The 48,376-nt window shown below is 64.2% G+C and carries 46 protein-coding genes, 2 tRNA genes and 3 pseudogenes; 35 read left to right on the plus strand and 16 right to left on the minus strand.

The window, feature by feature from the left end; all coding sequences use genetic code 11:
• The 6 genes from AYB31_RS16490 to AYB31_RS16515 form a co-directional block, all read left to right on the plus strand.
• Window positions 1-317 (plus strand): exodeoxyribonuclease VII large subunit (locus tag AYB31_RS16490; protein ID WP_330220005.1); only part of this gene is annotated, 317 nt, incomplete at its 5' end.
• 48 nt (window positions 318-365) lie between these two features.
• Window positions 366-1,184 carry a peptidoglycan DD-metalloendopeptidase family protein gene (locus AYB31_RS16495; RefSeq protein ID WP_068829804.1) on the plus strand — a complete coding sequence of 273 codons (819 nt, stop codon included), beginning with the start codon at window positions 366-368 and terminating at the stop codon, window positions 1,182-1,184.
• Window positions 1,185-1,277: 93 nt separating this feature from the next.
• Window positions 1,278-2,537: a mechanosensitive ion channel family protein gene (locus AYB31_RS16500; protein WP_068829805.1), complete on the plus strand. Its 1,260-nt coding sequence runs from the start codon at window positions 1,278-1,280 to the stop codon at window positions 2,535-2,537.
• A gap of 67 nt (window positions 2,538-2,604) precedes the next feature.
• Window positions 2,605-4,290, plus strand: coding sequence for a flagellinolysin (locus AYB31_RS16505; protein ID WP_068829844.1), 1,686 nt, complete (start codon window positions 2,605-2,607; stop codon window positions 4,288-4,290).
• A 276-nt stretch (window positions 4,291-4,566) separates the two neighbouring features.
• Window positions 4,567-6,243, plus strand: coding sequence for a 2-isopropylmalate synthase (gene leuA / locus AYB31_RS16510; protein ID WP_068829806.1), 1,677 nt, complete (start codon window positions 4,567-4,569; stop codon window positions 6,241-6,243).
• Window positions 6,244-6,569: 326 nt separating this feature from the next.
• Complete coding sequence (locus AYB31_RS16515; RefSeq protein ID WP_068829807.1) at window positions 6,570-7,619, plus strand: NAD(P)-dependent alcohol dehydrogenase; 1,050 nt, start codon at window positions 6,570-6,572, stop codon at window positions 7,617-7,619.
• 66 nt (window positions 7,620-7,685) lie between these two features.
• Here the strand turns inward: AYB31_RS16515 and AYB31_RS16520 are convergent, their stop codons facing one another.
• Window positions 7,686-8,471 carry an amidohydrolase gene (locus AYB31_RS16520; protein WP_068829808.1) on the minus strand — a complete coding sequence of 262 codons (786 nt, stop codon included), beginning with the start codon at window positions 8,469-8,471 and terminating at the stop codon, window positions 7,686-7,688.
• Window positions 8,472-8,554: 83 nt separating this feature from the next.
• Here AYB31_RS16520 and AYB31_RS16525 point away from each other — a divergent pair, with 83 nt between their 5' ends.
• The 16 genes and pseudogenes from AYB31_RS16525 to AYB31_RS16595 all read left to right on the plus strand — a co-directional run bounded on the left by AYB31_RS16525 (window position 8,555) and on the right by AYB31_RS16595 (window position 20,590).
• Entirely contained in the window at window positions 8,555-8,851 is a 297-nt protein-coding gene (locus tag AYB31_RS16525; RefSeq protein WP_068829809.1) for a winged helix-turn-helix domain-containing protein, read from the plus strand.
• Between the two features lie 15 nt (window positions 8,852-8,866).
• Window positions 8,867-9,421: a VTT domain-containing protein gene (locus tag AYB31_RS16530; RefSeq protein ID WP_068829810.1), complete on the plus strand. Its 555-nt coding sequence runs from the start codon at window positions 8,867-8,869 to the stop codon at window positions 9,419-9,421.
• 151 nt (window positions 9,422-9,572) lie between these two features.
• On the plus strand, window positions 9,573-10,535 hold the full coding sequence (locus AYB31_RS16535; RefSeq protein ID WP_068829811.1) for a YbgA family protein: 963 nt from the start codon (window positions 9,573-9,575) through the stop codon (window positions 10,533-10,535).
• Window positions 10,532-11,461: a MerR family transcriptional regulator gene (locus tag AYB31_RS16540; RefSeq protein ID WP_068829812.1), complete on the plus strand. Its 930-nt coding sequence runs from the start codon at window positions 10,532-10,534 to the stop codon at window positions 11,459-11,461. Before AYB31_RS16535 ends, AYB31_RS16540 begins: the two co-directional genes overlap by 4 nt.
• Window positions 11,449-12,888, plus strand: a complete 1,440-nt coding sequence (gene phrB / locus AYB31_RS16545; protein ID WP_068829813.1) for a deoxyribodipyrimidine photo-lyase — start codon at window positions 11,449-11,451, stop codon at window positions 12,886-12,888. The genes AYB31_RS16540 and phrB overlap by 13 nt, the downstream gene beginning before the upstream one ends.
• Complete coding sequence (locus tag AYB31_RS16550) at window positions 12,881-13,303, plus strand: nuclear transport factor 2 family protein (protein ID WP_068829814.1); 423 nt, start codon at window positions 12,881-12,883, stop codon at window positions 13,301-13,303. Before phrB ends, AYB31_RS16550 begins: the two co-directional genes overlap by 8 nt.
• A complete protein-coding gene (locus tag AYB31_RS16555; RefSeq protein WP_068829815.1) occupies window positions 13,300-14,058 on the plus strand; it encodes an SDR family NAD(P)-dependent oxidoreductase in 759 nt (252 codons plus the stop codon). Before AYB31_RS16550 ends, AYB31_RS16555 begins: the two co-directional genes overlap by 4 nt.
• A pseudogene (locus AYB31_RS16560) lies at window positions 14,055-15,005 on the plus strand (NAD(P)/FAD-dependent oxidoreductase); the annotation flags it as partial. The gene AYB31_RS16555 and the pseudogene AYB31_RS16560, both read left to right, overlap by 4 nt.
• A 141-nt stretch (window positions 15,006-15,146) precedes the next feature.
• Window positions 15,147-15,443: pseudogene (locus AYB31_RS22180) on the plus strand (FAD-dependent oxidoreductase); the annotation flags it as partial.
• Window positions 15,440-16,231, plus strand: coding sequence for a DUF1365 domain-containing protein (locus AYB31_RS16565; protein ID WP_068829816.1), 792 nt, complete (start codon window positions 15,440-15,442; stop codon window positions 16,229-16,231). The pseudogene AYB31_RS22180 and the gene AYB31_RS16565, both read left to right, overlap by 4 nt.
• Window positions 16,218-17,492 carry an SAM-dependent methyltransferase gene (locus tag AYB31_RS16570; RefSeq protein ID WP_068829817.1) on the plus strand — a complete coding sequence of 425 codons (1,275 nt, stop codon included), beginning with the start codon at window positions 16,218-16,220 and terminating at the stop codon, window positions 17,490-17,492. The genes AYB31_RS16565 and AYB31_RS16570 overlap by 14 nt, the downstream gene beginning before the upstream one ends.
• Window positions 17,493-17,566: 74 nt before the next feature.
• Window positions 17,567-18,103 (plus strand): DUF2878 domain-containing protein, encoded by a 537-nt coding sequence (locus AYB31_RS16575; RefSeq protein ID WP_153020737.1) that lies wholly within the window; start codon window positions 17,567-17,569, stop codon window positions 18,101-18,103.
• A gap of 133 nt (window positions 18,104-18,236) precedes the next feature.
• Entirely contained in the window at window positions 18,237-18,770 is a 534-nt protein-coding gene (locus tag AYB31_RS16580) for a TetR/AcrR family transcriptional regulator (RefSeq protein ID WP_236715572.1), read from the plus strand.
• Between the two features lie 47 nt (window positions 18,771-18,817).
• Window positions 18,818-19,507, plus strand: a complete 690-nt coding sequence (locus AYB31_RS16585) for a glutathione S-transferase family protein (protein WP_177332307.1) — start codon at window positions 18,818-18,820, stop codon at window positions 19,505-19,507.
• A 5-nt stretch (window positions 19,508-19,512) separates the two neighbouring features.
• On the plus strand, window positions 19,513-20,214 hold the full coding sequence (locus tag AYB31_RS16590; RefSeq protein ID WP_068829821.1) for a glutathione S-transferase N-terminal domain-containing protein: 702 nt from the start codon (window positions 19,513-19,515) through the stop codon (window positions 20,212-20,214).
• A gap of 67 nt (window positions 20,215-20,281) precedes the next feature.
• Complete coding sequence (locus AYB31_RS16595; RefSeq protein ID WP_068829822.1) at window positions 20,282-20,590, plus strand: YkgJ family cysteine cluster protein; 309 nt, start codon at window positions 20,282-20,284, stop codon at window positions 20,588-20,590.
• Between the two features lie 115 nt (window positions 20,591-20,705).
• Here AYB31_RS16595 and AYB31_RS16600 read toward each other — a convergent pair whose 3' ends face one another.
• The 6 genes from AYB31_RS16600 to hemA form a co-directional block, all read right to left on the minus strand.
• Entirely contained in the window at window positions 20,706-21,218 is a 513-nt protein-coding gene (locus AYB31_RS16600) for an acyloxyacyl hydrolase (RefSeq protein ID WP_068829823.1), read from the minus strand.
• Between the two features lie 97 nt (window positions 21,219-21,315).
• Complete coding sequence (gene murI, locus AYB31_RS16605; RefSeq protein WP_068829824.1) at window positions 21,316-22,116, minus strand: glutamate racemase; 801 nt, start codon at window positions 22,114-22,116, stop codon at window positions 21,316-21,318.
• On the minus strand, window positions 22,113-22,868 hold the full coding sequence (locus AYB31_RS16610) for a molybdopterin-synthase adenylyltransferase MoeB (RefSeq protein WP_068829845.1): 756 nt from the start codon (window positions 22,866-22,868) through the stop codon (window positions 22,113-22,115). The genes murI and AYB31_RS16610 overlap by 4 nt, the downstream gene beginning before the upstream one ends.
• A 2-nt stretch (window positions 22,869-22,870) precedes the next feature.
• Window positions 22,871-23,701 (minus strand): peptide chain release factor N(5)-glutamine methyltransferase, encoded by an 831-nt coding sequence (gene prmC / locus AYB31_RS16615; RefSeq protein WP_068829825.1) that lies wholly within the window; start codon window positions 23,699-23,701, stop codon window positions 22,871-22,873.
• 129 nt (window positions 23,702-23,830) lie between these two features.
• Window positions 23,831-24,913, minus strand: a complete 1,083-nt coding sequence (prfA, locus tag AYB31_RS16620) for a peptide chain release factor 1 (protein WP_068829826.1) — start codon at window positions 24,911-24,913, stop codon at window positions 23,831-23,833.
• Window positions 24,910-26,178, minus strand: coding sequence for a glutamyl-tRNA reductase (hemA, locus tag AYB31_RS16625; protein WP_068829827.1), 1,269 nt, complete (start codon window positions 26,176-26,178; stop codon window positions 24,910-24,912). Before hemA ends, prfA begins: the two co-directional genes overlap by 4 nt.
• A 178-nt stretch (window positions 26,179-26,356) precedes the next feature.
• On the opposite strand from hemA, the gene AYB31_RS16630 reads away from it, so the two are divergent.
• The 10 genes from AYB31_RS16630 (at window position 26,357) to AYB31_RS21190 (ending at window position 33,902) form a co-directional block, all read left to right on the plus strand.
• Entirely contained in the window at window positions 26,357-28,084 is a 1,728-nt protein-coding gene (locus AYB31_RS16630; RefSeq protein WP_068829828.1) for a tetratricopeptide repeat protein, read from the plus strand.
• A gap of 4 nt (window positions 28,085-28,088) precedes the next feature.
• Window positions 28,089-28,703, plus strand: a complete 615-nt coding sequence (gene lolB, locus AYB31_RS16635; protein ID WP_068829829.1) for a lipoprotein insertase outer membrane protein LolB — start codon at window positions 28,089-28,091, stop codon at window positions 28,701-28,703.
• A 95-nt stretch (window positions 28,704-28,798) separates the two neighbouring features.
• Complete coding sequence (gene ispE / locus AYB31_RS16640) at window positions 28,799-29,674, plus strand: 4-(cytidine 5'-diphospho)-2-C-methyl-D-erythritol kinase (protein ID WP_068829830.1); 876 nt, start codon at window positions 28,799-28,801, stop codon at window positions 29,672-29,674.
• A gap of 19 nt (window positions 29,675-29,693) precedes the next feature.
• Window positions 29,694-29,768: transfer RNA gene (locus AYB31_RS16645), tRNA-Gln, on the plus strand.
• Between the two features lie 81 nt (window positions 29,769-29,849).
• Window positions 29,850-30,791, plus strand: coding sequence for a ribose-phosphate pyrophosphokinase (locus AYB31_RS16650; RefSeq protein WP_068829846.1), 942 nt, complete (start codon window positions 29,850-29,852; stop codon window positions 30,789-30,791).
• A gap of 110 nt (window positions 30,792-30,901) precedes the next feature.
• Window positions 30,902-31,516: a 50S ribosomal protein L25/general stress protein Ctc gene (locus AYB31_RS16655; protein ID WP_068829831.1), complete on the plus strand. Its 615-nt coding sequence runs from the start codon at window positions 30,902-30,904 to the stop codon at window positions 31,514-31,516.
• Window positions 31,517-31,547: 31 nt separating this feature from the next.
• Entirely contained in the window at window positions 31,548-32,132 is a 585-nt protein-coding gene (gene pth, locus AYB31_RS16660) for an aminoacyl-tRNA hydrolase (RefSeq protein ID WP_068829832.1), read from the plus strand.
• A gap of 38 nt (window positions 32,133-32,170) precedes the next feature.
• Window positions 32,171-33,271: a redox-regulated ATPase YchF gene (ychF, locus tag AYB31_RS16665; protein WP_068829833.1), complete on the plus strand. Its 1,101-nt coding sequence runs from the start codon at window positions 32,171-32,173 to the stop codon at window positions 33,269-33,271.
• Window positions 33,272-33,405: 134 nt separating this feature from the next.
• A tRNA-Met gene (locus AYB31_RS16670) sits at window positions 33,406-33,482 on the plus strand.
• 174 nt (window positions 33,483-33,656) lie between these two features.
• On the plus strand, window positions 33,657-33,902 hold the full coding sequence (locus tag AYB31_RS21190; protein ID WP_082805331.1) for a hypothetical protein: 246 nt from the start codon (window positions 33,657-33,659) through the stop codon (window positions 33,900-33,902).
• 840 nt (window positions 33,903-34,742) lie between these two features.
• Here AYB31_RS21190 and AYB31_RS16675 read toward each other — a convergent pair.
• The 7 genes and pseudogenes from AYB31_RS16675 to AYB31_RS16705 all read right to left on the minus strand — a co-directional run bounded on the left by AYB31_RS16675 (window position 34,743) and on the right by AYB31_RS16705 (window position 40,426).
• Window positions 34,743-35,642, minus strand: coding sequence for a DMT family transporter (locus AYB31_RS16675; RefSeq protein WP_068829834.1), 900 nt, complete (start codon window positions 35,640-35,642; stop codon window positions 34,743-34,745).
• Window positions 35,643-36,004: pseudogene (locus tag AYB31_RS16680) on the minus strand (carbonic anhydrase).
• Between the two features lie 71 nt (window positions 36,005-36,075).
• Window positions 36,076-36,555 (minus strand): hypothetical protein, encoded by a 480-nt coding sequence (locus AYB31_RS16685; protein WP_068829835.1) that lies wholly within the window; start codon window positions 36,553-36,555, stop codon window positions 36,076-36,078.
• Window positions 36,556-36,641: 86 nt separating this feature from the next.
• Window positions 36,642-37,094, minus strand: coding sequence for a ribosomal protein S18-alanine N-acetyltransferase (gene rimI / locus AYB31_RS16690; protein ID WP_068829836.1), 453 nt, complete (start codon window positions 37,092-37,094; stop codon window positions 36,642-36,644).
• Window positions 37,091-37,882: an energy transducer TonB gene (locus tag AYB31_RS16695; protein ID WP_068829837.1), complete on the minus strand. Its 792-nt coding sequence runs from the start codon at window positions 37,880-37,882 to the stop codon at window positions 37,091-37,093. Before AYB31_RS16695 ends, rimI begins: the two co-directional genes overlap by 4 nt.
• A 172-nt stretch (window positions 37,883-38,054) precedes the next feature.
• Window positions 38,055-39,299, minus strand: a complete 1,245-nt coding sequence (locus tag AYB31_RS16700) for a saccharopine dehydrogenase family protein (RefSeq protein WP_068829838.1) — start codon at window positions 39,297-39,299, stop codon at window positions 38,055-38,057.
• A gap of 29 nt (window positions 39,300-39,328) precedes the next feature.
• Window positions 39,329-40,426: a carboxynorspermidine decarboxylase gene (locus AYB31_RS16705; protein ID WP_068829839.1), complete on the minus strand. Its 1,098-nt coding sequence runs from the start codon at window positions 40,424-40,426 to the stop codon at window positions 39,329-39,331.
• A 234-nt stretch (window positions 40,427-40,660) separates the two neighbouring features.
• On the opposite strand from AYB31_RS16705, the gene mksB reads away from it, so the two are divergent.
• From mksB to mksF, 3 genes are read left to right on the plus strand one after another with little or no spacing between them, the layout of a single operon-like run.
• Entirely contained in the window at window positions 40,661-41,908 is a 1,248-nt protein-coding gene (mksB, locus tag AYB31_RS16710; protein ID WP_162493011.1) for an Mks condensin complex protein MksB, read from the plus strand.
• The gene (gene mksE, locus AYB31_RS16715; RefSeq protein WP_068829840.1) at window positions 41,905-42,612 is read left to right on the plus strand and encodes an Mks condensin complex protein MksE; all 708 of its coding nucleotides are present in this window, start codon (window positions 41,905-41,907) and stop codon (window positions 42,610-42,612) included. The genes mksB and mksE overlap by 4 nt, the downstream gene beginning before the upstream one ends.
• Window positions 42,609-45,428, plus strand: coding sequence for an Mks condensin complex protein MksF (mksF, locus tag AYB31_RS16720; RefSeq protein ID WP_068829841.1), 2,820 nt, complete (start codon window positions 42,609-42,611; stop codon window positions 45,426-45,428). Before mksE ends, mksF begins: the two co-directional genes overlap by 4 nt.
• 71 nt (window positions 45,429-45,499) lie before the next feature.
• Here the strand turns inward: mksF and AYB31_RS16725 are convergent, their stop codons facing one another.
• Both AYB31_RS16725 and AYB31_RS16730 read right to left on the minus strand, forming a co-directional pair.
• The gene (locus tag AYB31_RS16725) at window positions 45,500-45,808 is read right to left on the minus strand and encodes a PepSY domain-containing protein (protein ID WP_068829842.1); all 309 of its coding nucleotides are present in this window, start codon (window positions 45,806-45,808) and stop codon (window positions 45,500-45,502) included.
• A gap of 76 nt (window positions 45,809-45,884) precedes the next feature.
• A complete protein-coding gene (locus AYB31_RS16730; RefSeq protein ID WP_068829843.1) occupies window positions 45,885-48,191 on the minus strand; it encodes a PqiB family protein in 2,307 nt (768 codons plus the stop codon).
• Window positions 48,192-48,376 lie beyond the last annotated feature (185 nt).

The following is a 48,376-nucleotide window of genomic DNA, read 5'->3' on the forward strand; positions in this document are numbered from 1 at the left end:
ACCCCGGCCGCGCCCTGGCCCTGCTGCGCCAGCGCCTGGACAGCCTGGCCGCGCGCCTGCCCCGCGCCGTGCAGGGCCAGCTGCGCGAACGCCGGCAGAAGCTCGAAGGCCTCGCGCAGAACCTGCATATCGTCAGCCCGCTGGCCACCCTCGGCCGTGGCTACAGCATTCTCCTCGACGAGCGCGGCCAGGCCGTGCGCGCCGCCAGCCAGACCCAACCTGGCCAACGCCTCAAGGCGCGCCTGGGCGAGGGCGAACTGGAGGTGCGGGTCGAGGACAATCACCTCACGCCGGTGACCCTGTCGCTGCTGGATTGAACCGCCGGCTAAGCACCCCGAACCATCCTACGAACGGAACGCCAACTGATGCGCCTGATCGTCGCCCTGCTGCTCTGCCTCGCCCTGCCCGTCCATGCCGAAGGCTTCCTCACCCGCCTGCTGAACAAACCGGTGCCCGGCGGCGTTGCGGTGGTCGACCTGGGTGACGGCCCGAGCGCACCGCAGGTGCGCTACCAGGGCAAGCCGGTGCTGGTGATCAGGGAAGACGGGCAACGCTGGATCGCCATCGCCGGTATCCCGCTGACGGTAAAACCCGGCACACAGCAGTTGCAGGCGGACGGGCGCACACTGAGCTTCACGGTTGGTGCCAAGCGCTATCGCGAGCAACGCATCACCCTGAAGAACAAGGAACAGGTCAACCCGAACCCGGCCAACCTCAAGCGCATCGAGCGCGAACTGGCCGAGCAGAACGCCGCCTACCGCCAGTTCAGCCCTCGCCAGCCGAGCAACCTGCTGCTGGACAAGCCGGTCAACGGCCCACTGTCCTCCCCCTTCGGCCTGCGTCGTTTCTTCAACGGCGAGGAGCGCAACCCGCACTCCGGGCTGGACTTCGCCGCCGCGGCCGGCACCCCGATCAAGACCCCAGCCGCCGGCAAGGTGATCCTGGTCGGCGACTATTTCTTCAACGGCCGCACCGTGTTCGTCGACCATGGCCAGGGTCTGATCAGCATGTTCTGCCACCTGTCGCAGGTCGGCGTGCAGGTCGGCGACGAGCTGGCCCGCGGCGCGGTACTGGGCAAGGTCGGCAGCACCGGACGCGCCACCGGCCCGCACCTGCACTGGAACATCAGCCTCAACGATGCCCGGGTTGACCCAGCCATCTTTATTGGCGCGTTCAAGCCCTGAGTCGCAATCCGGGCTTACAGATGCGGCTTGGGCTCGCGGACAGGCTTTGCTAAGGTCCTGCCGCTTGAGCCATTGCACTACGAGAACTCCGGCATGCCCGCGCAACTGCAAAACGCCCTGGACTGGCTGAGCCGTCACCCCGAACTGCACACCATCTTCGCCCTCGGCGCCCTGCTATTCGTTGCCTGGGCCGCCAACTGGCTGGTCAAGCGCATCCTCGTACGCGGGCTGAATCGCGCGATGGGCGCTACCCACCTGGGCCGCACCACCAATATCCGCGACAGCGGCATGATCAAGCGCCTGTCCAACGTGGTACCGGCACTGATCCTGATCAGCGGCGTGCACCTGCTGCCCAACCTGCCAGAAGCGGTGACCAGCGTGGTGGTCAATGTCGCCTCCGCCTTTATCGTGCTGACCGTGGCCCTGGCCATCAGCGCCCTGCTGGATATCATCAACACCCTTTACCAGCTGCGCCGCGACGCCCACCTCCGACCGATCAAGGGCTACCTGCAGGTGGTGAAGATCGCCGTCTTCGCCATCGCCACCATCCTCATCATTGCCAGCCTGATCGACCGCTCGCCGCTGATTCTGCTGTCCGGCCTCGGCGCCATGGCCGCCGTCCTGCTGCTGATATTTCAGGACACCCTGCTGTCGCTGGTGGCCAGCGTGCAGATCAGTTCCAACGACATCATCCGTGTCGGCGATTGGGTGGAGATGCCGCAACTGAATGCCGACGGCGACGTGATCGACATCGCCCTGCACACGGTCAAGGTGCAGAACTGGGACAAAACCATCAGCACCATCCCGACCAAACGCTTCATCACCGACGCGTTCAAGAACTGGCGCGGCATGGAGGAAAGCGGCGGTCGACGGATCAAGCGCTGCCTGCACCTGGACCAGAACAGCGTGCACTTCCTCAGCGCCGAGCAGCAGGATGAACTGCGCGGCGTTGAACTGCTGACCGACTACCTGAACGACAAGCAGGCCGAACTGCTGGCCAGCAACGCCGAACGCAACGACCCACGCAACACCCGCCGCCTGACCAACCTCGGTACCTTTCGTGCCTATGTCGAGCGCTACCTGCGCCAGCATCCTGGCATCCACCAGCAGATGACGCTGATGACGCGCCAGCTGCAACCGGGTGCCGACGGCCTGCCGCTGGAGATCTACTGCTTCACCAACACCACCACCTGGCTGGCCTACGAGGGCATCCAGGCCGATATCTTCGACCACCTGCTGGCGATCCTGCCGGCCTTCGGCCTGCGCGTATTCCAGAACCCAAGCGGTGTGGACTTCCGTGCTCTTGCGGACGTAGCACCTACCGCTCGTCGACCTGAGCCGGAGCACGTTTAAGTCCCGTAACGCCCTGCCGATCTATCCAGTGAAGCCGGACAGCCGTCCGGTGGATATGGGTGAGCGGTTGATGCTGACGGTCAACACCAACATCGCCTCGTCGTTCACGCGTCGCCAACTGGAAAGCAACGGTACCGGCCTCAATACTTCGCTGCAGCGCCTGTCTACCGGACAGCGCATCAACAGCGCAAAGGACGATGCAGCCGGGCTGCAGATTTCCAATCGCCTGACCTCGCAGGTACGCGGGCTGGGTGTGGCGGTGCGTAACGCCAACGATGGCATTTCGCTGCTGCAGGTGGCTGAGGGCGCGCTACAAAGCGTGACCGACGCCCTGCAGCGCATCCGCTCGCTCGGACTTCAGGCCATGAACGGCTCCAATGGCGTCAGCGAGCGCCAGGCGCTCGACCAGGAAGCCCAGCAGCTGCTGCAGGAAATCAACCGGGTCAACGAAACCACCACCTTCGCCGGGCGCAAGGTATTCGATCAGGGCAGCTTCTCGGTATTGGGCGATCTGGACCAACGCGCGGTCCTCAACTCGCTCAAGGGTTTCTGGATCAGTGAGGGCGAGCAGCGCGTATTCGATGCCTTTGGCCTGCGCGCCGATGGCGCAAAGATGGAAATCACCTTCAGCAACGACAGCAGTAGCCAGGCGCTGGCCTCGGTGTCCTACTCCGGTGCTGACGGTGGTGGGCGCGTGCTGAACCAGACACTCAACGTCAACCTGGCCTATTTCGATGCCAGCACGCTGCCGGACGGCGGCAGCTACCCGCAATACACCGACCGAGTCATCGCCCATGAGATGGCCCACGCAGTCATGGGTCGCACCATGAACTTTGCCGCGGGACTGCCTAGCTGGTTCATAGAAGGGGCAGCAGAGGCCGTACAAGGTGCCGATGAGCGCCTGTTCAACGACACCGCTGGCGGCACCAACACCGCCGCGATAGTGACAGCCTTCAACGCCGACGACGTGAGTGGTTCGGCCGGTTACTCAGGTGGCTATGCGGCGGTGCGCTATATGCACGACAGCATCAAGGCGGCCGGCGGCAAGGGCATCAAGGACATCATGGGCTACCTGAACGCCAATACCGGCGCGACCCTCGATCAGGCACTGACCAATGCCAGCCATGGCGCCTTCGCCAGCCTGGCCGACTTCGGGACTCAGTTCAACGCCGATGCCGCCACCTATGTGGCCAGCCTCGACCTGACCAACGCCGACACCGGCGCTATTGGCGGCCTGGACGCCGACGGCGGCCCTGAGCTGACTGCAGAAGACGTGCTACTCAACCAAGGGACTGGCGTGCCTGGCTCGCAAGGATTCACACTGGTCGAGCCAACCCTGTTCAACGCCAATGGTGTTGGCGGCAACGCCCAGACAGAGTTTCAGGTCGGCGCCAATGCCTATGAAACCATCCAGATCGGCATCAGCTCGTTCAATGCCGACACACTGGCCCTCAGCCGTCTTGACCTGATTGACACCCCCGGCCTGGCGGTGATGGATATCGACGACGCACTGGCCTATATCGACCGCCAGCGGGCCTACATGGGAGCCGTGCAGAATCGGCTTGAGTCGACGATCGAGAACCTGCAAAGCATCGCCGAAAATGCCTCGGCCAGCCGCTCGCGCATCCTCGACACCGACTTCGCCGCGGAAACCTCCAATTTGGTCTCCAAGCAGATCATCCAACAGGCGGCGCAAAGCGTGCTGGCGCAAGCCAACCAGCGTCCTCAGGCCGTGCTCAGCCTGCTGTCCTAGAGTTCACGCAATTCAACACAACGCCCCAGCCATACAGCGCAATAATTCACCAACAAAGAGCCATACCCGCAATACTTTGGCGTTTTGCGCGCAAGCATTGCCATATTTACCCTCCAGCAGTAGGGTTATCAGCATGAAAACAGCTCACACCCTCATTCTGCTGCGGCAACACACCTGCCTGCGCCTGGTCAGTCCGCGACTACGCGGCTGAACCTTCCTCTCGCCTCAACTCTTTCGTGTTGCCCCGGCCTGCCGCCGAATTCAAGGATTTGTCCGATGACCATGCTCAAAGACCCGTCGAAGAAATACCGCCCCTTCACCCAGGTGCAATTGCCCGATCGCACCTGGCCGGACCAGATCATCGACAAGGCGCCGATCTGGCTGTCCACCGACCTGCGCGACGGCAACCAGTCGCTGATCGAGCCGATGGATGCCGAGAAGAAGATGCGCTTCTTCAAGTGCCTGCTCGCCGTGGGCCTGAAGGAAATCGAAGTGGGCTTCCCGTCCGCCTCGCAGACCGACTTCGACTTCGTCCGCGAGCTGATCGAGGGCGGCCACATCCCTGACGACGTCACCATCCAGGTGCTGACCCAGGCCCGTGACGACCTCATCGAGCGCACCTTCGAGTCGCTCAAGGGTGCCAAGCGCGCCATCGTTCACTACTACAACGCCTGCGCGCCGAGCTTCCGCAAGATCGTCTTCAACCAGGACAAGGCCGGCGTCAAAGCCATTGCCGTGGCCGCCGGGCAGACCATCAAGCGCCTGGCTGCCGCACAGCCGGAAACCCAGTGGGGCTTCGAATATTCGCCGGAAGTCTTCAGTTCCACCGAGATCGATTTCGCCGTCGAGGTGTGCAACGCGGTGATCGGCGTGTTCCAGCCGACCCCGACCAGCAAGCTGATCCTCAACCTGCCGGCCACCATCGAGTGCGCCACGCCGAACAACTACGCCGACCAGATCGAGTGGTTCGGTCGCCATGTCGATCGTCGTGACAGCGTGCTGATCAGTGTGCACACCCACAACGACCGCGGCACCGGCGTCGCCGCTTCGGAACTGGCCGTGATGGCCGGCGCCGACCGCGTCGAAGGCTGCCTGTTCGGCAATGGCGAGCGCACTGGCAACGTCTGCCTGGTGACCCTGGCGCTCAACCTCTACACCCAGGGCGTCGACCCCGAGCTGGACTTCTCCGACATCGACGCCGTGCGCAAGGTAGTCGAGGACTGCAACCAGATTCCGGTGCACCCGCGTCACCCCTACGCCGGCGACCTGGTCCACACCGCCTTCTCCGGTTCGCACCAGGACGCCATCCGCAAGGGCTTCGCCCAGCAGAAGGACGACGCCGTGTGGGAAGTGCCGTACCTGCCGATCGACCCGGCCGACATCGGTCGCGACTACGAAGCCGTCATTCGTGTGAACAGCCAGTCCGGCAAGGGCGGCATCACCTTCCTGCTGGAGCAGGAATACGGCATCAACCTGCCGCGCCGCATGCAGATCGAGTTCAGCCAGGTGGTGCAGCGCGAGACCGATCGCCTCGGCCTGGAGATGACCGCCCAGCAGATCTACAGCCTGTTGCAGAGCGAGTACCTCGAAGCCAACAGCCCCTATGTGCTGAAGAGCCATCGCCTGCAGGAAGAGAACGGCATCTGCACCGTGGACGTCGAAGTGGCCTACGACGGCGAGACCCGCCGCAAGCACGGCACCGGCAAGGGTCCGCTGGAGGCGCTGGTCGCCGCCCTGCCGCAGAGCATCGAGATCATGGATTACCACGAGCACGCCATCAGCGCCGGCACCAATGCCCAGGCTGCGGCCTACATCGAGGTACGCCTGAACGGTGGTCGCCCGCTGCACGGCATCGGCATCGACGAGAACCTGACTACCGCGACCTTCCGCGCCCTGTTCAGCGCACTGAACCGTGCCCTGGAACAAGCTGACGAGAAGACTGCGGCGGCCTGATCGCCAGGCACTGACAAAAGGGGGCTTCGGCCCCCTTTTTTATGGCGCGCCATCGCTGGCAACGGCTGGGCGGCACCGTAGCCACTCCCACAAAAAATCCAGGCACGCCCCGTGGGAGCGGCTTCAGCCGCGATGAAGGAAACGCAGATGCCCCGCCGGCGTGTCTTCGTAGCAAACGGCTTCAGCCACCCTTGAGGACGGTCTGCTGCAGGCGGTCACCTGCAAGTTCGCACTTCTGGGCACAGACTCGGCAGGATCGTGCAAGCCGCCTGTAACCCGCCTGCCTTAGCCTCTCCTGCATCGTTTGCACCGCTCAGGAGAGCCGCATGACCACCACCCTCGCCTTCGCCGCACAGAATCCAGAAACCCCACTGGCCCCCATGAAAATCCAGCGCCGCGCCGTCGGCCCGGACGATGTGGCCATCGACATTCTCTACTGCGGCGTCTGCCACTCCGACTTGCACACCGCGCGCAACGAGTGGAACAACACCCTGTATCCCTCGGTACCGGGCCACGAGATCGTCGGCCGGGTCAGCGCCGTCGGCAGCAGCGTCACCCAGTTCAAGGTCGGCGACGTCGCCGGCGTCGGCTGCATGGTCGACAGCTGCCGGCACTGCGCCTCCTGTGGCGAGAGCCTGGAGCAGTATTGTGAAAGCGGCTTCACCGGCACCTACAACGGCCCGGTGTTCGGCGGCGAGAACACCTTCGGCGGTTACTCCCAGCACATCGTGGTCGATCAGCGCTTCGTCCTGCAGATCCGCCACAGTGCCGAGCAACTGGCCGCCGTCGCCCCGCTGCTGTGCGCCGGCATCACCACCTACTCGCCGCTGCGCCAGTGGAAGGTGGGGCCGGGCCAGAAGGTCGGCATTGTCGGCCTCGGTGGTCTCGGCCATATGGGGGTAAAGATCGCCGCCGCCATGGGCGCGCACGTGGTGCTGTTCACCACCTCGCCGAACAAGCGCGACGACGCCCTGCGCCTGGGCGCCAGTGAAGTGGTGGTATCGAAGAATGCCGATGAGATGGCAGCGCATGCCAGCAGCTTCGACTTCATCCTCAACACCGTGGCCGCGCCGCACGACCTCAATCCCTTCCTCAACCTGCTCAAACGCGACGCCACCCTGTGCCTGGTCGGCGCACCGGACTCGCCGCACCCGCCGGCGGACGTGTTCGGCCTGATCTTCAAGCGCCGGCGCATCGCCGGCTCGCTGATCGGCGGCATCGCCGAAACCCAGGAAATGCTCGACTTCTGCGCCGAGCACGGCATCGTCTCGGACATCGAGGTGATCCCCATGCAGGCGATCAATCAGGCCTACGAGCGCATGTTGAAAAGCGACGTGAAGTACCGCTTCGTGATCGACATGGCCAGCCTGGCGTAACGGCTGCAGTGCGTATAACGCCCTCACCCCGACCCTCTCCTGGGGGGAGAGGGGGATGCGAGCCCATCAGCTCAGACTGAAAGCATCGGCGTCCATGTGCGCCGGGAAGCGCTGCCGGTAGGCCGCCAGCTCGGCGGCTGCCAACGTCACGCGGAATACGCCAGCCGCATCACCCGGCGCCAGCAAGGCCTCGCCCTGGAAGTCCAGCACCTGGCTGTCGCCGCTGTAGGGGTGGCCATTGCCGTCACTGCCGATGCGGTTCACCGCGGCCACGTAACACAGGTTCTCGATGGCCCGTGCCGGCAGCAGACGGTTCCAGTGCTGGCGCCGCGCCGCCGGCCAGTTGGCGGTGTACAGCAGCAGATCGGTACCCTCGGGGTCACGGCTCCACACCGGGAAGCGCAGGTCGTAGCAGATCAGCGTGCGCACCCGCCAGCCTTTCACCTCCAGCACCACCTGCTCCTCACCCGCCGCGTAGTGCTTGTGCTCGCCGGCCATGCGAAACAGATGCCGCTTGTCGTAATGCGCCAGCGAGCCATCCGGGCGCGCCCACAGCAGGCGGTTGCGGTAGCTGCCATCGGCGGCCTGGATAATCAGGCTGCCGGTGACCACCGCATCGATGCGCTGCGCCTGCTCGCGCAGCCAGGCCGTGGTCGGGCCGTCTTCCGGCTCGGCCAGCTCGGCCGAGTGCATGGAGAAGCCGGTACTGAACATCTCCGGCAGCACCACCAGGTCGGCGCCGCGCGCCTGCTCCAGCTGGGCGGCGAAGTATTCCCGGTTGGCAGAGGGGTTTTGCCAGGCCAGTTCACACTGCACCAGCGCCAGTTCCAGGTCGTCGTTCTGAGCGTTCATCGCTATCCTCCGCAAGACCTGCGTAGATACCCTGGCCAGTTGCGCCTGGCAAGACGCGGGAGTCGCCACCTTCAGGAGCCAACATGGAAGCCAGCAAGACCCGCACCAGTTTCTACCGCCGCCTGTACGTCGCCTGGCTGATCGACAGCGGCACCGCCACCAGCGTGCCGGCATTGATCGAGGCCACCGGCATGCCCCGGCGCACCGCCCAGGACACCCTGGCCGCGCTGGCCGAACTGGATATCCACTGCGATTTCGTGCAGCACGACGGCGCGCGCAACAACGCCGGCCATTATGAGATCCGCGACTGGGGCGCCATCGACAAGATCTGGGTCGGCACGCACCTCGGGCAGATCAAGCAGTTGCTCGGCTATCCCTGAACCCGAGAGAAGCGCATGCCTCGCCGCCTGCTACTGACCGTCCTGTTCCTCGTCACCCTGTTCGCCCTGTTCGAGCTTTCCGGGCTGCGCCAGCACTTCAGCCTGGAATACCTGCACCAGCTGCTGCTGATGCACAAGGTCGGCGGGCTGCTGGCATTCGCCCTGCTCTTCGCCCTCGGCAACCTGATCCAGCTGCCCGGCTGGATCTTCCTCGCCGCCGCCGTGCTGGCGTTCGGTCGGACCTGGGGCGGTGTGGCGACCTACCTGGCCGCCACCCTGTCCTGCCTGTTCACCTTCGGCGTGATCCGCTGGATGGGCGGCGACGCGCTGCGCCAGCTGGACAACCGCCTGGCCCGACGCATTCTCGGGCACCTCGACGCCCACCCGGTGGCCTGCGTCGCCCTGCTGCGCCTGCTGTTCCAGACCGTACCTCCGCTCAACTACGCGCTCGCCCTGTCCGGTGTGAAGCTGCGCCACTACCTGCTCGGCACCCTGCTGGGCCTGCCGCTGCCGATCGCCCTCTACTGCCTGTTCTTCGATTACCTCGGCAAAGCTCTGCACCTGTCCTGAAGCCACCTGACTACGGGGCTGTGCGCGCACGACGGGTCCGTTCGCGCGCAAGAAAGCTGTACAAGAGCATTGACTTGTACAACTCAAGATCTATGATGCGATCAGTTGTACAAAAACAATTTCTTGTACAAGAAACATCGAAGGTCGAGCCATGCCCAATACTGCACCCGCACTGCTCAAACTCGGTATCAGCGCCTGCCTGCTCGGTGCGCCTGTGCGCTACAACGGCGGCCACAAGGAATCGCGCCTGTGCAGCCACACCCTGGCCGAGCACTTCGAATTCGTCCCCCTGTGCCCGGAAGCGGCCATCGGCCTGGGCATTCCCCGTGAACCCATCCGCCTGGTCGGCGACCCCGCCGCGCCGCGCGCACTGGGTACGGTGCATCGCGAACAGGACCACACCCAGGCGCTGCACGATTACGGCACGCGCATGGCTGGCGAACTGCATGACATCTGCGGCTACATCTTCATGCAGAAGTCGCCGTCCTGCGGCCTGGAGCGGGTCAAGGTATACCGGGACAACGGCTACCCGGCCGATGGCGGCGGCACCGGCATCTTCGCCGCCGCGTTGACCCGCCTGCGCCCCGACCTGCCGGTGGAGGAAGATGGCCGCCTCAACGATCCGGTGCTGCGCGAGAACTTCCTCACCCGCGTGTTCGCCTACGCCGAATGGCAGCGCCTGCTGCACGCCGGCCTGACACGCAAGGCCATCATCGACTTCCACTCGCGTTACAAGTACCAGCTGATGGCCAGCAACCCGTTGCAGTACAAGGCCCTCGGCCAGCTGCTCGGCGAACTCGGCCGGCACGACCCGTGTGAAGTCGGCCCGCGCTACTTCAGCCAGTTGATGGCAGCACTGAAGAAGTGCGCCACCCGCGGCACCCACAGCAACGTGCTGCAACACCTGTCCGGCTATCTCAAGCAGGCCCTGAGCCGCGACGAGAAGGCCGAGATGCAGCAGCTGATCGAACAGTACCGGCGCGGCATCGTGCCGCTGGTGGTGCCGCTGACCCTGCTCAAGCACCACTTCCGCCAGCATCCGGATCACTACGTGGCGCGCCAGGCCTACCTGCAGCCGCACCCGGAAAACCTCAGCCTGCGCAACGCCCTATGAACACGCCAGGCGACGACTACCAGGCGGCCCTCGCCCAGGGCTACCTGCCGATCCGCGAGGTGGCGCGGCACACCGGGGTCAACCCGGTGACCCTGCGCGCCTGGGAGCGCCGCTACGGCCTGATCGTCCCGCACCGCACGCCCAAGGGTCACCGGCTCTATTCCCAGGAGCACCTGGAGCGCATCCACGCCATTCTCGGCTGGCTGGAGCGTGGCGTGGCGGTTGGCCAGGTCAAGGAGCTGCTCAGCACGCGCAGCACGCCCCCGGCGCCCGGCAGTAATCAGTGGCAGACCCTGCGCAGCCAGCTGCTGCAGTGCATCGAAGAGCTGAAAGAGCGCCAGCTGGACGAGCACTTCAATCGTGTCTTGGCGCTTTATCCACCACGGACCCTGTGCCAGCAGCTATTCCTGCCGCTGTTCGACGAACTGCAGCAGCGCTGGCAAGGCGCGCCCTTCGGCGCCCATCTGGAACGGGTGTTCTTCCACTCCTGGCTGCGCAGCAAGCTGGGCGCGCGCCTGACGCAGAACAACCGCCAGCTCAGTGGTGCGCCCCTGCTGCTGGTCAACCTGTCCGATCTGCCACTGGAGCCTGGCCTGTGGCTTAGCGCCTGGCTGGCAAGCTGCGCCGGCAGCCCAGTGGAGGTGTTCGACTGGCCACTGCCGCTGGTCGAGCTGGCAGTCGCCCTGGACAGCCTCGCCCCCTATGCCCTGCTGCTGTATTCCAGCCAGGCGCTGGACAACTCGTTGCTGCGCCGCGAACTGCCGCGCCTCAATACCAACTGCGCCGTGCCCCTGCTGCTGGTCGGCGCGGCCGCTCACATCCACGCCGACGACCTGCGCCAACTGCCCGGCCTGCACCTGGCAGACGACCCTCTGAGCGCCGATCTGCTCCTGCAACAACTCAAGGCCAGCCCATGCGTCAACTGATCTGGTTCCGCACCGACCTGCGCGTGCACGACAACACCGCCCTCGCCGCCGCCCTGCAGGCGGGGCCGACCATTGCCCTGTTTGTGCTCAGCCCGCAGCAATGGCTGGAGCACGACGATGCCCCCTGCAAGGTCGACTTCTGGCTGCGCAACCTCAAGGAACTGCAGCAGCGCCTCGCCGAACTGAACGTGCCGCTGCTGATTCGCACCGCCACGCACTGGCGCGCTGCTCCGCAAGTGCTGGCCGATGTCTGCCGCGATCAGGGCATCGGCTGCGTCCAGGTCAACGAGGAATACGGCCTCAACGAGACCCGCCGCGACCAGGCGGTGCGCGGGCAACTGGACATGCTCGGCGTCGAGTGGCGCAGCCACCTCGACCAGCTGCTGTTCCAGCCCGGTAGCGTGCTGACCCGCACAGGCACCTACTTCCAGGTGTTCAGCCAGTTCCGCAAGGTTTGCTACCAGCGCCTGCATACGGCCATGCCCGGCCTGGTGCCGACGCCCAAACCCCAGGCCTCGCTCGACCTGGCCAGCGATGCCATTCCCAGGGCACTGCCCGAATTCGTATCGCCCAGCGACAGCCTGCGCCAGCTCTGGCCGGCCGGCGAGGCGCACGTGCGCCAGCGCCTGGACGAGTTCGCCGACGAGGCCCTGCTGTATTACCAGGAGCAACGCGATTTTCCCGCCCGCCCCGGCACCAGCCGCCTGTCGCCCTACCTGGCCGCCGGCGTGGTATCCCCACGCCAGTGCCTGCATGCGGCGCTGCAGGGCAACCGTGGCGAGTTCGACAGCGGCAATCCCGGCGCCATCACCTGGATCAACGAGCTGCTCTGGCGCGAGTTCTACAAGCACATCTTGGTCGGCTATCCGCGCGTCTCGCGGCATCGCGCCTTCCGCCCGGAAACCGAAGCGCTGCCCTGGCGCAATGCGCCCAAAGAGCTGGCGGCCTGGCAGCAGGGCCGCACCGGCATCCCCATCGTCGACGCGGCCATGCGCCAGCTGCTGGCCACCGGCTGGATGCACAACCGCCTGCGCATGGTGGTGGCGATGTTCCTGACCAAAAACCTGATGATCGACTGGCGCGAGGGCGAGCGCTTCTTCATGCGCCACCTGATAGACGGCGACCTGGCCGCCAACAACGGCGGCTGGCAGTGGAGCGCCTCTACCGGCACCGACGCGGCGCCCTACTTCCGCATCTTCAACCCCATCAGCCAGTCGCAGAAGTTCGACCCCGATGGCCGCTTCATCCGCACCTGGGTACCGGAGCTGGCCGAGCTGAACAAACGCGATATCCACGATCCGGCGGCCATGGGCGGGCTGTTTGGCATCGCCGACTACCCGCGCCCCATCGTCGACCTGGCCCGTTCGCGCGAGCGGGTGCTGCAGGCCTTCAAGAACCTGCCGCAAACGGAGGCTGCGCATGTCTGACTTCCTGCGTCATTTCGCCGAACGCTTTGCCGAGCTGGACGCCAGCAATCTGCAACGCATCGATGAGCTGTACAGCGCGGACATCCTGTTCCGCGACCCACTGCACGAGGTGCGCGGCCTGACGGCGCTGCAAGACTACTTCGCCGAGCTGTATGCCAACGTCAGCCAGCTGTATTTCGACATCCACAGCCACGACCAGATCAGCGACGGCGAAGGCTACCTGCGCTGGACCATGAACTACCGCCACCCGCGTCTGCGCAGTGGTGCGCTGATCCGCGTCGACGGCTGTTCGCACCTGCTGTGGTGGGACAAGGTCTACCAGCACCGCGACTACTTCGACGCCGGCGCCCTGCTTTACGAGCACCTGCCCCTGATGGGTGGCGCCATTGCCTGGTTGAAGCGGAGGCTGGCATGAGCAAGCGCATCTGGCTGACCGGCGCCAGCAGCGGCATCGGTGCCGCCCTGGCGGAAATCCTCCTGCAACAAGGCCACCGCCTGGCGGTCAGCGCGCGCAATGCCGGCGCCCTGCAGACCCTGGCCACACGCTACCCACAGCAGGTGCTGCTGGCGCCCGGCGACCTGAGCGACACCGAACAGGTGCGCGCCATCGGTCAGCGGATCACCACACACTGGGGCGCGCTGGACCTGGTGATTCTCAATGCCGGCACCTGCGAATACCTCGAAGCCGAGGCATTCGAGGCCGACCTGGTCGAGCGCGTCATGCGCGCCAACCTGCTGTCCGCCAGCTACTGCGTGGAAGCCGCCCTGCCTCTGCTGCGCCAGGGTCAGAACCCACACCTGGTGGCCGTGAGCAGCTCGGTGACCTACCTGCCGCTGCCGCGGGCCGGGGCCTATGGCGCCTCCAAGGCGGCGCTGCGCTACCTGTTCGAGTCGCTGCGCATCGATCTGGCCGCCAGCGGCGTCGACGTCACCCTGGTCAGCCCCGGCTTCGTCGACACGCCGCTGACGCAGAAGAACGACTTCCCCATGCCCATGCGCTGGCCGGTGGACAGGGCCGCCCGGCATATCGCCGAACGCCTGGACAAGCGCCCGCTGGAGATCGCCTTTCCGCGTCTGTTCATCGCCGGCCTGGTGCTGCTTTCGCACCTGCCCGCCCGCCTGCAACTGGCCCTGGGCAAGCGCCTGGCCCGCACGGAACACCAACCATGAAGATCGCCATCATCGGCAGCGGCATCGCCGGCCTGACCAGCGCCTATCTGCTCAACCGCCAGCACGACATAACGGTCTTCGAGAGCAGCGACTGGGTCGGCGGCCATACCCACACAGTGGACGTCGAGGTCGAAGGGCGCCCGTACGCCATCGACACCGGATTCATCGTGTTCAACGACTGGACCTACCCCAACTTCATCCGCTTGCTCGACCAGCTGGGCGTCGCCTCGCAGCCGGCCGAGATGAGCTTCTCGGTGCACGACCCGGCCAGCGGCTGCGAGTACAACGGCAACAACCTCAACAGCCTGTTCGCCCAGCGCCGCAACCTGCTGTCGCCGGGGTTCTGGGGCATGCTGCGCGACATCCTGCGCTTCAACCGCGAGGCGCTGTTCGACCTCGAGCAACAGCACATCGGCGCCGACACCACGCTCGGCGACTACCTGCGCCGGCGCGGCTACGGGCAGCGCTTCATCGATCACTACATCGTGCCGATGGGCGCGGCGATCTGGTCCATGTCGCTGGCCGACATGCTGACTTTCCCGCTGCAGTTCTTCGTGCGCTTCTTCAAGAACCACGGCCTGCTCTCGGTCAACGACCGCCCGCAGTGGCGTATCGTCGCTGGCGGCTCACGCAGCTATGTGGCGCCGCTGAGTGCCGGCTTCGCCGAGCGCATTCGCCTGAACTGCCCGGTACATAGAGTCGAACGCGATGCCAAGGGCGTGACTATCCATAGCCCGAGCGGCGCCGAGCGTTTCGACAAAGTCATCTTCGCCTGCCACAGCGACCAGGCCCTGGCGCTGCTGGCCGCCCCGAGCGAGGCCGAGTGGACGATCCTCGGCGCCCTGCGCTACGCCGACAACGACGTGGTGCTGCACACCGACACCCGCCTGCTGCCCGACCGGCCGCTGGCCTGGGCCAGCTGGAACTACCGCCTGGGTGGGCCCAGCAGGCCGTTGCAAAGCGTCGCGAGCGACGGCCAGGCTAGGCGGGGCCCGCCGAAGAAGCGCAGTTTACGAGAGGTAAATGAGCATTCCGAGGTGGGCACCAACGACGCATGGCCTAGCGCAGCAGCTTTGCAACAGCCTGCCGAGCAGCCGGCGGCAGTCACCTACAACATGAACATCCTGCAGGGCATCCGCAGCGACACCACTTTCTGCGTCAGCCTCAACCAGACGGCGGCCATCGACCCGGCCAAGATCCTTGGCCACTACCGCTACGCCCATCCGCAGTTCAGCCTGGCCGGCATTGCCGCCCAGGCGCGCTGGCAGGAACTCTGCGGCGTCCAGCACAGCTACTACTGCGGCGCCTACTGGGCCAATGGCTTTCACGAAGACGGCGTGGTCAGCGCACTGCGCGTGGCCCGCGCCTTCGGGGAGCAGCTGTGAACAGTGCGCTGTACCAGGGCTGGGTCAGCCACCGCCGCTTCCTGCCGCGTGGCCATGCCTTTCGCTATCGCATGGGTCTGCTCTACCTCGACCTGAGCGAGCAGGACGCGGTGCTGGCCCTGTCGCCCCTGGCCGGGCGCTCGCGCTGGGCGCCTTTCGCCTTCCGCGAAAGCGATTTCCTGCCTCAGCTCACCGGCCAAGGCGTGCGCCTGCTCGATGCCGTACGCCAGCGCGTCGGCGCAGCACTCGGCCAGATGCCGCAAGGCCGTGTGTGTCTGCTGGCGCAGCCGCGCAGCTGGGGTCTGGCGTTCAACCCGGCGAGCTTCTTCTACTGCTTCGACGAGCACGACCGGCTGGCCGCCATCCTCTGCGAGGTCAGCAACACACCCTGGCGCGAGCGTTACCACTATGTGCTGCCGGCCAATGCCGAGGGCGAGTCGCGCCACCGCGTGGCCAAGAGTTTCCACGTCTCACCCTTCCTGCCGCGCGAACTGGAATACCGCATGCGCTACTCGCCACCCGACGAGCATTTGCGCATCCGCATGGAGGACTGGCAGGGCGAAGACAAGCTGTTCGAAGCCGGCCTCGGCCTGCGCCGCGTCGAACTGACCCGCGCCAGCCTGCACCAGCATCTGCTGAGTTTCCCCTGGATGACCGCCAAGACCCTGTTGGCCATTTACTGGCAAGCCCTGCGCCTGCTGCTCAAGCGCATCCCGATTCATAGCCATCGTGCCGCGGACGGCGACTTCCGCACCGCCTCTCTGGAGCCTCGCCATGAAAAGCCCTGATCTCAGTTCCGCGAAAACCAGTGTGCGCGCCGGCAACGGCATCGGCGCCGGCCTGCTCAGGCGCGCCGTGCTGCACCAGCTCGGCCAGCTGCGCCACGGCCAGCTGACCATAGTCGAGGACGGCGAACGGCAGACCTTCGGCCAGAGTGGTGCGCACCTGCAGGCCGAGATCCAGGTGCTGGACGGCGCCGTCTGGGCGATGGTCGCCGGCAATGGCTCGATCGGCGCCGGCGAAGCCTATATCCACGGCTACTGGAGCACCCCGGACCTGACGGCGGTGGTACGCATCTTCGTCGCCAACCTGGACGTGCTGGACGGCATGGAGCGCGGCCTGGCCCTGCTCGGCCGCCCGCTGCTGCAGGGCCTGCACTGGCTCAACCGCAACACCCGCCAGGGCTCGCGCAAGAACATCGCCGCCCACTACGACCTGGGCAACGAGCTGTTCGAACAATTCCTCGACCCGACCATGATGTACTCGGCGGCGATGTTCGACACCGCGCACGACAGCCTGGAACAGGCCCAGCTGAACAAACTGGAGCGCATCTGCCAGAAGCTCGACCTCAAACCCGACGACCACCTGCTGGAGATCGGCACCGGCTGGGGCAGCATGGCCATCTACGCCGCCAGCCACTATGGCTGCCGGGTCACCACCACCACCCTGTCGCGCCAGCAGTATGAATACGCCCAGCGGCGCATCGAGGAACAGGGCCTGCAGCAGCGCATCACCCTGCTGCTGGAGGACTACCGCGACCTGCAGGGCCAGTACGACAAGCTGGTGTCCATCGAGATGATCGAGGCGGTCGGCCACCGCTTCCTGCCCACCTACTTCAAACAGTGCGCGCGCCTGCTCAAGGACGACGGCCTGATGCTGCTGCAGGCCATCACCATCCGCGACCAGCGCTACGAACAGGCACGCAAGTCGGTGGACTTCATCCAGCGCTACATCTTCCCCGGCGGCGCACTGCCCTCGGTGAGCAGGATGCTGGACGTGATCAGCCGCGACACCGACCTCAACCTGCACCACATGGAGGACTTCGGCCTGCACTACGCCAGAACCCTGCGCCTGTGGCACGACAACCTGCGCCACGCTCGCCATCGCCTGGAGCAGCTCGGCTACGACGACTACTTCTACCGGCTGTGGGAGTTCTACCTGTGCTACTGCGAGGGCGGCTTCCTCGAACGCACCATCGGCACCGCGCAACTGCTGCTGGCCAAGGAAGGGGCACGCCCGGCGCCGCTGCTCGGGCGCCTCGATGCCTGAACCATTGTCCTTGGGCGACGGCCGGGGTACGGGTACTCTCTGCCGTTGCTAACTACCGGCCGACTCGCATGCCCATGACCGCGCCCCGCTCACTGATCCTCAACGCCCTGCTGTTCCAGGTGGGCTGGTTCGCCTGCATCTTCGGCGCCACCCGCCCCTGGCTGCTGACGGTGGCGCTGGCCTGCCTGGTCGCCCACTTCATCTGGGTCGCCCACTGGCGCAGCGAAGGGCGCCTGGTCGCCAGCGTCGCGCTGTTCGGCTGCACGCTGGACAGTTTCCTGCTCAACCTCGGCGTCTTCGACTTCGCCGGCGACAGCCGCCTGCTGCCCGCCTGGCTGGCCCTGCTCTGGGCCCTGTTCGCCACCACCCTCAACCACAGCCTGGCCTGGAGCGCCCGCCCCTGGTGGCTGGCCAGCCTGCTCGGCGCCAGCGCCGCGCCACTGTCCTACCTGGCCGGCGCCAAACTGGCCGGCGTCGGCCTGCCCCTGGGGCAATGGCCAACGCTGCTCTTGCTGGCCGCGATCTGGGCCCTGGTGATGCTGGTGGCGCATGGGTTTGCGGGGATGTATCGGGCTAAGAGCCTGCCACACGACCGCAGCAGCTCCGCCTGAGGCGCCCCCCACACGGCGCTGACCACTGCCCGCCTACCGGTTGCATTCTGAACCGATCAGTCCTAAATTATCCGGCATGACTCAACGCGGCCGCCCCCTATCCTACGATCCGGATCGAGTACTCGATCAGGCCATGCAGATCTTCTGGCAGCAAGGCTATGAAGCCACCTCGCTACAGGACCTGCTGCAGGCTACCGGTCTGTCCAAGAGCAGCCTGTACCAGGCTTACGGCAGCAAGCTTGGGCTATTTCGTGCCGCGTTCGCCCAGTACTGCCAGCAACGCGCCAGCGACTTGCGCACCCAACTGCTGGCCGCACCACAGATCAAGCCGGCGCTTGCCCACTGGCTACTCAGCGCAATGGAAGAAAGCCACACCGGCGAGCCACCACGCGGCTGCATGCTGGTCAACGTGGCCAGCGAGTTTTCCCAGAGTGATCCGCAGATCGCGCAACTGATCCAGCGAGGCGGCTCGGCCATTCAGCGAGCCCTGCGCGATGCCCTGGAACAGGCCATCTCACGCGGCGAACTGGCCGACACGAGCAATCCTGCAGCCCTGGCCGCCTACCTGCAGTGCCTGATGAGCGGCCTGCGTACCCAGGTCAAGTCAGGTGCGCCCCGCGAAGCGGTAGAAGCCGTTGTGAACCTCGCCCTGCGACCTCTTGACTGATTTTTTGCCATTTTATGGACCAAACGGTCCCAATAGGAGAAGTGAAGATGCGTGAACTCTTTGAACTCTGCGGCGCCGACCCACAGGTGGTGTTCTCCCCCTACTGCTGGCGAGTCCGCCTGGCCCTGGCCTACAAGGAGCTCGACTTCGTCAGTCGGCCCATTCGCTTCTCCGACAAAGCACTCATCGGCTTCTCCAACCAGCAGTTGGTACCCGTACTGCGCGATGGCGAACAGGTGACCAACGACAGCCTGGCCATCCTGCAGTACCTGGACGCAACCCACGCACAGGCACCTGCAGTGGGTGACGACCTGGCATACAGCCGCCTGCGCCTGCTCGACAGCCTGTTCGCGCCCATGCGCATAGGGTTGTTCAAGCACCTGATCCTGCGCATCTACGCCGCCATCGCCGATGAGGATCGTACCTATTTCCGCGAAAGCCGCGAGCGCAACCTGGGCACAACGCTGGAAGCATTCGCCGATGAAGCCGGTGGCCGTGCGCAGTTCTGCCAAGCCCTGGCGCCAGTGAGTAGCGTACTGGGCAAGCAGCCCTACCTGGACGGCGAACGCCCCGGCGCTGCCGACTTCCTGCTTGGCGGGCTGTTCTTCTGGGCCTGGAGCCTGGGTAGTGCGCCCTGGGCCGAAGACGCCGCCGCCTCGGCCTGGTTCCAGCGCCTGCTTGAGCGCTGTGAGGCGCAACACGGCGCAGTCCGTCGTTTTCAACCCGCAGGAGCCTGACTGCCATGATCGACCTCTACTACTGGACCACACCCAACGGCCACAAGATCAGCATCTTTCTTGAGGAAAGCGGCCTGGAGTACCAAGTCAAACCGGTACATATCGGCAAGGGCGAGCAGTTCCAGCCCGCGTTCCTGGAGATCGCCCCCAACAACCGCATCCCGGCCATCGTCGATCATTCACCGACCGATGGCGGCGAACCGTTGGCGCTGTTCGAGTCTGGCGCCATCCTCGAATACCTGGCCGACAAGAGCGGCCAGTTCCTGCCGCAGGACGATGTGCGTGCCCGCTTCCGCGTGCTGCAGTGGTTGTACTGGCAGATGGGCGGCGTCGGCCCCATGGCCGGGCAGAACCACCACTTCACCCGCTACGCACCCGAACCGATTCCCTATGCCATCGAGCGCTACGTGAAGGAGACGGCACGCCTGTACGGCGTACTCGACCGACAGCTGGCCGGGCAGGACTATGTTGCCGGCGATTATTCCATCGCCGACATGGCCATCTATCCCTGGGTGCGGGGCTGGGAGGCCCAGCGACAACGTCTGGAGGAGCTGCCCAACGTCGCCGCCTGGCTGGAACGCATCGCCGCACGCCCCGCCGTGCAGCGTGCCTATGCGCTGGCCGAGCAGATCAATAGCGACCCGGCGGCCCTGCTCGGTCCGGAAGCGAGGCGCCTGCTGTTCGGCCAGGGAAAGAGCGATCACTGAGCCTGTAACGGGTCGGTCTGTCGGCCAGGCAAGCCATCCTCGGTTGCCTGCCGTACACTCCGCGCCCATGACCCGCATCCCCCTCACCCAACTCCCCAGCGAGCCTACCGTCAGCTGCAGCACCTGCGCGGCCTGCTGCTGCCAGCTGGAAGTCATGCTGATCACCGACACCGGCGTACCGCAGCGTTTTATCGAAACCGACGACTGGGGCGGCGAGGTGATGCGGCGCCTGGACGACGGCTGGTGTGCCGCACTGGACCGCGACAGCATGCGCTGCACCATCTATGAGGTGCGCCCGCTGATCTGCCGCGAGTTCGAACTGGGCTCGGCCGAGTGCCACGAGGAGCGAAGCGGCATGACAGGCATCTATCGCTAAACGGGCCGCGCATCCTATTGGGATGCAGCTTGGCTGCCTGATAGAGCCAGTTGCCCCGATGAGCTGGGCGTAAAAAAACCGGGCACCCACCCGGTTTCTTTTGCCTGCAGCCCGCTCAGAAGCGGGTGCGGTAATGCAGGGTGTAGGCCTCGACGCCATCGTTGGGCTGCTTGAGCCCGGCATTGGAGTAATGCAGTGCGCGAATGCCGATCTCCTGGCCGGAGAAGCGCAGGCCGGCGCCGATGCGATCCTCGAACTGGAAGGACGACGCCAGGTCGTTGCCTTCCATCTCGGTGCTGGAGAACAGCGCCACGCCGATACCGGCCTCGATGTAGGGCTGGACGCTGTCACCGGCAAATTCGTAGACGAACACCGGGCTGAAGGAGAGGCTGTGGTTGCTGGCGGTTTCGTCGCCATCCCAGTAGGTGTAACCGGCATCCCAGTAACCGGTCAGGCGACCCACGTCGCTCTGCCACCAGCTGCTGTCCCAGTCCCACTGAGCGCCGAGACGATAGACCATGGTCGAGTCACCGCTCTGGCCAATGGCCGCGGTGAGGTCGACGGCCTGTGCGGAAAAACTCCCCAGAGCAAGGGCTGCAGCGGCAGCCAGATGGATAATTCTCTTCATGCAAACTTCCTGTAGTCGAGGGCGAAGCAAGGCGACGCGACGGTCATACAAATAAGTTAAATGAAGCATTGTCGGGTTTTGAACCCTACTTAAGTAATTAAGCAGATTTTCCCGGCAATGCCTCCGCCGGCAACGCCTCACCCCACAACAGGGGCAGCACCCGCTGCAGCTGGACGGGGTCGGCACTGGACCAGAAGCGCGGCGAGCCTGCAGGGCCTTGCGCCCGCAGGCCATGCTGATCGAGCAGCGATTGCAGATGTCGCGCGACCGCCGCGCCGGTGTCGACCAGGCTGACCGACTCCGGCACCAGCTCGCGCAGCAGCGGCCTGATGAAGGGGTAATGGGTACAACCGAGAATCAGCGTATCGCAGCCCTCGGCCAGCAATGGCTCGACCCAGCCACGCAGCAGGTCGCGGGTGCGTGGGGTCGCCAGCTCGCCGGCCTCGATCTGTTCGACCAGCCCGGGGCAAGGCTGGGTGACCACACGTACATCGTTGGCGAAACGGTCGAGCAAGGCGGCGAACTTGGCGCTCTTCAAGGTGCCGGTGGTGGCCAGCACGCCGACCACGCCGCTGCGGGTAGCGGCGGCGGCCGGTTTCACCGCGGGCTCCATACCGACGATCGGCACCTGCGGGTAGCGCTCGCGCAAGTCGGCCACCGCCGCTGCGGTCGCGGTATTGCAGGCGAGCACCAGGGCCTTGGCGCCTTGTTCGAAAAGGAATTCGGCGATCTTCTGGCTGCGCTCACGGATGAACTCGGGCGTCTTCTCGCCGTAGGGCACGTGGCCGCTGTCGGCGACGTAGAGCAAGGGCTCGTGCGGCAGGCGTGCGCGAATCTCGCGCAGCACCGAGAGGCCGCCGACCCCGGAGTCGAACACGCCGACTGGCGCTTCGCTCATGGCCGCCCTCCGCACACGCTGCAACCCGGGTCGCGCTTGACCCGCAGTTCGCGAAAACGCGAGCCGAGTGCGTCGATCAGCAGCAGGCGACCGACCAGCGGCTCGCCGAAGCCGGCCAGCAGCTTGAGGGCCTCCAGCGCCTGCAGACTGCCGACCAGCCCCACCAGCGGGCCGACCACACCGGCCTCGCTGCAGGTCAGTTCGGCCTCGCTGCCGTGGCCGTACAGGCAGTGGTAGCAGGGACTGGCGGCGTTGCGCGGGTCGAACACGGCGAGCTGGCCCTCCAGGCGGATCGCCGCACCGGACACCAGCGGTTTGCCGGCGACCACGCAGGCGGCGTTGACGGCCTCGCGGGTGCCGAAGTTGTCGCTGCAGTCCAGCACCAGGTCAACGCCGCCAACGGCGGCGGCCAGGGAGTCCTCGTCCAGCGCGGCACGGTGCGGCACCAGCCTGACCTGCGGGTTGATCGCGCTTAACCGGGCGCTGGCCGAATCGACCTTGCTCACACCGACCTGCGTGCTGTCATGGATGATCTGGCGCTGCAGATTGGTCAGGTCGACGCTGTCGAAGTCCGCCAGGTGCAGTTCGCCAACACCGGCAGCGGCCAGGTACAGCGCCACCGGCGAGCCCAGCCCGCCGAGCCCGACGATCAGCACGCGGCTGTTCTTGAGCTTCAGTTGCCCCGCCACATCGATCTGCGGCAAGAGAATTTGCCGGCTGTAGCGCAGCAGTTCGTCGTCGTTCAAGTCCATCGTCATGCCGGCCATTGCCCCAGGGAAATACGTTCATGGCCGCCCAGGTCGCGACGGCTCTCGGTCATGTGAAAGCCAGCCGCGCGCAATAGCTCGCGCACGGCCTCGGCCTGATCATACCCATGCTCCAGCAGCAGCCAACCACCGGGCTGCAGATGCTGCGGCGCCTGGCTGACGATCTGGCGGATATCGTCCAAACCGTCGGCGCCGGCCACCAGCGCGCTCTGCGGCTCAAAACGCACGTCGCCCTCGCCCAGATGGCGATCGCTGGCGGCAATATAGGGCGGGTTACTGACAATCAGGCCAAAACGCTCGCCAGCCAGGCTGGCAAACCAGCTGCTCAGGCGAAAGTCGGCGTTGCTCAGGCCCAGGCGCTGGCGATTGCGCTCGGCCAACTCCACAGCCTCGGCGATGCGATCCACCCCGGTCACCTTCCAGCCGCCGCGCTCGCTGGCCAGGGCCAGGGCGATGGCGCCGCTACCGGTACCCAGGTCGAGCACCTGAAGTGGTGTGGCCGGAGCCAGCTGCAGGGCAGTCTCCACCAGCAGCTCGGTATCGGGTCGGGGAATCAGGGTATGCGGCGCCACCTCCAGCTCCAGGCTCCAGAAGCCCTGATGGCCGAGGATATAGGCCACCGGCTCACCACTGCGCCGGCGTGCGAGCATGGCGGTGAAGGCCGCCTGCTGCGTGGCATCGGGCTCACGTTCAGGCCAGGTGCGCAGGTAGCTGCGCGACTTGCCCAGGGCGTGGGCCAGCAGCAGCTCGGCATCCAGCTGCGCCGTCGGCGAGTCGGGCAGATCGGCGCTGTCGAGCAGGGATTGGATGGTGGCCATGCACAAGGTCCTATGCCTGTGACTCCCTCTCCCCCTGGGAGAGGGCTGGGGTGAGGGAGACATAGGCACCTCGATGTGGCCTGAATCTCCCTCTCCCCCGGCCCCTCTCCCGATGGGAGAGGGATGAGATCAATCGCCCAGCGCCGCCAACTGGTCGGCCTGGTATTCCTGCAGCAGGGGCTCGATCACCTGTTCCACCGCGCCGCTGATCACTTCGCTCAGCGAATACAGTGTCAGATTGATGCGGTGATCGGTCACCCGGCCCTGGGGGAAGTTGTAGGTGCGGATGCGCTCGGAGCGGTCACCGGAGCCGACCAGCAGCTTGCGCGTATCGGAGATTTCCTTGTGCGCGGCGGCGTCCTGCTGGTCCTTGAGCTTGGCCGCCAGCCAGGCCATGGCCTTGGCGCGGTTCTTGTGCTGCGAACGCTCTTCCTGACACTCGACCACGGTACCAGTGGGAATGTGGGTGATGCGGATCGCCGAATCGGTGGTGTTGACGTGCTGGCCGCCGGCGCCGGAGCTGCGGTAGGTGTCCACGCGCAGGTCGGCCGGGTTGATGTCGATCGCCGCCTGTTCGTCCGGCTCGGGCAGCACTGCCACGGTGCAAGCCGAGGTGTGGATGCGGCCCTGCGACTCGGTCTCCGGCACGCGCTGCACGCGGTGGGCGCCTGACTCGAACTTGAGCTTGGCGTAGACGTTGTCGCCCTCGACGCGCGAGATCACCTCTTTATAGCCGCCGTGCTCGCCTTCGTTGGCGGAAAGAATCTCGACCCGCCAGCCCTGGCGCTCGGCATAACGCGAATACATGCGGAACAGGTCGCCGGAGAAGATCGCCGCCTCGTCGCCGCCGGTGCCGGCGCGGATCTCCAGGTAGACGTTGCGCCCGTCGTTGGGGTCCTTGGGCAGCAGCATGCGCTGCAGGTTGTCTTCCAGTTCGAGCAAGCGCTGCTTGGCGCTGGCGACTTCTTCCTCGGCCATCTCGCGCAGGTCCGGGTCACTGTCCTTGAGCAGCGCCTGGGCACCCTCCAGGTCGCTCTGCACCTTGCACAGTTCGCGATAGCCCTGCACCACCGGCTCCACCTCGGCGTACTCCTTGGAGTAAGCGCGGAACTTGGTTTGCTCGCTGATCACTTCGGCATCGCCGAGCAACGCGGTGAGCTCCTCGAAGCGGTCTTGGAGGATGTCGAGTTTCTTCAGCAGGCTGGGTTTCATGACTTGCTCGGGCCCTCGTCGAGGGCAAAGAGTTCCTGGGCCACGGCCAGCGCTTCATAGCGACCGTCGGCGGATATTTTCTTCAGTTGCACGCTGGGTGCGTGCAGCAGCTTGTTGGTCAGGCCGCGAGCCAGCTGCGCCAGCACATCCTCGACACCGACGCCATTGGCCAGCAGGCGCTGGGCGCGGGCCAGCTCCTCGTCGCGCAGGCGTTCGGCCTGCTGGCGGTAGGCCTTGAGCACGTCCACCGCAGCCAGCTCGCGCAGGCGTTGCATGAAGTCCTCGGCGCCACTGGCCACCAGGGCCTCGGCAGCCTGGGCGGCATCCTGGCGGCTCTTGAGGTTTTCCTCGATGACTTCGTGCAGGTCGTCCACGGTATAGAGGTAGACGTCGTCCAGATTGCTCACTTCGGGTTCGATATCGCGTGGCACGGCAATATCGACCATGAACATGGGCTTGTGCTTGCGCTGCTTGAGCGCGCGCTCGACCGCACCCTTGCCGAGAATCGGCAACTGACTGGCGGTCGAGCTGATGACGATATCGCTGTGCGCCAGCTCCTGGGGAATGTCCGACAGCAGCACGGCGTGGGCGCCGAACTGCTCGGCCAGCTGGCTGGCACGCTCCAGCGTGCGGTTGGCGACGACGATGCGCTTGACGCCCTGGTCGTGCAGATGGCGGGCGACCAGGCTGATGGTCTCGCCCGCACCGATCAACAGCGCCTGGCTGCGATGCAGGTCGGCGAAAATTTGCTTGGCCAGGCTGACCGCAGCAAAAGCCACGGACACCGGGTTCTCGCCGATAGCAGTGTCGGTACGCACGCTCTTGGCGGTGCTGAAGGTGGCCTGGAACAGCCGGCCGAGCAGCGGCCCGACGGTACCGGCCTCGCGCGCCACGGCGTAGGCGGACTTCATCTGACCGAGGATCTGCGGCTCGCCGAGCACCATGGAGTCGAGCCCGGAGGCCACGCGCATCATGTGCCGCACGGCATCGTTGTCCTGATGCACATAGGCACAGGCACGCAGGTCTTCGATATTCAGACGGTGGTAGTCGGCCAGCCAGCGCAGCACCTCGTCGGCGCTCAGCAGGTCCTGCTCCAGGTACAGCTCGCTGCGGTTGCAGGTGGAGAGAATCGCCGCCTCGCGGCTCGGCGTGAGCCGGCACAGCTGCTGCAGGGCCTCGACCAGCTGCTCGGGCGTAAACGCCACGCGCTCGCGGACGTCCACCGAGGCGGTCTTGTGGTTGATGCCGAGGGCGAGGAAAGCCATGCAGAGTCGCTAAGGGAATTCGGGATAGCGGGCGATTGTCCTACGTCCCCCCAGGGAGAACAACTGTTGCGACAAATTGACCCAATAGGCAAAGCCCCCCAGAAACCAGGCCAGCGCGTTGGGTTTGCCCCAGGCTCTGTGTCATGATGCAAACACGCCACGGAACGCACTTTTCCCCATGACCAGAACCCTCGCGCTGCTCACCGCCTCCCTTCTGCTCGCCGGCTGCCAGAGCCTGTCCTCCACCCCGGACGGCACCCCTCCGGTCGAAGATACGGCCGCCAGCAGCACTAAGCCCGCAGCCAAGCAATACGCTTCCTTTAGTGAGGAGACGCTGTATGCGCTGCTCACCGCCGAACTGGCCGGGCAGCGCGACCGCTTCGATATTGCCCTCGGCAACTATGTGCAACAGGCCAATGCCACCCAGGACGCCGGCGTGGCCGAGCGGGCCTTCCGCATCGCCGAATACCTGGGGGCCGAGCAGGCCGCCCTGGACACCTCGCTGATCTGGTCGGACAACGCGCCGGACAACCTCGACGCCCAGCGCGCCGCCGCCATCCAGCTGGCCCGCGCCGGTCGTTACGACGAATCCATGGCGCACATGGAGAAGGTCCTGCAAGGCCAGGGCGACACCCACTTCGATTTCCTCGCCCTGTCCGCCGCCGAGACAGACCCGGACACCCGCGCCGGCCTGCTACAGAGTTTCGACCGCCTGCTGCAGAAGTACCCGGAGAATGGCCAGCTGCTGTTCGGCAAAGCCCTGCTGCTGCACCAGGACGGCCGCCCCGAGGAAGCCCTGGCACTGCTCGAAGCCCACCAGGCCAGCGAAGAGCAGATTCCGCCGTTGCTGCTGCGCGCCCGCCTGCTGCAGGGCCTGAACCGTGGCGAGGACGCCCTGCCACTGCTGGAGAAAGGCATCGAGCGCTTCCCCGACGACAAGCGCCTGCGCCTGGCCTACGCGCGCCAACTGGTCGAATTGCGCCGCCTGGACGATGCCAAACGCGAGTTTTCCGGCCTGGTCCAGCAGTTCCCCGATGACGATGACCTGCGCTACTCCCTGGCCCTGGTCTGCCTGGAAGCCCAGGCCTGGGACGAAGCCGCAGTGCATCTGGAAGAGCTGGTGGCGCGCAACGCTCATACCGACGCCGCCCACTTCAACCTCGGCCGCCTCTACGAACAGCGCGAGGACCGCGAAAGCGCGCTGATCGAGTATGGCCTGGTCGGCCCCGGCGACGACTTCCTGCCAGCACAGGTGCGCCAGACCGAAATCCTCTTCGACAGCGAGCGCGCTGCCGAGGCCAGCAACCGCCTGGCCCGCGCCCGTGACAGCCAGCCGGATTACGCCATCCAGCTGTACCTGATCGAATCCGAAGCCCTGGCCAACCGCCAGCGCCTCGACGAGTCCTGGCAGGTGATCGACCAGGGGCTGCAACAGTTCCCCGGCGACACCAACCTGCTCTATACCCGCGCCATGCTGGCCGAGAAACGAGGCGACCTCGCAGGCCTGGAGCGCGACCTGCGCAACATCATCAAGCGCGAGCCGGACAACGCCACGGCCCTCAACGCCCTCGGTTATACCCTGGCCGACCGCACCACCCGCTACGACGAAGCCAAGGGATTGATCGAGCGCGCCCACCAGCTCAACCCGGAAGACCCAGCTACCCTCGACAGCATGGGCTGGGTCAACTATCGCCTGGGCAACCTGGACGACGCCGAACGCTACCTGCGCGCCGCCTTGGCCAAGTACCCCGACCACGAAGTCGCTGCCCACCTGGGCGAAGTGCTGTGGGCGCAGGGCAAGCAGCGCGAAGCCCGCAAAGTCTGGGCCGCGGCACTGAAAGACCAACCCGACAGCTCCATCCTGCGCAGCACCATCACGCGTCTGACCGGTTCCGAGAAGCTCTGACCCTATGTTTCGCCACGCCCTCGTTTTCAGCCTGATCACCCTGCTTGCCGGCTGCGCCGGCCTCACCAGCCGCGAAGCCGTCGAAGGCCAGGGCGACGCCAAGCTCTGGCAAGCGCACAAGGCGCAGGTCGCAGCCCTGGACGGCTGGCAGATCAATGGCAAGGTCGGCATCCGCGCGCCGAAGGACTCCGGCAGCGGCACCCTGTTCTGGCTGCAGCGCCAGGATTACTACGACATCCGCCTGTCCGGCCCACTGGGGCGCGGTGCCGCCCGCCTGACCGGGCGCGAAGGCAACGTGCTGCTGGAAGTCGCCAACCAGGGGCGCTATCAAGCCGAATCGCCGGAGGCGTTGCTGGAAGAGCAGCTCGGCTGGCGCCTGCCGATCTCGCACCTGCTGTGGTGGGTGCGTGGCCTGCCCGCCCCCGGCAGCAAGAGCCGCGTCACCCTGGATGCCAGCAGCCACCTGGCGCGCCTGGAGCAGGATGGCTGGCAGCTGGAGTACCTCAGTTATACCGAGCAGAACGGCTACGACCTGCCCGAGCGCATCAAGCTGCACGGTAGCAACCTCGACATCACCCTGGTGATCAAGGACTGGCAACCGCGCCAACTCGGCCACTAAGCACAGCAGCACTGCAGGAGCGCGCCTTGCGCGCGCACCCAGCAGCGCCAAAACGTCGCGAGCGGGCTCGCTCCTGGAACAAGCAAACAGCACACATGATGACCAAGGCCATCCCCGATCACGCCGAACTGATCCTGCCCGCCCCAGCCAAGCTCAACCTGATGCTGCATATTCTCGGCCGCCGCGCCGATGGCTATCACCAGTTGCAGACCCTGTTCCAGTTCCTTGAACACGGTGACGAGCTGGGTTTCGCTCTGCGCCAGGATGGCGAGATCCGCCTGCACACCGAGATCGCCGGCGTACCGCATGACAGCAACCTGATCGTGCGTGCCGCCAGAAAGCTGCAGGCCGAGAGCGGTTGCCAGCTGGGTGCCGATATCTGGCTGGACAAGCGCTTGCCCATGGGCGGCGGCATCGGTGGCGGCAGCTCGGATGCGGCAACCACCCTGCTCGGCCTCGACCATCTCTGGCAAACCGGGCTCGGGGAAGAGCGCCTGGCGCAACAGGGATTGAGCCTGGGCGCCGATGTACCGGTGTTCGTGCGCGGCCGCGCGGCCTTTGCCGAAGGTGTCGGCGAGCAGCTGCAGCCGGTCGACCTGGAAGAGCCCTGGTACCTGGTCGCCGTGCCGCAAGTCAGCATCAGCACGGCAGAAGTTTTTGCCGACCCCGAGTTGACACGTGATACCCCCGCCATTACAGTTCGCAGCCTTCCCGAGGGGGGCGGTCATAACGACTGCCAACCGGTTGTCGAGAAGCGCTACCCAGAAGTGCGTAACGCTTTGATAACGCTTAACAAATTTGTTCAAGCAAAGATGACCGGAACCGGAGCTTGCGTGTTTGGGAGCTTCCCAAACCAGGCCGATGCTGATAAAGTCTCGCGCCAACTTCCGGCCACCCTGCCGAGCTTCGTCGCTCGCGGCTGCAACAGGTCTCCTTTGCACCGCAGGCTCGAAACGGCAACTCGGAAGTGAATGCGGGACACCAGGTTACAGGGGCGTCGCCAAGCGGTAAGGCAGCAGGTTTTGATCCTGCCATGCGTTGGTTCGAATCCAGCCGCCCCTGCCATACATTCGGAAGCTGTTCAAAGAGCATGGCTTTTTGAACAGCTTTTTGTTCATCGGAACCACTCCCAGGCAGGTACTGCGCGTGTCCAAGATGATGGTCTTCACGGGGAACTCCAACCCCGATCTGGCCCGACGCATTGTGCGTCAGCTGCACATCCCTCTGGGCGATGCTTCCGTAGGCAAGTTCTCCGACGGCGAAATCAGCGCCGAGATCAACGAGAACGTGCGCGGCAAGGATGTTTTCATCATCCAGCCGACCTGCGCGCCGACCAACGACAACCTGATGGAACTGGTGGTGATGGCTGACGCCTTCCGCCGCTCCTCGGCAACGCGTATCACGGCGGTCATCCCCTACTTCGGCTATGCCCGCCAGGATCGCCGCCCGCGCTCCGCCCGTGTGGCAATCAGCGCCAAGGTAGTAGCCGACATGCTGACCGTGGTCGGCATCGACCGCGTGCTCACCGTCGACCTGCATGCCGACCAGATCCAGGGCTTCTTCGACATCCCGGTAGATAACATCTACGGCTCCCCGGTGCTGACCGACGACATTCAGGATCAGCGCTTCGAGAACCTGATGATCGTCTCCCCGGACATCGGTGGCGTGGTCCGCGCACGCGCCGTGGCCAAGAGCCTGGGCGTCGACCTGGCGATCATCGACAAGCGTCGTGAGAAGGCCAACCACTCCGAAGTGATGCATATCATCGGTGATGTCGAAGGCCGTACCTGCGTACTGGTCGACGACATGGTCGATACCGCAGGCACCCTGTGCCACGCCGCCAAGGCCCTGAAGGACCATGGCGCCTCGAAGGTCTACGCCTACGCCACCCACCCGGTGCTGTCCGGCCGCGCCATCGAAAATCTGGAAAATTCCGTGCTGGACGCACTGGTGGTGACCAACACCATCCCGCTGTCCGCTGCCGCCCAGGCCTGCACGCGTATTCGCCAGCTGGACATGGCTCCGGTTATCGCTGAAGCGGTTCGCCGCATCAGCAACGAAGAATCGATCAGCGCGATGTTCCGCTAAGGCGAACAGCCGCTGACGACTAACGCCCCGCCACATGCGGGGCATTTTTACCAACCGCCCCAACGCTGGTCGCAAGCGTAAAGGCGGTTTGGTTATTTTGGAGAAATGCAATGACTGAGTTTGCCCTGAATGCCGAAGTGCGTTCCGACCTGGGGAAAGGTGCGAGCCGCCGCCTGCGTCGTAACGTCGCCATGGTTCCTGCCGTAATCTACGGTGGCGAGAAAGCCCCGCAATCCATCAGCCTGCTGGCCAAAGAACTGGCCAAGCTGCTGGAAAACGAAGCTGCCTTCAGCCACGTGCTGAGCCTGAACGTCGCCGGCGCCGCCGAAACCGTTCTGATCAAGGCCCTGCAACGCCACCCGGCCAAAGGCTACGTGATGCACGCTGACTTCGTTCGCGTCGTTGCCGGCCAGAAGCTGAGCGCCCACGTGCCGCTGCACTTCATCAACGAAGCTACCGCTGTTGGCGTCAAGCAGCAGGGCGGCGAAGTGTCCCACACCATCGTGGAAGTCGAAGTTTCCTGCCTGCCGAAAGACCTGCCGGAATTCATCGAAGTCGACATGGCTGCCGTTGAAGTTGGCCAGACCCTGCACCTGTCCGACCTGAAACTGCCGAAAGGCGTCGAGCTGGTGGCCCTGGCCCACGGCAACGACCTGGCCGTTTCCAACATTCACGCTTCCCGCGTGAAGGACGCTGCTGCTGAAGGTGAAGGCGCCGCCGAGTAATACTCGCGCGCCTGCTGAAAGGGCCCCTGTCGTGACTGCCGTACAACTGATCGTTGGCCTGGGTAACCCTGGCCCCGAATACGACCAGACCCGGCATAACGCGGGGGCCCTTTTCGTTGAGCGCCTGGCCGACCGTGAACGCGTCAGCCTGAGCCTCGACAAAAAATATTTTGGCCTGGTGGGTAAATTCAGCCATCAGGGCCGCGACGTTCGTCTGCTTATCCCCACCACCTACATGAACCGCAGCGGCCAGGCCGTGGCGGCGCTGGCGAATTTCTTCCGAATCAGCCCGGACGCCATCCTGGTGGCCCACGACGAACTCGACATGCCTCCCGGCGTCGCCAAGCTGAAACTCGGTGGCGGCCACGGCGGCCACAACGGACTGCGCGACATCATCGCCCAGCTCGGCAATCAGAACGGTTTTCACCGCCTGCGTCTCGGCATCGGCCACCCCGGACACTCGAGCCTGGTTTCCGGCTTCGTCCTTGGCCGCGCCCCGCGCAGCGAGCAGGAGCTGCTCGACAAGAGCGTCGACTTCGCCCTCGACGTACTGCCCGAGATGCTCGCAGGCGACTGGACCAAGGCGATGCAGAAGCTGCATAGCCAGAAAGCCTGACCCCTTTTTCACGACTTCATCTCCGCGAGGGATACACCATGGGATTCAACTGCGGCATCGTCGGCCTGCCCAACGTCGGCAAGTCCACCCTGTTCAACGCCCTGACCAAATCCGGCATCGCCGCGGAGAACTTCCCCTTCTGCACCATCGAGCCGAACAGCGGCATCGTGCCCATGCCCGACAGCCGCCTGGACGCCCTGGCCGCCATCGTCAAACCCGAGCGCGTGATCCCCACCACCATGGAGTTCGTCGATATCGCCGGCCTGGTGGCGGGCGCCTCCAAGGGTGAAGGCCTGGGCAACAAGTTCCTCGCCAACATCCGCGAGACCGATGCCATCGCCCACGTGGTGCGCTGCTTCGAAGACGAGAACGTCATCCACGTCTCCAACAGCGTCGACCCCAAGCGCGATATCGAGATCATCGACCTCGAACTGATCTTCGCCGACCTCGACAGCTGCGAGAAACAACTGCAGAAAGTCACCCGCAACGCCAAGGGCGGTGACAAGGACGCCCTGGCGCAGAAAGCCATCCTCGAGAAGCTCATCCCCCACTTCACCGAAGGCAAGCCGGCGCGCAGCCTGATGAAGAACATGAGCCCCGAGGAGAAGCTGGTCATTCGCGGCTTCCACCTGCTGACCACCAAGCCGGTGATGTACATCGCCAACGTCGCCGAAGATGGCTTCGACAACAATCCGCACCTCGACGTGGTCAAAGCCATCGCCGAGGAAGAAGGTGCCATCGTGGTCCCGGTTTGCAACAAGATCGAGGCCGAAATCGCCGAACTCGACGACGGCGAAGAGAAGGACATGTTCCTCGAATCCCTCGGCCTCGAAGAGCCAGGCCTGAACCGCGTGATCCGCGCCGGCTACCAGCTGCTCAACCTGCAGACCTACTTCACCGCAGGGGTGAAGGAAGTCCGCGCCTGGACCGTGCGTATCGGTGCCACCGCCCCCCAGGCTGCCGCAGTGATCCACACCGACTTCGAGAAAGGCTTCATCCGCGCCGAAGTCGTGGCCTATGACGACTTCATCCAATACAAGGGCGAAGGCGGCGCCAAGGAAGCCGGCAAATGGCGCCTGGAAGGCAAGGAATACATCGTCAAGGACGGCGACGTGATGCACTTCCGCTTCAACGTCTGATACAGCCAAAGAGCCCCGCCACCGCGGGGCTTTTCGCATCCGCAGCACACAAGCTAAGCGCTTGATAACGAATAAATTTATCTAACAAACAGGGTTGACAGCCGAGACCGACAAGAGAATAATGCGCGCCACTCGGCTACATAGCTCAGTTGGTTAGAGCGCAGCATTCATAATGCTGATGTCCCAGGTTCAAGTCCCGGTGTAGCCACCATACAAAATAAAGGGTTAGCTTCGGCTAGCCCTTTTTTGTTTGAGCCGGTGTCCCTGAATTGTCCCTGCGAAAGCAAGATAGACACCTACCAGCCTAGAGCTACACAGTGACTGGTATCAGCGCAATTGAATACCCTGGACATGATGGGAAATGAACTGATCAAGGAGGATCAAAATGAGCCAACCACATCACTGGAATGACTGGGCTGGTGCACTGACAGTCATACTCCAATGCGTTGTTTATATCCCGCTTTTCTACGTCATTTTTATGCCCTGGGTTTGCCTAGCACTGGTCAAACTTGGACGAGTGCCATTTCTGCCTGGGTTCTTCCAAACTATGGCTTCAACAGGTTGGCTTATTGCTTCTTCGGTAGCTTTTCTAGCTGTTGTTTTTGTGGTGCTTCGTGGAATCCTCAGATAGAGAATCCGCAGGTTTCTAGCTAGCTCTGTTCTGAAGTCATGGACAGTGGAGCAAGAGGCGAGCGGTCGCGAAGTAATCCGGCGCGAGGTGGACTCCCCCCTAGTGACGATGTTGAGTGCTCCCAATAGACTGTGAGAACAACGGACGGAATCATGGACCACGCTGGATGCGGCCTGCTGCACAAGCACACACTCTGCTGTTGATCGCCGCCTTGGCAGCAATTGGCTACTGGGCCGACTTTATTCCTACCGGCGCTTGGTCTCTTACCAGCAAGATCTTCACTTTCTGCGCATCAATTCCCATTGTCTGGTTCTTATGGCGCCGGACATATCGAGATACCAGCAAACCCCTCACTAATAGACTTCTCCAGTACCTGGGCGCTCCGCTGCTTTGCTACGTGATTATCCTTCCCGCAACCTTGAGCGGCCTACCCTCCATCGCGACCTATGCGATTGGAACTGACGAGAGTCGAATCAAAACCCTCGTAAAAATGCCCCCTGCACGCAAAGGATGTAAAAACCGAATGGGAGGCCCCCTGCTCAAGCCGGCTTTCTCAAGCTACATATGCGTTAAGCCTGAGGAGTTCGCGAAACTCCCCAGCCGAGGCTTCTATACCCTCCATGTACGCGACTGGCGACTGGGCTATATCGTTCGGCGCATTGAATACCGCTCAGTAATTCGCGGCACTTACGATGGCCAACAACCAGCTCAGAACCCCAATCGGATTTTTAAGTAGCCAGGTAGCCTAGAAGCCCCAGCCAAACACTTGCCAGCCCTTACAAAAAAGAGCCAAAAGGTTAGCTTCGGCTGACCTTTGTCGTTTCTGGGGGGGCATTGCTCCTACTTCCTCGCCCCTCTTCCGGCTAACAGCAAGCCACTAAAAATCAACACCCCGCCTGCCCAGTGGTAGGGCTGAAGGCTCTCGCCCAGCAGTACCCAGCCGAGGATGGCAGTGAATACAGGCATCAGGTAGTTGCTCATGGCCGTGCGTGCCGGGCCCAGTTCGCGTAGGCCTAGGTTCCATAACTGGTAGGCCAGTATCGAGGCGAACAACGCGGTATAGCCGATAGCGGCGAGGTTGGGCAGGCTCAGCTCGAAGCGTACACCCCGCCACAGCTCCCAAGCATAGAGCGGTGCCAGCATCAGCAGGCCGAGCAGTACCAGAGCGCCCAGCAGAGTGAAGGGTGGAAGCTCAAAGTGCGCACGCCAGCGGCGCAACAGTAGCGAATACAGCGCCCAGTCCAGGGTCGCCAGCACCATCAGGAGGTCGCCGGGAGCGAAGGACAGGTTGGCCAGCACCTGCCAGTCACCCTGAGAAATCAGCCAGAGCAGGCCGAGTAGCGCCAGCAGCAAGCCAAACCAGACATTGCGCGCCGGCCACTCGCCGAGCAGCAGTCCGGCGCCGATAAAGGTCGCCAGCGGCAGACAGGTACTGACCAGGCTCAGATTGATCGCGGCTGTGCTCAGTGCGGCGGTGTACAACAAGCAGTTGTAGGTAGCGATAGCCAGCGCAGCCAATACCCATAAGCGCCAGCCGGCCCGGCGTAAGGTATGGCGATGCTGCCAGAGCGAGGGGCCAACCAGCGGCAGGATAATTGCCAGGGCCGTAGCCCAACGCCAGAAGGCCAGCGACAGTGGCGGGATCTCTCCGGTGAAAGCGCGCGCCACCAGCGAGTTGCCTGCCCAGCAGAGGCTGGCCATGACCAGGCCGGCCCAGGCCAGCACTACGGAGCGGCTCATTCAGGGCTGCTCCAGCGGGCGCAGCCGGTACTGCGCAGGCAGTTGCTCCAGCCGTTGAAGCTCTTCCAGCGGCCGTCCTTGCGCCCGTAGATACAGCCCCGCACAGCGATATCCTGGCCACGGTGCCAGGCGTTCTGCACGATGCTGGTGTGGCTGACATTGGCTACGTTGCGATGCACGAACAGGTCGCCCGGCAGCAGCCCGACTATCTCGCTGGCCGGTACCCGGACATCCGAGCAGCCGGTCCACAAATACTCAAGGCTCTGCTGCGTGGCCAGTTTGGCGAAGCAGTCCGGATCACTCTGTGTGATGGACTCTGCCCAACGCGCATTGTTGTCGAACAGGTGCTGCAGGTCGCTCATGGCTCATCCTCCGGGCCCGTGCCGCACCTTAAGGAGCGCCCGATGGATTTACAAGCGCGCTCACACCGGGGTCATGGCTGCGCCGTCAGCGTCTCTTCGCCCTGTGCCACGGCACTCAGCTGGAAGCGGCTATCGCCGAGGTAGGCCACCTGTAGCTGCAAGCCCTCACCCAGCTCCCCCTGGGGCTCCAGCGGGTAGTGCGCAAGCAGGTAAGCCTCTGGCATCAGCTGCAGCTTTTGCGCATCCATCAATGAGGCACCGGAGACGATCAAGAAACCCACGGTGCTGATCGGGCCGGGATAGAGCTGGACGAACTGGAAGAAGTCAGGACCGCTCAGACGGTTCACCATCACCGTGTCAGGTCCGAAGAACAGGGTGAGCACGCCGACGATCAGCACGCCATAGCCCAACAGTTTGAAGAATGAGGCAGCGGAAGAGCTCTCGTTGCTCTGGCGGTGCTGTTCGTATTCTTCGGCGAACCCCGGCACCATCAGCTGCAGAGGCAGGGTGGCGAGGTCAACACTAAGCGGGGTCTTGCTTGCCTGTTCCATGGCATGTGCTCCTGATGAAAGGAGCACAAGTCTATCCATGCTGGCCGCCAGATACGTCAGAGAGGGACTTTTTTGCCAAGCAGCTCTCAGTCGATCAGGGTGCAGGCCATCACCAGGGCGTCTTCGCGTCCGCCGGGAGCCGGATAGTAATCGCGGCGGCGGCCGATCTCGTTGAAGCCGTAGCGCTCGTACAGGCGATAGGCCCCTTGGTTGCTGGCACGCACTTCGAGGAAGCACTCGCCGGCCTTGAGCTCCATCGCCCGGCGCATCAGGTGCTCGAGCAGCTTGAGCCCCAATCCCTGGCCCTGGCTCTGCGGGCGCACGGTGATGTTGAGCAGGTGCGCCTCGTCGAGAATGATCTGGATGATGCCGTGGCCGATCTGCTCCTGCCCCTCGAACATCAGCCAGCAGTCGTAGGACTTGAGGCCGTCGGCGAACAGGTTGCGGTTCCAGGGGTGACTGAAAGCAGCAGCTTCGATTTGCACCACGCGGTCGAGGTCCGCCTCGGTCATCGGGCGGAAGCTGATGGCGCCACTCATACGGAAGCTTTCCAGCGCGGCATGATGCGGCGCATGGCGCGCCAGACGTCGGCCTTGCGTTCGGGTTCGTCCATCAGCAACTCCAGGCTCGGCAAGGCCCAGGCAGCGCCGAGCCCCTCGACCTGCAACTCACGGCAGTAGGCTTCGGCGTCCGCCTCGCCGGCGAAACGCACGGCGGGCAGGCCAACCAGCCACAGACAGCGACAGGGCTCGGCCTCCAGCTGGCCGGCCAGTACACCCTGCACGTAGTCGCGGGCGGCGTCCGGGCCCTGATCGAGGTTACCGCGCGACAGCAATGGCCAACGGATCGGCGAGCCGTCGCCAACCTGTTGCGGCGCGTCCGGTAGGCCGGCGGCGCGCAGCAGATCCTTGAGCAGCAGATAAGAAGGGTCGCGACTCTGGAACGGCTCGCCGGTGGCCAGTTCCACCAGCAGCGCACAGTCGCCGGCACGCAGCAGTTGCAGGGCGAAGCGTGGCGGTGGCAATGCGGCTGGCTTGGCCTCGACCGGCTCCTCCACAGGCACGGCCGCGGCCTCCGGCTTGGCGAAGACCTTGGACGCCGCCGAAGGGCGCGGCACTTCAACGGTCGGGCGTTGCGGCTCGATAGCCGGTCTGGCCTCGGCAACCGGCGCTACCGATGGGGCGACGGGCGCCTCGGGCTCTGCTTCCGGCAGCGGCTGCAGCAGCTCGGCACGCGAAGGCGCGGCGAACGGCAGCTCCACACGCGGCAGCCAGCTGGCCACCTGCATGGCACTCAGATAGGCGCGGCGACGCAATTCGGCAATCACGGGCGAACCTGCGGAAAAGGAATATTGGGGATGCAGCTCAAGGACACGGGCCTTTCACGGGATGCATGGTCGGGCATTGTCGCGTGAAATGCCGCCCTGCGGAAAGCCGGTAGCCAGAATGGGCAGCCCGGAATGCACAAGGCCCGCCATTTGGCGGGCCTTGCTCAGCGGATCAGAGCGGCTGATCCCAGGGACGGTCGCCGTGCTCGTCCTTGATGCGGGTGGGCAGGCCCATAACATCGAGGAGCTTGAGGAACGGCTCTGCAGGCAGTTCCTCGACGTTGACCATGCGCTGCGCATCCCACTCGCCGCGCGCCACCAGCAGGGCGGCAGCGACCGGCGGTACGCCGGCGGTGTAGGAGATGCCCTGGCTGTCGGTCTCGGTGAAGGCTTCTTCGTGGTCGGCCACGTTGTAGATGAACAGCTCGCGCGGCTGGCCATCCTTGCTGCCCTTGACCAGGTCGCCGATGCAGGTCTTGCCGCTGTAGCCCGGCGCCAGCGAGGCGGGGTCCGGCAGCACGGCCTTGACCACTTTCAGCGGCACGACCTGCTGGCCTTCGGCGGTGGTGACCGGCTGCTCGGAGAGCAGGCCGAGGTTCTTCAGCACGGTGAACACGTTGATGTAGTGGTCGCCGAAGCTCATCCAGAAACGCACGTTAGGGACGTTCAGGTGCTTGGACAGCGAGTGCACTTCATCGTGGCCGGTCAGGTACAGGTTCTGCTCGCCCACCACCGGCAGATCGTCGGTGCGTTTGACTTCGAACATGCTGTTGGGGATCCACTGGCTGTTCTGCCAGCTCCAAACCGTGCCGGTGAATTCGCGGAAATTGATTTCCGGGTCGAAATTGGTGGCGAAGTACTTGCCGTGCGAGCCGGCGTTGACGTCGAGGATGTCGATCGACTCGATCTTGTCGAAATACTGTTGTTGCGCCAGGGCGGCATAGGAGTTGACCACGCCCGGGTCGAAGCCGACGCCGAGGATGGCGGTCACGCCCTTCTCCTGGCACTCGGCCAGGTGCTTCCACTCGTAGTTGCCGTACCACGGCGGGGTTTCGCAGATTTTGCTCGGGTCTTCGTGGATCGCGGTGTCCAGGTAGGCGACGCCGGTGTCGATGCAGGCGCGCAGCACGGACATGTTGAGGAACGACGAGCCAACGTTGATGACGATCTGCGATTCGGTTTCGCGGATAAGTGCCTTGGTCGCTTCCACGTCCAGAGCATTCAGCGCGTAGGCCCGGATGTCCGCGGGCTGCTTCAGGCTGCCTTTGGCCTGCACGCTGTCGATGATGGCCTGGCATTTGGAGATGCTGCGCGACGCAATTGCAATGCGACCTAACTCGTCATTGTGTTGCGCGCACTTATGGGCCACCACCTTGGCAACACCTCCTGCACCAATGATCAGGACATTCTTCTTCAATTCGTTATCTCTCCTTATTACGCCAGCCCTCAGGAGAGGCTGGACAGGTAATCGTCAAAGCTGAATTCGCGAACCACCTCGACGCTGCCGTCGAGCTGTTTCACCACGATGGCCGGCATTTTCAGGCCGTTGAACCAGTTCTTCTTGACCATGGTGTAGCCTGCCGCGTCGATGAACGACAGCCGATCGCCGATGGCCAGCGGACGATCGAATTGGTACTCACCGAAGATGTCGCCGGCCAGGCACGACTTACCGCACACCATCCAGGTGTGCTCGCCGTCCGAGGGCGCCATCTTGGCGTTGAGGCGGTAGATCAGCAGATCGAGCATGTGCGCTTCGATCGAGCTGTCGACCACCGCGAGGTTCTTGCCGTTGTACAGGGTGTCGAGCACGGTGACTTCCAGCGAGGAGCTCATGGTGATCGCGGCTTCGCCCGGTTCCAGGTAGACCTGTACACCGTATTTCTCGGAGAAGGCCTTGAGACGCGCGCAGAAGGCGTCCAGCGGGTAGCCCTCGCCGGTGAAGTGGATGCCGCCGCCGAGGCTGACCCACTCGACCTGAGCGAGCAGATGGCCGAAGCGCTCCTCGATGGTGGTAAGCATGTTGTCGAACAGCTCGAAGCTGCCGTTCTCGCAGTTGTTGTGGAACATGAAGCCGCTGATCTTGCCCATCACCGGGGCGATCTTCTCGGCGTCCCACTCACCCAGGCGGCTGAACGGCCGCGCCGGGTCGGCCAGCAGGTAGTCGGAGCTGCTCACCTGCGGATTGACGCGCAGGCCGCGGATGGTGCCTTCGGTGGCTGCCTCGAAACGCTCCAGCTGACTGATCGAGTTGAAGATGATCTTGTCGCAGTTGGCGACCATCTCTTCGATCTCGTCGTCGGCCCAGCCCACGCTGTAGGCATGGGTCTCGCCGGCGAATTTCTGCCGGCCGAGCTTGAGCTCATAGAGGGACGAGGACGTGGTGCCGTCCATGTACTGTTGCATCAGGTCGAACACCGACCAGGTGGCAAAGCACTTGAGCGCCAGCAGCGCCTTGGCCCCGGAGTGTTCGCGCACGTAGGCGATCTTCTCCAGGTTGGTCAGCAGCTTCTGCTTGTCGATGAGGTAGTACGGCGTCTTGATCATCTCGTAGCCCTGGCAAGGTCGACCGATGGAGGGTTTTCAGCCCCCCGAAAAAAAACGGACGCGAATTGTGCCGACAACCGGCGCATATCGAAAGAGTGATGGCTGTTTTTCGATCAATGGCGACGCATTTTCAGCCTGCCTCACAGGCATTGCAGCGACATGACGGACGCGGCTATCGAGCCGGAGTCGATGCGCTACAATCGCCGCTTTTCACTTAACGGAACCGGCGTCGCGATGATCGATCCCAAGCGCGTACTGCGCGCCCTCGCCGAGCACTGGACGCTGCTCGAACCGCTCTGCGAACGCTTCGATACCGGCACCCTGAGCCTGATCGAACTGCGCCACCAGCTCGGCGCGCAACTGCCCGAGGGCAGTCCAGCCGATATCACCGCCCTGCTCGACCAGTGGATTCGCCTGGACATCCTGGTGCCGGTGGCCAAGAGCCCCAACCGCTTCGAGCTGAACGCACAGATCCACGACTTCCTCGCCTACCTGCGACGTGAGCACCGTTTGGGTTTGTGCCTGGAGATCGAGGCCTACCTGCGCCACCTGGAACGCCTGGCCGGCTACATCCAGGACGCCTTCGAAGTGCGCGACGGCAACGACCTGGCCCGCCAGCTGCGTTTGCTCGATATGCGTGTCAGGGACGTTCTCAAGAAACTGGGCAACGACGAACAGGCCCTGGTCGGAGTGGCCGAGCGGGCCAAGACCAGTGATCGGCAGATTCCGCTGCGCCAACGCTATGCCGAAGTGCTGGCGACCTGGGACGAATACGTCGAGCCGATGATCCAGCTGGTTTCCGCCGACGGCGCCTTCGAGCAGGGCGTGCGCCGCGTGGAACAGGTACTGCTGCGCCTGCTCGGCGAACAGCAGCGCCTCGGCCAGCTGGTCGACGACGACCTGCTGCTGCGCACCCACGCGCGCATTCTGGAAATGCAGACCGTCGCCCAGTTGACCCTGCGCAAGGCCCGCGAACTGCTGCTGCCGCTGCGCGAGGAAGCCCGTCGGCACAACGCCGTGACCCGTGGCGCTGCGCTGGCGCTGTCGGTGATCCGCAAGAAGGGTCTGGACGCCCTGCCCCAGGCCTCGATGCCGCTGTTCAGCCGCCCGCAGAGCACCTTCCTCGGCACCGCCAGCCAGGTGGAAAGCTATGTCTACGCCCTGGCCCGCTTCCAGCCCAAGCCCAACCAGTTCCCCAAGGCCAGCGGCGCGCGCAAGGGCGCAGCGCCCAAGGCGCCACGCACCGCCCGCGAGATGATCGAGCGCTGCGAGCAGGCCCTGCCGTTGCCGGACCTGATGGTCTGGCTGCTAGAGCAGGAGCCGGAAGGCGCCACCGACGAGCTGCTCTACTGGTTCTCGCGCCTGTCGCGTGACAACCGCTTCCAGCGCGAGCGCCTCGAGCGCCGCGACTACCTCACCCGCGAGCATCAGGTCAGCCTGAGCTCCTATGCCCTGATCAAGCCGGCCGGGACCACCGCATGAATATCGACCTGAAAGAACTCACCCAGCTGGCGCCGATCTTCCGCGAGCTGTTCAAGGGCTACCACATCAGCCGCAACAGCCCGGAGCTGTATACCCAGCTGTCCAACCAGCAAGACCAGTACCGCGCGCTGTTCAAATCGCTCGGCTACGAACTGGTCTGCGACAGCCGTGGCTTCTACTACTTCGTGCCGGAGCAGATGGGCGCTCAGGTGAACAAGACCGCCCAGCGCCTGGCGCTGTTCACCTTCATCCTGGTTGAACACCTGGCCGACCAGGGCCGCGACCCGCTGGCCGTGCTCGACGGTGGCAGCCTCGGCCGCGACGAGCTGCCGGCGCTGCTGGAGAAGTACAAGGATCTGTTCCTGCAGGCCGAAGTCACCACCCAGGAAGAACTGGAAGAGAAGGTCATGCGCCGCCTCACCCAGCTCGGCTTCGCCGGCGAGGACAACGGTGTGTACCGTTTCCTCGCGCCGATGCACCGTTTCCTCGACGTGTGCCTGTCGGTACAGCAGGACCGCGACCTGGCCGCCACCCTGCATAGCAACCTGCCGCTGCCGACCCCGGAACTGGTGGTGGAGGATGCCGAAGAGGACATCGTGATCATCGAACCGGAGGAAGCCGAACCCGCGCCGGCCGAGTCCGAGGAAGAGGCCCTGGCCCGCGCCATGGCCGAAGAACGTGAAGCCCAGGAGATCGACGCATGAGCCAGGAACGCTACGGCATCCGCCGCTTCGCCCTGCTGAACACCGCCGGCTACAGCCTCGGCATCTTCCCGCTGGAAAACCCGCTGTCGGTGTACGGCGCCAACAACCTGGGTAAATCCGCCTCGATCAACGCGCTGCAGTTCCCGATCCTCGCGCGCATGTCGGACATGAGCTTCGGCAAGTACAGCCTGGAGCAGTCGCGCAAGTTCTACTTCGCCTCGGACACCAGCTACATCCTGGTGGAAGTCGCCCTACCCCATGGCCCCCATGTGATCGGCGTAGCCGGACGCGGCCCGGGTGGCGGCTTCGGTCACCAGTTCTTCGCCTACCAGGGCGAACTGAACCTGGAGCACTACCAGCAGGGCGGCACCTGCCTGCGCCAACGCGAGCTGTTCAAGAACCTCGGCCAGGCCGGCATCGTCGCCTACGAGCTGAAGCCGGAAGAGCTGCGCCGCCTGCTGGTCGGCGGGCATACCAGCATCCCGCTGGACCTGACGCTGATCCCGCTGCGCTCGACCAGCGAGCAGAGCCTGAAGACCTTCCGCGCGCTGTTCATCAACCTGCTGCATATGCGCGAGATTACGGCTGCGAAGTTGAAGCAGCTGTTCCTCGATGCCTTCGAGCACAGCCTGCGTTCGGGCAGCGTCGACTATATCGCCGCCACCGAGGAAGCCTTCCGCGACGTGCGTCGCATGGAGCAGGACTACCAGGCCCTGGTCGCCGCCGGCCCGCTGGTCGAGGCCCTGAGCGGCGGCGTGGCCCAGCGCGAGGTGCTGCGCGGCAAGCTGCATCGTATCTCGCCGCTGCTGGACAACCTGCTGGGTGCCTGGCAGGACTACTCGGGCGCGCGCAAGGAGGAGCTGGTGATCCAAGCCGAGCACTACAAGCGCGAGCAGGACGGCCTGCAGAACGAGCAGCGTGGCGGCACCGCCGAGCTGATGCGTCTGGAGCGCGAGATCAGCGAGATCCAGCGCTGGCTCGGTGAGCTGGGCGTGCTGAAGAACCGCTTCGCCCTTGTCGAAAGCGCCAAGGTCCTGGAAGAGCAGCTGCTCGCCGCCAAGGATGCCCACGACGAACTGGCCGGCGCCCTGGCGCAATCGCGCCAGTTCTCCGCCGAAGACCTGGACGAGCGCCTGCGCGACCTGGAGAAGCGCCTGAAGTCGGTCAAGCAGCAGCTCGACCACGCCGACAACAACAGCTACTCGCGCCTGCGCGAAGAATTCAGCCAGCAGGACGTCGACCGCCTGATGCGCTTGTTCAACGGCCAGCTGTTCAGCCTGCCGCTCGGCGAGAAAGGCATCCAGGCCGAGGGTGATGACTGGGTCAAGGCCGTGGAGGCCGTGCTGGATCGCTTCAAGGGCGACACCTTCGCCGTGCCGGGACTGTCCATCGACCTCTCGCATATCGAGCCACCGGCCCTGCAGGCCCTGGCCGACCGCGCCGCCCTGCGCGACCAGAAGGACCGCCTGGAGCGCGAGCTCAAGCAACTGAAGACCCAGCAGGCCGTGGCCAACGACCGCGCGGCAAGCAAGGCCGAGGCCGAACAGCTGTATCAGGCCGTGCTGGATGCGCAGAAAGCGCTGGAAGACTTCCGCAAGAGCCAGACCCTGGCCGTCGAGGAGCCGAGCAAACTGGAACAGCTGGCTCAGGCCGAGGCCGCTCAGGACGAACTCAAGCGTGCCAGCGATGCCTTTACCGAGCGCGTGCAGCAGCTGTCCGCCAAGCTGCAGCTAATCGGTCGCCAGCTGGCCGACCTGGAAGCCAAGGAGCGCACTCTGGAAGACGCCCTGCGCCGTCGCCAGCTGCTGCCGGCCGACCTGCCCTTCGGCACACCGTTCACCGAGCCGGTAGACGACTCACTGGAGAACCTGCTGCCGCTGCTCAACGACTACCAGGACAGCTGGCAGGCGCTGCAGCGCATCGACGGCCAGATCGACGCACTCTATGCCCAGGTACGTCTCAAGGGCGTGGCCAAGTTCGACAGCGAGGACGATCCGGAGCGTCGCCTGCAACTGCTGGTCAACGCCTACGCGCATCGTCAGGACGAGGCCCTCACTCTGGCCAAGGCCCGTCGCGCCGCGGTCACCGACATCGCCCGCACCCTGCGCAATATCCGCAGCGACTACGACAACCTGGAACACCAGCTGGCGCTGTTCAATCGCGAGATCAACAAGCGCCAGGTGTCCAACCTGGAGAGCTTCCGCATCGTCCTGGCGCCCAACCGAGACGCGCTCAAGCATATCGACCAGATCATCCACAGTGCCGGCCAGTACGAGGAAGGCGAGACCCTGTCGGTGTTCGACCTACAGCAGAGCAGCGAGCAGGACGCCAAGAACGAGGAAGCCAAGGACTACCTGTCGCGCCTGGTGGCGGCCAACGGCAACCAGCTGGGGCTCAAGGACCTGTTCGAGCTGGCTTTCGAGATCACCAAGGTCGGCGGTCAGCCGGTGATGCACACCGACATCGACGGTGCGGCGTCCAACGGCACCACCATGACCATCAAGGCGCTGACCAACATGTACCTGCTGCTGCACCTGATGGACCGCGAACAGGCTGGCAAGGTGCGCCTGCCCTACTACCTCGACGAGGCGGCGGACATCGACGAGCGCAACCAGCAGGCGCTGATCGAAACCAGCCTGCAGCTGGGCTTCGTGCCGATTCTCGCCTCGGTGAAGCCGCAGGTCTCGGCGCATGTGGCCATCGACCTGGAAGGCGGCAGCGGGCCGAACGGCATCTACATCGACGAGGCGGACTGGAAGTTCATCAAGCGCCGCGAGCAGGTCAAGGCCGCAGTGACGGAGGCCGAGCCGGCCTGAGCTGGCCCGGATGCGCTCCAGGAGTAGAAACGACAAGGGCCGCTAATGCGGCCCTTGTTATTGGGGGAGGATCAATCGTCCTGGTGGTCTTTCAGGATCTGACCCGTTGCGGCATCCAGCTCCAGATCCCACTGCACACCCTGAGCGTCGCGCACTTCCACCTGGTAGATGTAACGGCCGTATTCCTCTTCCAGCTCGGTCTCCTCGACCTTGCTGCCCGGATGCTTGGCCAGGGCCGCAGCATTGAGCTTTTCAAAGCTCTGGATGGTGCCGGCGTCGCGCAGCTTGAGCGCTTCGTCAGGCCCAAGGTCACGGGCCTGGGCGATGCCCGCGGTAGTGGCAAGGGCAGTGGCGGCGAAAAGGGTAGTCAGCTTGTTCATCTCGGTTCTCCGTAGGGGTGATCGCTTTCGACGGAAATCAAGATAACCAAGCCGACTTAAATCAAGCTGAACCGGACTACTGCTCCAATACGATCTTGGGCGCCCACTTCAGCCACTCATCGCGGGACTCATCGTAAAGAGCGAACGTCTGCCCTGGCTGAGCCGGACCGCCCATCAGCGGGTTATCCGGTGTCGCAAAGGCGATCCCCCCCTCCAGCAAGGCTTCCAAGGATTCAGCACGCAACTTCACGCCCTTGAACAGTCCGGCATCCACGCCAATGCCGCTGGCATTCCAGAAGCGGCTGCCGCTGCGGACCAATGGCGCATAGCGTGGCTCGATCAGCACATGGATCAGCACCGTGTCGGAAGTCCGGCCCAACTCGAACCGGGTTACTTTGCCCACCGGCACTTCTCGGTAGCTGACCAACACCCCGGGCTTGATGGAGCCCCGGCGCGGAGCACTCAGTACCAGGTGCAGACCTTGCTCGCGAGCCTCGCTCACGGCAGGCACCTCCTGGCGCACTTCGAAAAAGTGCTGTGGCTTGCCCGCCTTGTTCGCCGGCCGCACTTCCAGATACTGGCCGCTGACCAGCGTTTCCAGATTTGCCGTACGCACCAAGCCGAGTTCCGGCTTGACCACCCAGAACTCCGAGCCCGCGCTTGCTATACGCGCACTGGCTTTGGTGATGCGGGCGTTGAGCAGCACCGATTGCAGATCGTCGGTCAACTCAACCGTCTCGATCTCGCCGACATCTATCCCCTTGTAGCGAATCGCCGTGCCCGGGCTGATGCCGTCACCGGTCGTAGCCTTGATCTGAATGGCCACGCCCTGCTGCAACGCGCTGTCGCGGTCGGCATGCAGGGTGAAGCGCTGGATCTTGCGATTGACCGCGGCCTTCGGATTAGGCGTTTCAAAGCTGACACCGCCTGCCATCAATGTCTGCAGCGATTCGCTCTTGACCTCGATTCCCGACGACAAACCGCCCTTGAGCGTTACGCCGCTGGCGTTCCAGAAGCGTGTCGAACTGTTCACCAGGTTGGCGTACTCGGGCTCAATATGCGCGCCAAGCACCACTCGCTGCTGGTTGCGCGAGAGCTGGAAGCTCTGGATGGTACCCACCTTCACCTGGCGATACAGGATGGGACTGCCGACCTCCAGAGAACCCAGATTATCAGCGAATAGCACCAGGTGAAGACCTGGGGCAGCCAGATCGAGCGGAGGAGCCTTGGACCTGGCCACGAAGTCACGCACCGCTGGCTTGCCTTTCTCGCCGGGCTTAATTGCGATGTAATTGCCTTTAACCAAAGCCTCCAGACCCGTAATCCCCGCCAACGAGATGGACGGCTTGACCATCCAGAACTCGGCGCCTTCAGTCAGGTAGTCCTCAGCGCGGGGATCGAGCATCAGTTCTACCGAGGCGCCCGACAAATCTTCATTGACCTTGATCGTCTTGAGAGTACCCAGTTGGGTTCCCTTATAGAGAACCGGCGTTCGACCCGGCTCAAGGCCATCGAAATCCTGCAATTTCAGACTGACCCTGATACCGGCCTGTGCCGCCTGGTAATCCTCGTAGAGGCGGAAGGGAATTGCAGGATCCGTGGGTGGGCTATCTTTGCGGTGTTCTGGAGTCGAAAAGGCGATCCCTCCCGCAAGGATGCTGGCCAGAGACTCAGTCCGCACCTTGACGCCAGACAGGCCGGCATCGATAGACACTCCGCTGGCATTCCAGAAACGCGTATGTTTGCGCACCAGGCTGGAAAACTCGGGCTGGATGAATATCTTCACCTCGACCGTGCTCTGGTCCTCGGTCAGCCGGTAGCTCTTCACATGCCCGACCTGGATCTGTTTGTAGAAGACCGGACTATCGCGATTCAGGGAGCCAAGGCGATCAGCCTTGAGCGTCAGGTGCAGGCCGGGCGTGGAGTCGGCCAGAGGAGGCTCTTCGGTAAGGGCAACGAACTTGCGGGTCGGCTCCCCATCGCCTGGGCTCACGGTGATGTAGTTACCGGACACCAGAGTCTCCAGGCCGGTGATACCAGCAAGCGACACATTCGGCTTAACCAGCCAGAAACGCGTGTTGCTGAGCAGATGGGGCTCTACCCGTTTGTCCATCTCCAGGCTAACCCACACACCGCGCTCATTCTCTCGGTCACCTAGCTCCATGCCGATAACCTTCCCGATAGTCATCCCCTTGTAGATGACCTCGGTCTTGTTGGCCTGAATACCCTCGCCCGAAGGGAAGAAAATTTCGACCTCGATACCGGCCTGCTGATAGGCCCGCCAAGCCAACCAGCCACCGATCAGCAGGGCAATCAAAGGCAATATCCAGATGGCGGACCAATTGGTGGTGCGACGGGTATTTGCTGTGCTGATTTCGCTCATGCTCGGAAAAGACTCCGTTCCTTCTGATCGGACAGGGGCTGCTATCGCGCCAAACAAGCCAGATAACTCTGAGCAAGCGTATCGCAAAGGCCCATCTAGGGTATGTGGAATTTCTTGCGCGCAAAGACAAACCCCCGACCAGCGTGAGCGGGTCGGGGGTTTGGGATAGGAGCTTGACGATGACC

It is taken from the genome of Pseudomonas sp. BMS12, from assembly GCF_001592875.1.
Classification (GTDB): domain Bacteria; phylum Pseudomonadota; class Gammaproteobacteria; order Pseudomonadales; family Pseudomonadaceae; genus Aquipseudomonas.

Excerpts from the sequence above, each read along its gene's own strand:
- AYB31_RS16495 (WP_068829804.1), top strand. The coding sequence starts at position 366 with ATGCGCCTGATCGTCGCCCTGCTGCTCTGCCTCGCCCTGCCCGTCCAT.
- AYB31_RS16500 (WP_068829805.1), top strand. The coding sequence starts at position 1,278 with ATGCCCGCGCAACTGCAAAACGCCCTGGACTGGCTGAGCCGTCACCCC.
- leuA (WP_068829806.1), top strand. The coding sequence starts at position 4,567 with ATGACCATGCTCAAAGACCCGTCGAAGAAATACCGCCCCTTCACCCAG.
- AYB31_RS16515 (WP_068829807.1), top strand. The coding sequence starts at position 6,570 with ATGACCACCACCCTCGCCTTCGCCGCACAGAATCCAGAAACCCCACTG.
- AYB31_RS16520 (WP_068829808.1), bottom strand. The coding sequence starts at position 8,471 with ATGAACGCTCAGAACGACGACCTGGAACTGGCGCTGGTGCAGTGTGAA.
- AYB31_RS16525 (WP_068829809.1), top strand. The coding sequence starts at position 8,555 with ATGGAAGCCAGCAAGACCCGCACCAGTTTCTACCGCCGCCTGTACGTC.
- AYB31_RS16530 (WP_068829810.1), top strand. The coding sequence starts at position 8,867 with ATGCCTCGCCGCCTGCTACTGACCGTCCTGTTCCTCGTCACCCTGTTC.
- AYB31_RS16535 (WP_068829811.1), top strand. The coding sequence starts at position 9,573 with ATGCCCAATACTGCACCCGCACTGCTCAAACTCGGTATCAGCGCCTGC.
- AYB31_RS16540 (WP_068829812.1), top strand. The coding sequence starts at position 10,532 with ATGAACACGCCAGGCGACGACTACCAGGCGGCCCTCGCCCAGGGCTAC.
- phrB (WP_068829813.1), top strand. The coding sequence starts at position 11,449 with ATGCGTCAACTGATCTGGTTCCGCACCGACCTGCGCGTGCACGACAAC.
- AYB31_RS16550 (WP_068829814.1), top strand. The coding sequence starts at position 12,881 with ATGTCTGACTTCCTGCGTCATTTCGCCGAACGCTTTGCCGAGCTGGAC.
- AYB31_RS16555 (WP_068829815.1), top strand. The coding sequence starts at position 13,300 with ATGAGCAAGCGCATCTGGCTGACCGGCGCCAGCAGCGGCATCGGTGCC.
- AYB31_RS16570 (WP_068829817.1), top strand. The coding sequence starts at position 16,218 with ATGAAAAGCCCTGATCTCAGTTCCGCGAAAACCAGTGTGCGCGCCGGC.
- AYB31_RS16575 (WP_153020737.1), top strand. The coding sequence starts at position 17,567 with ATGACCGCGCCCCGCTCACTGATCCTCAACGCCCTGCTGTTCCAGGTG.
- AYB31_RS16580 (WP_236715572.1), top strand. The coding sequence starts at position 18,237 with ATGCAGATCTTCTGGCAGCAAGGCTATGAAGCCACCTCGCTACAGGAC.
- AYB31_RS16585 (WP_177332307.1), top strand. The coding sequence starts at position 18,818 with ATGCGTGAACTCTTTGAACTCTGCGGCGCCGACCCACAGGTGGTGTTC.
- AYB31_RS16590 (WP_068829821.1), top strand. The coding sequence starts at position 19,513 with ATGATCGACCTCTACTACTGGACCACACCCAACGGCCACAAGATCAGC.
- AYB31_RS16595 (WP_068829822.1), top strand. The coding sequence starts at position 20,282 with ATGACCCGCATCCCCCTCACCCAACTCCCCAGCGAGCCTACCGTCAGC.
- AYB31_RS16600 (WP_068829823.1), bottom strand. The coding sequence starts at position 21,218 with ATGAAGAGAATTATCCATCTGGCTGCCGCTGCAGCCCTTGCTCTGGGG.
- murI (WP_068829824.1), bottom strand. The coding sequence starts at position 22,116 with ATGAGCGAAGCGCCAGTCGGCGTGTTCGACTCCGGGGTCGGCGGCCTC.
- AYB31_RS16610 (WP_068829845.1), bottom strand. The coding sequence starts at position 22,868 with ATGGACTTGAACGACGACGAACTGCTGCGCTACAGCCGGCAAATTCTC.
- prmC (WP_068829825.1), bottom strand. The coding sequence starts at position 23,701 with ATGGCCACCATCCAATCCCTGCTCGACAGCGCCGATCTGCCCGACTCG.
- prfA (WP_068829826.1), bottom strand. The coding sequence starts at position 24,913 with ATGAAACCCAGCCTGCTGAAGAAACTCGACATCCTCCAAGACCGCTTC.
- hemA (WP_068829827.1), bottom strand. The coding sequence starts at position 26,178 with ATGGCTTTCCTCGCCCTCGGCATCAACCACAAGACCGCCTCGGTGGAC.
- AYB31_RS16630 (WP_068829828.1), top strand. The coding sequence starts at position 26,357 with ATGACCAGAACCCTCGCGCTGCTCACCGCCTCCCTTCTGCTCGCCGGC.
- lolB (WP_068829829.1), top strand. The coding sequence starts at position 28,089 with ATGTTTCGCCACGCCCTCGTTTTCAGCCTGATCACCCTGCTTGCCGGC.
- ispE (WP_068829830.1), top strand. The coding sequence starts at position 28,799 with ATGATGACCAAGGCCATCCCCGATCACGCCGAACTGATCCTGCCCGCC.
- AYB31_RS16655 (WP_068829831.1), top strand. The coding sequence starts at position 30,902 with ATGACTGAGTTTGCCCTGAATGCCGAAGTGCGTTCCGACCTGGGGAAA.
- ychF (WP_068829833.1), top strand. The coding sequence starts at position 32,171 with ATGGGATTCAACTGCGGCATCGTCGGCCTGCCCAACGTCGGCAAGTCC.
- AYB31_RS21190 (WP_082805331.1), top strand. The coding sequence starts at position 33,657 with ATGAGCCAACCACATCACTGGAATGACTGGGCTGGTGCACTGACAGTC.
- AYB31_RS16675 (WP_068829834.1), bottom strand. The coding sequence starts at position 35,642 with ATGAGCCGCTCCGTAGTGCTGGCCTGGGCCGGCCTGGTCATGGCCAGC.
- AYB31_RS16685 (WP_068829835.1), bottom strand. The coding sequence starts at position 36,555 with ATGGAACAGGCAAGCAAGACCCCGCTTAGTGTTGACCTCGCCACCCTG.
- rimI (WP_068829836.1), bottom strand. The coding sequence starts at position 37,094 with ATGAGTGGCGCCATCAGCTTCCGCCCGATGACCGAGGCGGACCTCGAC.
- AYB31_RS16705 (WP_068829839.1), bottom strand. The coding sequence starts at position 40,426 with ATGATCAAGACGCCGTACTACCTCATCGACAAGCAGAAGCTGCTGACC.
- mksB (WP_162493011.1), top strand. The coding sequence starts at position 40,661 with ATGATCGATCCCAAGCGCGTACTGCGCGCCCTCGCCGAGCACTGGACG.
- mksE (WP_068829840.1), top strand. The coding sequence starts at position 41,905 with ATGAATATCGACCTGAAAGAACTCACCCAGCTGGCGCCGATCTTCCGC.
- mksF (WP_068829841.1), top strand. The coding sequence starts at position 42,609 with ATGAGCCAGGAACGCTACGGCATCCGCCGCTTCGCCCTGCTGAACACC.
- AYB31_RS16725 (WP_068829842.1), bottom strand. The coding sequence starts at position 45,808 with ATGAACAAGCTGACTACCCTTTTCGCCGCCACTGCCCTTGCCACTACC.
- AYB31_RS16730 (WP_068829843.1), bottom strand. The coding sequence starts at position 48,191 with ATGAGCGAAATCAGCACAGCAAATACCCGTCGCACCACCAATTGGTCC.